The organism is Trinickia sp. Y13 (genome assembly GCF_029522115.1).
Lineage (GTDB): Bacteria > Pseudomonadota > Gammaproteobacteria > Burkholderiales > Burkholderiaceae > Trinickia.
In genome coordinates this window covers 56021-113691 of record NZ_JAKWFK010000015.1, presented here as the reverse complement: position 1 = coordinate 113691, position 57671 = coordinate 56021, and the positions used below count along the sequence as shown (strand labels likewise).

At 61.3% G+C, this 57671-nt stretch carries 47 protein-coding genes (2 of these 47 running past the window's edge); 18 read left to right on the top strand and 29 right to left on the bottom strand.

Annotated features, from left to right (window positions below):
* A protein-coding gene (locus tag MMB74_RS22575; protein ID WP_277430886.1) for an alpha/beta hydrolase crosses the window boundary here: on the top strand, window positions 1–716 show its 3' portion. It extends 13 nt beyond the left edge of the window; 716 of the gene's 729 nt are visible here — the last part of the coding sequence; its start codon lies off the left edge, out of view; the stop codon is at window positions 714–716.
* Window positions 717–1127: 411 nt separating this feature from the next.
* Here the strand turns inward: MMB74_RS22575 and MMB74_RS22570 are convergent, their stop codons facing one another.
* Entirely contained in the window at window positions 1128–2087 is a 960-nt protein-coding gene (locus MMB74_RS22570) for a LysR substrate-binding domain-containing protein (RefSeq protein ID WP_277430885.1), read from the bottom strand.
* Between the two features lie 81 nt (window positions 2088–2168).
* Here MMB74_RS22570 and MMB74_RS22565 point away from each other — a divergent pair, with 81 nt between their 5' ends.
* On the top strand, window positions 2169–2567 hold the full coding sequence (locus tag MMB74_RS22565) for a nuclear transport factor 2 family protein (protein WP_277430910.1): 399 nt from the start codon (window positions 2169–2171) through the stop codon (window positions 2565–2567).
* A 1056-nt stretch (window positions 2568–3623) separates the two neighbouring features.
* Here MMB74_RS22565 and MMB74_RS22560 read toward each other — a convergent pair.
* Window positions 3624–4676: a sensor domain-containing diguanylate cyclase gene (locus MMB74_RS22560; protein ID WP_277430884.1), complete on the bottom strand. Its 1053-nt coding sequence runs from the start codon at window positions 4674–4676 to the stop codon at window positions 3624–3626.
* Window positions 4677–5055: 379 nt separating this feature from the next.
* Here MMB74_RS22560 and MMB74_RS22555 point away from each other — a divergent pair, with 379 nt between their 5' ends.
* The 7 genes from MMB74_RS22555 to MMB74_RS22525 all read left to right on the top strand — a co-directional run bounded on the left by MMB74_RS22555 (window position 5056) and on the right by MMB74_RS22525 (window position 14370).
* A complete protein-coding gene (locus MMB74_RS22555; RefSeq protein WP_277430883.1) occupies window positions 5056–6120 on the top strand; it encodes a GSU2403 family nucleotidyltransferase fold protein in 1065 nt (354 codons plus the stop codon).
* A 634-nt stretch (window positions 6121–6754) separates the two neighbouring features.
* Entirely contained in the window at window positions 6755–7483 is a 729-nt protein-coding gene (locus MMB74_RS22550; RefSeq protein ID WP_277430882.1) for a hypothetical protein, read from the top strand.
* A 640-nt stretch (window positions 7484–8123) separates the two neighbouring features.
* A complete protein-coding gene (locus MMB74_RS22545) occupies window positions 8124–8813 on the top strand; it encodes an SIR2 family protein (protein WP_277430881.1) in 690 nt (229 codons plus the stop codon).
* 83 nt (window positions 8814–8896) lie between these two features.
* Window positions 8897–10510 carry an ATP-binding protein gene (locus tag MMB74_RS22540; protein ID WP_277430880.1) on the top strand — a complete coding sequence of 538 codons (1614 nt, stop codon included), beginning with the start codon at window positions 8897–8899 and terminating at the stop codon, window positions 10508–10510.
* A 422-nt stretch (window positions 10511–10932) separates the two neighbouring features.
* The gene (locus MMB74_RS22535; protein ID WP_277430879.1) at window positions 10933–11559 is read left to right on the top strand and encodes a tyrosine-type recombinase/integrase; all 627 of its coding nucleotides are present in this window, start codon (window positions 10933–10935) and stop codon (window positions 11557–11559) included.
* A 277-nt stretch (window positions 11560–11836) separates the two neighbouring features.
* The gene (locus tag MMB74_RS22530) at window positions 11837–13564 is read left to right on the top strand and encodes an RNA-directed DNA polymerase (RefSeq protein WP_277430878.1); all 1728 of its coding nucleotides are present in this window, start codon (window positions 11837–11839) and stop codon (window positions 13562–13564) included.
* A 38-nt stretch (window positions 13565–13602) separates the two neighbouring features.
* Window positions 13603–14370 carry an abortive infection system antitoxin AbiGi family protein gene (locus tag MMB74_RS22525; protein WP_277430877.1) on the top strand — a complete coding sequence of 256 codons (768 nt, stop codon included), beginning with the start codon at window positions 13603–13605 and terminating at the stop codon, window positions 14368–14370.
* A gap of 340 nt (window positions 14371–14710) precedes the next feature.
* On the opposite strand, the gene MMB74_RS22520 is transcribed toward MMB74_RS22525, so the two are convergent.
* The 4 genes from MMB74_RS22520 to dnaA all read right to left on the bottom strand — a co-directional run bounded on the left by MMB74_RS22520 (window position 14711) and on the right by dnaA (window position 21061).
* A complete protein-coding gene (locus MMB74_RS22520) occupies window positions 14711–15277 on the bottom strand; it encodes a hypothetical protein (RefSeq protein ID WP_277430876.1) in 567 nt (188 codons plus the stop codon).
* Window positions 15278–15398: 121 nt separating this feature from the next.
* On the bottom strand, window positions 15399–17870 hold the full coding sequence (gene gyrB / locus MMB74_RS22515; protein WP_277430875.1) for a DNA topoisomerase (ATP-hydrolyzing) subunit B: 2472 nt from the start codon (window positions 17868–17870) through the stop codon (window positions 15399–15401).
* 194 nt (window positions 17871–18064) lie between these two features.
* Window positions 18065–19168 (bottom strand): DNA polymerase III subunit beta, encoded by a 1104-nt coding sequence (dnaN, locus tag MMB74_RS22510; RefSeq protein ID WP_277430874.1) that lies wholly within the window; start codon window positions 19166–19168, stop codon window positions 18065–18067.
* Between the two features lie 261 nt (window positions 19169–19429).
* A complete protein-coding gene (gene dnaA, locus MMB74_RS22505) occupies window positions 19430–21061 on the bottom strand; it encodes a chromosomal replication initiator protein DnaA (RefSeq protein WP_277430873.1) in 1632 nt (543 codons plus the stop codon).
* A gap of 418 nt (window positions 21062–21479) precedes the next feature.
* Between dnaA and rpmH the strand changes: the two genes are divergently transcribed.
* The 4 genes from rpmH to yidC all read left to right on the top strand — a co-directional run bounded on the left by rpmH (window position 21480) and on the right by yidC (window position 24156).
* The gene (gene rpmH, locus MMB74_RS22500; protein ID WP_004198824.1) at window positions 21480–21614 is read left to right on the top strand and encodes a 50S ribosomal protein L34; all 135 of its coding nucleotides are present in this window, start codon (window positions 21480–21482) and stop codon (window positions 21612–21614) included.
* A 56-nt stretch (window positions 21615–21670) separates the two neighbouring features.
* On the top strand, window positions 21671–22141 hold the full coding sequence (gene rnpA / locus MMB74_RS22495) for a ribonuclease P protein component (RefSeq protein ID WP_277430909.1): 471 nt from the start codon (window positions 21671–21673) through the stop codon (window positions 22139–22141).
* Between the two features lie 89 nt (window positions 22142–22230).
* Entirely contained in the window at window positions 22231–22461 is a 231-nt protein-coding gene (gene yidD, locus MMB74_RS22490) for a membrane protein insertion efficiency factor YidD (protein ID WP_277430872.1), read from the top strand.
* A 30-nt stretch (window positions 22462–22491) separates the two neighbouring features.
* Window positions 22492–24156 (top strand): membrane protein insertase YidC, encoded by a 1665-nt coding sequence (yidC, locus tag MMB74_RS22485; RefSeq protein ID WP_277430871.1) that lies wholly within the window; start codon window positions 22492–22494, stop codon window positions 24154–24156.
* Between the two features lie 134 nt (window positions 24157–24290).
* On the opposite strand, the gene MMB74_RS22480 is transcribed toward yidC, so the two are convergent.
* Window positions 24291–24713, bottom strand: a complete 423-nt coding sequence (locus MMB74_RS22480) for a transcriptional regulator (RefSeq protein ID WP_277430870.1) — start codon at window positions 24711–24713, stop codon at window positions 24291–24293.
* A 365-nt stretch (window positions 24714–25078) separates the two neighbouring features.
* Here MMB74_RS22480 and mnmE point away from each other — a divergent pair, with 365 nt between their 5' ends.
* Window positions 25079–26482 carry a tRNA uridine-5-carboxymethylaminomethyl(34) synthesis GTPase MnmE gene (gene mnmE, locus MMB74_RS22475; RefSeq protein WP_277430869.1) on the top strand — a complete coding sequence of 468 codons (1404 nt, stop codon included), beginning with the start codon at window positions 25079–25081 and terminating at the stop codon, window positions 26480–26482.
* Window positions 26483–26517: 35 nt separating this feature from the next.
* A complete protein-coding gene (locus MMB74_RS22470; protein WP_277430868.1) occupies window positions 26518–26829 on the top strand; it encodes a DUF3761 domain-containing protein in 312 nt (103 codons plus the stop codon).
* A gap of 263 nt (window positions 26830–27092) precedes the next feature.
* Here the strand turns inward: MMB74_RS22470 and MMB74_RS22465 are convergent, their stop codons facing one another.
* Window positions 27093–28226: a branched-chain amino acid ABC transporter substrate-binding protein gene (locus tag MMB74_RS22465; protein ID WP_277430867.1), complete on the bottom strand. Its 1134-nt coding sequence runs from the start codon at window positions 28224–28226 to the stop codon at window positions 27093–27095.
* 85 nt (window positions 28227–28311) lie between these two features.
* On the bottom strand, window positions 28312–32274 hold the full coding sequence (gene putA, locus MMB74_RS22460) for a trifunctional transcriptional regulator/proline dehydrogenase/L-glutamate gamma-semialdehyde dehydrogenase (RefSeq protein ID WP_277430866.1): 3963 nt from the start codon (window positions 32272–32274) through the stop codon (window positions 28312–28314).
* 286 nt (window positions 32275–32560) lie between these two features.
* Between putA and MMB74_RS22455 the strand changes: the two genes are divergently transcribed.
* On the top strand, window positions 32561–32740 hold the full coding sequence (locus MMB74_RS22455; protein WP_277430865.1) for a hypothetical protein: 180 nt from the start codon (window positions 32561–32563) through the stop codon (window positions 32738–32740).
* A gap of 321 nt (window positions 32741–33061) precedes the next feature.
* Here the strand turns inward: MMB74_RS22455 and MMB74_RS22450 are convergent, their stop codons facing one another.
* Window positions 33062–35335 carry a primosomal protein N' gene (locus tag MMB74_RS22450; protein ID WP_277430864.1) on the bottom strand — a complete coding sequence of 758 codons (2274 nt, stop codon included), beginning with the start codon at window positions 35333–35335 and terminating at the stop codon, window positions 33062–33064.
* Window positions 35336–35787: 452 nt separating this feature from the next.
* Window positions 35788–36885: a uroporphyrinogen decarboxylase gene (gene hemE / locus MMB74_RS22445; protein WP_277430863.1), complete on the bottom strand. Its 1098-nt coding sequence runs from the start codon at window positions 36883–36885 to the stop codon at window positions 35788–35790.
* A gap of 179 nt (window positions 36886–37064) precedes the next feature.
* Between hemE and MMB74_RS22440 the strand changes: the two genes are divergently transcribed.
* Entirely contained in the window at window positions 37065–37886 is an 822-nt protein-coding gene (locus MMB74_RS22440) for a transporter substrate-binding domain-containing protein (protein WP_277430862.1), read from the top strand.
* Window positions 37887–37938: 52 nt separating this feature from the next.
* Here the strand turns inward: MMB74_RS22440 and MMB74_RS22435 are convergent, their stop codons facing one another.
* The 16 genes from MMB74_RS22435 to mnmG all read right to left on the bottom strand — a co-directional run bounded on the left by MMB74_RS22435 (window position 37939) and on the right by mnmG (window position 54740).
* Entirely contained in the window at window positions 37939–38418 is a 480-nt protein-coding gene (locus MMB74_RS22435) for a CoA-binding protein (RefSeq protein ID WP_277430861.1), read from the bottom strand.
* Between the two features lie 692 nt (window positions 38419–39110).
* The gene (locus tag MMB74_RS22430) at window positions 39111–40841 is read right to left on the bottom strand and encodes an AMP-binding protein (protein WP_277430860.1); all 1731 of its coding nucleotides are present in this window, start codon (window positions 40839–40841) and stop codon (window positions 39111–39113) included.
* A gap of 228 nt (window positions 40842–41069) precedes the next feature.
* Entirely contained in the window at window positions 41070–41498 is a 429-nt protein-coding gene (locus tag MMB74_RS22425; RefSeq protein WP_102611958.1) for a F0F1 ATP synthase subunit epsilon, read from the bottom strand.
* 186 nt (window positions 41499–41684) lie between these two features.
* Window positions 41685–43079, bottom strand: a complete 1395-nt coding sequence (gene atpD / locus MMB74_RS22420; RefSeq protein WP_277430859.1) for a F0F1 ATP synthase subunit beta — start codon at window positions 43077–43079, stop codon at window positions 41685–41687.
* 68 nt (window positions 43080–43147) lie between these two features.
* A complete protein-coding gene (atpG, locus tag MMB74_RS22415; RefSeq protein WP_277430858.1) occupies window positions 43148–44023 on the bottom strand; it encodes a F0F1 ATP synthase subunit gamma in 876 nt (291 codons plus the stop codon).
* 124 nt (window positions 44024–44147) lie between these two features.
* Window positions 44148–45689, bottom strand: a complete 1542-nt coding sequence (gene atpA / locus MMB74_RS22410) for a F0F1 ATP synthase subunit alpha (protein ID WP_277430857.1) — start codon at window positions 45687–45689, stop codon at window positions 44148–44150.
* Between the two features lie 52 nt (window positions 45690–45741).
* On the bottom strand, window positions 45742–46284 hold the full coding sequence (locus MMB74_RS22405) for a F0F1 ATP synthase subunit delta (protein ID WP_277430856.1): 543 nt from the start codon (window positions 46282–46284) through the stop codon (window positions 45742–45744).
* Between the two features lie 2 nt (window positions 46285–46286).
* Window positions 46287–46757: a F0F1 ATP synthase subunit B gene (locus MMB74_RS22400; RefSeq protein WP_277430855.1), complete on the bottom strand. Its 471-nt coding sequence runs from the start codon at window positions 46755–46757 to the stop codon at window positions 46287–46289.
* A 136-nt stretch (window positions 46758–46893) separates the two neighbouring features.
* Window positions 46894–47163, bottom strand: a complete 270-nt coding sequence (gene atpE / locus MMB74_RS22395) for a F0F1 ATP synthase subunit C (RefSeq protein WP_007180033.1) — start codon at window positions 47161–47163, stop codon at window positions 46894–46896.
* Between the two features lie 87 nt (window positions 47164–47250).
* Window positions 47251–48099: a F0F1 ATP synthase subunit A gene (gene atpB / locus MMB74_RS22390; protein ID WP_277430854.1), complete on the bottom strand. Its 849-nt coding sequence runs from the start codon at window positions 48097–48099 to the stop codon at window positions 47251–47253.
* Window positions 48100–48240: 141 nt separating this feature from the next.
* Window positions 48241–48774 (bottom strand): ATP synthase subunit I, encoded by a 534-nt coding sequence (locus tag MMB74_RS22385; protein ID WP_277430853.1) that lies wholly within the window; start codon window positions 48772–48774, stop codon window positions 48241–48243.
* A 271-nt stretch (window positions 48775–49045) separates the two neighbouring features.
* Window positions 49046–50194, bottom strand: a complete 1149-nt coding sequence (locus MMB74_RS22380; RefSeq protein WP_277430852.1) for an SLC13 family permease — start codon at window positions 50192–50194, stop codon at window positions 49046–49048.
* A gap of 86 nt (window positions 50195–50280) precedes the next feature.
* A complete protein-coding gene (locus MMB74_RS22375) occupies window positions 50281–51171 on the bottom strand; it encodes a ParB/RepB/Spo0J family partition protein (RefSeq protein WP_277430851.1) in 891 nt (296 codons plus the stop codon).
* Between the two features lie 41 nt (window positions 51172–51212).
* A complete protein-coding gene (locus tag MMB74_RS22370; protein ID WP_277430850.1) occupies window positions 51213–51983 on the bottom strand; it encodes a ParA family protein in 771 nt (256 codons plus the stop codon).
* A 79-nt stretch (window positions 51984–52062) separates the two neighbouring features.
* Window positions 52063–52764 (bottom strand): 16S rRNA (guanine(527)-N(7))-methyltransferase RsmG, encoded by a 702-nt coding sequence (gene rsmG / locus MMB74_RS22365; RefSeq protein ID WP_277430849.1) that lies wholly within the window; start codon window positions 52762–52764, stop codon window positions 52063–52065.
* On the bottom strand, window positions 52761–54740 hold the full coding sequence (gene mnmG / locus MMB74_RS22360; protein WP_277430848.1) for a tRNA uridine-5-carboxymethylaminomethyl(34) synthesis enzyme MnmG: 1980 nt from the start codon (window positions 54738–54740) through the stop codon (window positions 52761–52763). The genes rsmG and mnmG overlap by 4 nt, the downstream gene beginning before the upstream one ends.
* 274 nt (window positions 54741–55014) lie before the next feature.
* Here mnmG and MMB74_RS22355 point away from each other — a divergent pair, with 274 nt between their 5' ends.
* Window positions 55015–55371 (top strand): GFA family protein, encoded by a 357-nt coding sequence (locus tag MMB74_RS22355; RefSeq protein WP_277430847.1) that lies wholly within the window; start codon window positions 55015–55017, stop codon window positions 55369–55371.
* Between the two features lie 39 nt (window positions 55372–55410).
* On the opposite strand, the gene MMB74_RS22350 is transcribed toward MMB74_RS22355, so the two are convergent.
* Both MMB74_RS22350 and MMB74_RS22345 read right to left on the bottom strand, forming a co-directional pair.
* Window positions 55411–56169, bottom strand: a complete 759-nt coding sequence (locus MMB74_RS22350; RefSeq protein ID WP_277430846.1) for an ABC transporter ATP-binding protein — start codon at window positions 56167–56169, stop codon at window positions 55411–55413.
* A 1-nt stretch (window position 56170) separates the two neighbouring features.
* On the bottom strand, window positions 56171–57671 hold the 3' portion of the coding sequence (locus MMB74_RS22345; protein ID WP_277430845.1) for a branched-chain amino acid ABC transporter ATP-binding protein/permease. It continues 287 nt past the right edge of the window; only the last 1501 of its 1788 coding nucleotides appear in the window; its start codon lies off the right edge, out of view; its stop codon occupies window positions 56171–56173.

Genomic DNA, 57671 nt, shown 5'->3' with positions numbered 1-57671 from the left:
CTCCCACCGTTTTCGTTCATGGGTTCATCGGCACGCTCGACGTCGTCGGCTACGAGTTGCCACACGCCGCGCCTGATCTGTTGGGTTACGGCGAGCATCAGGGCGTTCCGTTCGATGCAATCTCCCTACCGGGCCAAGTCGAGCATCTGCGGGCGTATGTGGATACCCATTTCGGAGGCGGACCGGTCGATGTCGTGGGCCATTCCGTTGGCGGCGCAATCGCGATGCTGTTCGCACGGACTTATCCCGAATACGTTTGCAGGATCGTCAATGTCGAAGGGAATTTCACGTTGGACGATGCGTTTTGGTCCGCCTCGGTAGGACGCATGAGCCAGGCCGAGGCCGACGCGATGCTGGCGGGTTTCCGTGCCGACCCGCTAGCTTGGATCACCGGTTCGGTTACGAAACCGGCGCCGCATCTCGGCCAGATCGCCGCCCGGTGGCTTGCTCATCAGCCGGCGTCCACGCTCCGTGCGATGGGCCGGTCAGTCGTTGCGACTACGGGAAACGATGGCTATCTAAGGTTGCTCGAAGAGGTTTTCGATCGGCATCCGGTGTACCTGCTTGCCGGGGAGCATTCCCGCAAAGGGTGGTGTGTGCCGGACTGGGCTTTAAAAAAATGCGCTGGGGACCACACGATTGCGAATAGCGGGCATTTGATGATGCTCGACGACGAGGTCGAATTTTCAGCAGCAATCAAGCGATTCTTGGCTTAGCGGGGACTTTGATGGCGTCCCTACGTCGCGCGAGCCGCTTCACTGCTTGGCGAGAGCGGTCTCGATGGCGTCTTCGAATACGCCGGCTGCCTGGGCTCCGACGATCAAGCGGCCTTGCCCCCCTTGACCTACCTGCTCACGACGAACGACGGCGTTCCGGAAATGCCGAGCGACTAGGTAAGACGCTATCGGAGGGCGCACTGAGCGCGCTTGCGAAGGTGGCCGCCATACTGCCGACTGAACTGCGCCGCGAACTGGAAGAATCGTCGCGATTAGTTGGCACGCCGTTGAAACAGCTTGCCCCCAAAGGCTCGTCAGACCTTCTGCGTGCCGCGGTGCGGGCAGAGCGCAAGCTCGAGATTATCTATCTGGACGGCAAGTGCCAATGGAACCGAACGCCTTGGCAGCCGCTTATCGAGCCGGTATCGACGGATCCTCTTGCGCGAGCCGAGTCAAGACGTCAGCGAGTGTGCGAATCTTGGTTTGCGCGGCGCGCGGCGAGGGGAATACGAGGAAATAGCCCAGACCGTTTTGGGCAATCTCATTGAACGGCATGATGAGTGCCCCTGTCTCGAGGCGCTCCTTCGCCATCCGAGGGTCGCCAATCGCAACGCCATGTCCCTGCGCGGCAGCGGTGAGCGTTAATTCGAGGGTATCGAAGACGAGTCCGCCTTCGGGGTCGATCTGGGACGCACCAACATGGTCAAGCCAGCATCGCCACGCTGCACGGCTGTGTTCCGGATGGAGCAATGTGACCCGATCCAAGTCCGCTAAGGATCGCAGCGACGCGGCCAGTTCCCTCGTGCACATCGGCGTCAGTCGCTCTTGAAACAATGGGATCGCGTCCATACCCGCCCAGTGTCCGGCACCGCGGACAACGACGGCGTCCACATCGGGTGTAGTGAAATCCGGTGCATCGTCTGCCGATGTATAGATGCGCAACTCCGTCTTTGGCAACGCGAGATTGATCACTGATAGCCGCGGCAGCAACCAGCGAATCGCAAACGTGGACGGTAGTCGCAGCGTGAGAACAGAAGCAGATTGGGCGAGGACGTCCGCATGTCGAACCAGTTGTGTGAGCAACCCTACGGCCACCTTCAACAGAGCATGTCCTTCTGCTGTCAGCGTCAGCCCCGACGCATGGCGCACGAATAGGGCACATCGATAATGCGCTTCCAGTTGCTGGACCTGACGGCTCACTGCGCCTTGCGTTCGACATAGATGGTCGGCGGCCTTGCTGATGCTGCCCAGCTCGGCCGCGGCGACGAACGCCTGGTACGCGGATAGTGGCGGCAAAGCGCGCGTGAGGTCGGCCAAAGGGTATGCACGGTCTGCATACCCGGGTTGCGAATTATTGGGTTGTTTGATCATCGCTGCGTCTCTATCGTAGCTGCGTGGGATGCGCGCGCGCTCGTGCGGGCGGACCTGTCAACAAACCTTCGGAGAATGATTGTGGACTCATCAACGGAAGCGCTTTTCACGCGGCAGATTCGAACGTATCTGCACGAACTCGAGCGAGGCGATGTGGCCGCAATCTGCGCCTTGTTCGCCGCGGACGCGCAGATATTTTCGCCTTTCCTCGGCTGGATGCAACCCGAGCCCTTCTTTGCAAAGGTTAATGCGGCATCGGGAAACAGCCGGATCACGCTCATCGATGTTTGCGTCAGCGCGACGGGGGCGCGACGCGCGACCGGTTATTTCGTTTACGACTGGGGGCTGAGAGACGGGTCCGCGGTGAAATTTGAATGTGTTGATGTATTCGAGTTCGATGAAAGCGGCCGTATCGAGCGGATGGTCATCGTTTATGACACGTATCCGATTCGGAGCACGGTGGGCGATAAATATGCGTAGCAGTGCGGGCGTTGTGTGTCGGAAGACACTGCCGCCGAACCTACTCGTGGGCGCCCGCTCGCTATCGAAATCTCACGGCATCGCCTGAATGAAGGTGAGCATAGCGATGCGGCGAGCAGCTTCGCCGACCGAGCTAGCAGAGGCATCACGCTCGAGATAGCGGCCGCCCGGTTATGCTCCAACGATCAAACCTTTCTCAGCTCAGCGGGCCGCCGGCGGGAAAGCGTGTTCCACTGCGCTTAAAGCAATAGCCATCGAGTGCTACGACCACTTGCGCGTCTAATGTGTGCTCGTGAACGTGATGCGAAATCCCGAATAAGTTCGCCCAAGGGCGGAGCGCATCGCCCATACGCTTGCGGGGATACCCCAGATCACTCCGATTATTGCGCCCATCGCCGGGTGCCGCGCCCCGCCGAGCAAGCCTTCCACGAATCCAACGAGAAGGCCGACAACGAATGCGCCCAAAAATCCCGCGAGCAGCGCTCGCCAAGTAAAAGCCCACCAAACCCGGATTGCGGCAGCCCACGTCCAATTGCCTTGCATCACGGTACCCCTTGTCGTTTATACGTTGATTAACGGCCGATTCGGGTATGGCTTTAGGCGATATCGTCCAACTGCCCGTTACGCGATTGCAGACAAAACCATGCGCCCGCAGAATGACCGAGGCGTGGCATAGCGCGGCAGGTAATGTGGGCGATGTCTTTTTTGCGACGCCCTATAGGCCACGGGCCCGATGTAGTGCGGGCTGTATGGTGCGCGGGTATGTCCGCAAGCATGTGCTTTCCTCCATACTCGATTCGGGTTCTGGCGGCCATCCGACGCCGCTCGCTTCGGCAATGTGGTTTCGCTCGATGCCGGCGAACCCGGCCGCGCGAGGAACGCTTAGGCCGGCTCATCGTTCGGAATAAGGTAGAGCGTCGCGAGCGATCGCGTTTGCGCTAGCCCAATGAAAGCGTCGACAAGGGCGCGTGCCGAGGCCGGATGCGCGCCGCCGCGGGTGAATCGTCTCGGCAACCCGACCAACAATGGTGCGGTTCCTTGCACTAGACCAAGGAATCAGCGCGACTGCAGCTTGAATCCTTCGCCGCCGATACCCGCCCGGTCCACCGCCGAAATGCGGTTGCGGCCCTGGTCCTTGGACTGATAGAGCTGCGCATCCGTGAGATTGATGAACGCCATGACGTCGATGCCATCGTTCGGCACAACGGTGCCCACTCCGAAACTCGCCGTGACTCGCTGACTGTGGGGCGAACGCAGATGCGCGATGGCTTCATCCGCGATCAGCATGCGGCAACGCTCCGCTACGCGCACGGCTTCATCGGCGTCGGTATCCGCGAGCACGAGCACGAATTCCTCGCCGCCAAACCGGCCTAGGAACGCGTTCGGGCCGGCGGCCTCGCCGAGCACGCGCGCAATGCGCTTCAGACATTCATCGCCCTGCAGGTGACCGTAATAATCGTTGTATGACTTGAAGAAATCGATGTCGACCATCACAAGCGAGAGCGGCTTGCCCGATGCCGCCGCGCTCGCCCATTCACGCGCGATGACAGTGTCGAACATGCGACGGTTGCCCACGCCCGTCAAGCTGTCGGACAACGACAGGCGTTCGAGCTCGCGCTGAAGCTGTGCGAGTTGTTCCTCCGTGCGCTTGCGCTCGCTGATGTCGAACATGAAACCGATCAGCGAGTCGACATCGCCGTTCTCTTTGCGCACGACGTGCACAACGTCGCGAATCCACACGTAGCCGCCGTCGGCAGTCAATGCGCGATAGTCCGCTTCGTGATCGGTGCCCGCCTGCGACTGAGCGACGCAGAAGTTCACCACGGACTCGCGGTCGTCCGGATGCATGCGCGCCACCCAGTCGTCGACCGTTTTCCAGGTGGACGGCGCGTAGCCGAGCAGCGTTTCGATCTGCGGGCCGATATAGACGAACTGCATCGTCGCCCAGTCGATCTTCCACGGGATCGCCCGGGTGGATTCGAGCAGCGTGCGGTAGACGGTGGGATCGTCGTCACCGAGCTGGCGCCCGGGCGGGGCGAGGCTGTCCTGGTGACGCAGGAAAGCGGCCTGAAGGGCGCTGCCAGGCAGTTCTTTGTCTTCGTGGCTCATCGTGATCGTCCAATAACGGTTATGTGCGTTATCGGCAGATAGCAGTAGCGCCTTGAATGTGGAAGGTCCAAGATCAAGCCTTGTCCCGGTCCAGCGAATGATGTCTCGCGGTCAACCCACTCGACGATTCCCCCGCAAGGCAGTAGCCGATCGATTCGCACACCCGATGTGTATGACCGGCGACATAAGCGCGTTCGACATCTGTGCGTTGGCGGTATCGAAGCAAAAATGTCCACCGATGGTTCGGGTCGCATCGGGACCTGCTCCGAACCTGCGCCGGCCACGATCGGCGCGCAGTGATGCTGTTTTCAGTAGTTTGTCAAAAATTACTGAAAACAGCAAAATTTCAGTAGAATTTTGAAAACTACTGAAACGCGAGATGGCGGTGCCGACTCTATTCCATTCCCACCTCTATGAGCAGCACGACCAAGCATACTGCTCCCAGTTCGCCAACATCGAGCAGGCTGCCGCGTCGCAAGGCGAGGTGCTGATCGGCGCCCCCGGATCAATCATCGAGCACAAGCGGGCAGGGGCCATCTACTACGCACGTCAATATATGGGGCCGGATGGAACTAAATTGGAAGAGAATCTCGGCGGCCCTAGCGGAGACGAAGCGGTCGAGGCTCGGGTCGAACGGGTTCGAGAGAGGATAGAGTCGACCAAGAGCCTTATCACGCGCATCCGAGCGTTAGCGAAACTTGGTTTTCAATTAGCAGACAACAAGACTTTCGCGACGATGGGTGTCCTTTCCAACCACGGACTATTCCAGGCTGGCGCAGTGCTGATTGGGTCTCACGCCTACGCGGTGTTACTCAATAGCCTCGGCATCAAAGCCGTGTCATACGAAACAGAGGACATCGACATCGCGCGGGGCCACTTCCTGGCTCTGAGCAATGTTCCGAAAGGCGGGCTCCTTGAGATCTTGAAGGAGACGGGAATCAACTTTGTCGAAGTTCCGCCGATGGCGAGAGGTATGCCGTCGACATCGTTCAAGCGAGCGGGCGCGACTCGTTTTCACGTCTATTTGCTCGTACCGTCCAGCGACGATAGCTTCCCGGTTATCGCTGTGCCTGAATTGAACGCGCATGCTACAGGTTTGCCGTACCTGGCTTATCTGCTTGGCGAGTCGCAGATGGCTACCTTGATTTCTAGGCACGGCGCAGTGTCCGTTCGTTTGCCGACGCCGGGAAGGTTCGCCATCCATAAGCTGTTGGTCTCAAGGCTGCGAACGAACATGTTGATTAAATCGCAAAAGGACGTGCATCAAGCCTGTGTATTGCTCGCGGCGATGGGTGAGCATCGATCGGGAGATATTGAGGACGCGTGCGCCGCTTTGCCGAAATCGTCGCGTCAAGTCGTCCGCCGTGTGCTGCCGGAGGTGCGCAAGCTCATGGGACAACGACACGAAGGGGCGTTGAGCGAACTCGAAGCGAGTCTCGCATGACGGGGCTGGCGTTCGATTCGTTTCGGTTTGGCGTAGCCGGTTCCGTGTGTCATGACGGACTTTTCGGATGAGCACGCCTTGACCCGAGCGCCTTTGATTCAACGATTTACGAGCCGTCCCTTAGACGGAGGCGATTGTCGAGTTGGCATCGGCTCATCTCGGCCATGAGCTGCCGTTCAAATGCGGCGTCTTTCGGACATTCAAGCGTCACCAACAACCCGAAACCCGCCATCCGATCGCGAATGATTAACGCTCCGGAGTCGGCCATCGCGGGCGCTCCCGGTGTTGGTGCGGCTCGAAGGCACATGCGACGATCGCGCGATCACCCTAGCGGTCTTCGCAGAGACGCGCGACGTGCGCAGATCTCGAACCGCTGGAGGCGACGATGCTGCGTCAGTCTGCGCACTGAATCAAATCCGCGGAGATGGGCGATAACACAACCGAACCGGAAAAGCGCGATGATGACGCGCTCCCAGCGATCCTCGATGCCCCCTTGGGCGACGACAAGATCCGAGGTCCAGCATAAAGTCCGCTCCTTTCAGGGTGCGGGCTTTATGTCGCGACCTTAACCCGCGCGGACGGCCGTGAGAAAATCTGGCCGCATTCTTTTTTCGATTATTTCAAGCAAAAGCACATGGCTGCGAACAAGTTCAAACTGTCTCTGCTTCAAGCCGTTAGCGACTGGCAACGCAGTTCCACGGAGAAGCGGGCTGCAGTGCTCAAGGAGCAATGCGCATCGCTTCCGGCGAAATACCGGACAAGCGTGAAACGCTGCTACCGTCAGGTCGGCCTGACGAAGGGCTTCGTATGGGACCTGATCGCCGACGACTGCCTTAGAGAAAAGGTGTCATCGTGGACGCTGAGCTATCCTGTTGCCATGACCTTTAAAAATGGGGTGCCGCCTCAGGGAAGTGACTACCAAGGCGTGATTGTGGCGATCGAGCGGCCCGCATCGGCGCAGATCATCGTCAACATCAACCGTCTGTACACAGATCTTGATTTTCTGGCTGCCATGGAAGCGAACAAGGCGTCGATCACCGGCTACGCGGAAGGCGCGGGTCGCTATAAAGGCAGTCAGCAGGAAATCGTGATCGAGATGGACACGGTCAGCAAAAGTCAGATTCGCTCACTCGGCGGGCATTCAAGTGACCTCGACGAATTGACGACACTCGCCCACATGAGCATCTATTCCCAATTCGGTCGCCTCGCGACGCCGCAGGAGCTCGCGCACCTCAGGTCGCTCGTTGGTCCGAGCTGGCTTTCTCAGGCAGCCACCACTCGCGTTCTGGATCGCACGGAAGTCCACACCGAGATTCTACGGGAAGTAAAGCGGCTACAGGCAGGGGCCGGAACAGCGGTCTGAATGAAGACGTCTTCAGTGGTGGCCATGACCCGCAAACAAAAATACGGTACGTCGCGCGCGCCGGCGTAAAGAGAGAATGCGATGAAAGTCTTCAGTTCCAGGACCAACGGCCAGTGGCTAGCACTGTTGCTACCACCTGCTCCTGCCGCCGCAGGGGCTCCCGCAGCGCCCGCGCTGGAAGACCCAGCTGTCTCCGAAGCGAAGCGCGCCCTCTCGGACGTACTCCGCTGCACCAATTTTGTGGTGCTTTCCGGCCTGGGTACATCCCTGTGCGTACAACCAGCCGTCCAGGGAGGAGCCAAAGCGCCGACCATGCGAGACCTCTGGCAACAGGCGGAAGCAGCCCAGAACACTCCGGTGCCACCGGGTGCGGCACAGAAACCCACATTTCAAGGGATTTTGCAGCTAGTTGGGCACCCGCAGGACAAAACTGACATCGAAGCTCTGCTGTCAAGGTGTCGGCTGGCCGAGTCCTTCCTTGGTGGGGCACAGAAAACCGACCGTTGAGAACTTTATCGCCACAGCGGAGGGTGTCATCGTCCGGGCAACGAATTTTCTCTCGGATAACCACCCACTCCCCGTTCATACCGAGTTCCTTCGGCGCGCCGCCCGACGTTCACAGCGCAAATCCCGAACGAAGGTGTTCACCACCAACTACGACCGCTGCTACGAAGAGGCGGGGCGCCAAGGTCGCTACGTCGTGGTAGATGGTTTCTCCCATACGGTCCCACCCACGTTCGACGCCATTCATTTCACGTACGAAACCGTGCGCCGTGTGAACGACACGGAGGCGTTGGAGCCAATCCCCAACGCATTCCACTTGTACAAGCTCCATGGGTCACTCGACTGGCAACGACAGGATTCTGGCGAAATCACCAAATGGACGCAAGGCGGAAAGCCTGTACTGATTTACCCGCGCAATTCAAAATACGAGTTGGCGTTCGAACAGCCTTACCTGGAGATGATCAGTGCGTTCCAGTCCGCCATGCGCGAGCCCGACACAGGTCTCCTGGTGGTCGGTTTCGGATTCAACGATAACCACCTAGCTGAACCTATCATGTCGGCGATCCGCTCGAACCTGTCGCTGAAAGTGGTCGTTGTGAGCCCCGGACTTGCTCCGTGGGATAACGGTCAGGGACAACAAGGGCCCGGAGAATGCGTTACGAACAGATACCTCGCTAGAGTGCGAGACTTGGCCAATGCTGGCGACGCTCGCATCAGCCTGCTTAACTGCGGCTTCGAGCAGATGGTTCCGCTTGTACCCGACCTTGCCGCGGAGACGGACCTGGAGCGGCATGTGGCAAGACTGCGCAGCGTTGGTGCAGCATGAGTGGCCTTGTTGTCTCCCCCTTCGACGGTCAGCGCTACATCGGGTCCGTCTGTTCGGTTCGGCCTGCTACGGTCGAGGTAAACTTGCCCCTCGCATCTTTTCCGAACAGCACGCACGTCGCTGGATATCTGCTGCAGCGCGGTCAGGTTGGTGAATTCGTCGTAATCGAAGGTGAAGAGCATGCGGTGCTTGGACGGCTGATTGAAACTCGGCTCCCAGAGCGAGAGCGTTTGGCGATCGAACCGACACACGAAGGCGACGGCCGTCCAAATCCGGTAGGAGTTGTCCAGCTTCTAACCGCAATCGACCTAACCAATGGCCTCGCCCTTCGGGGTGTACCGCTTGCGCCGCGAATAGGTCAGCACGTATTCTCCGCTCATCCGCTTGTCATTAAACAAGTCGTCGAATCGGGCCGGACGCCGGAAGACCGAAGAATCCGGCTCGCCAGCTTTCCACACGCGCGCGATACGATGGTTTCGCTTTCACCGAGTCATCTGCTTGGAAGGCATTGTGCCATCCTTGGCGCAACGGGCGGTGGCAAGAGCTGGACGTTAGCCCTTCTTGTTGAAGAGGTTGTTCGACTGCGCGGCAAAGCGATTCTCTTTGACGCCACCGGCGAGTTCCATACTCAGGACGCACCAGGGGTGACTCACGCCTATCTTGGTGGGCGACGAACCATCGCAGCAGACCCACGACGCTTCCTGAGCTTCCCATACTGGCAGCTCACCGAGTCAGACCTCTTTGTTCTTCTTCGCCCAAGCCCTGGCGTGCAGGCTCCGAAGCTCAAGGAAGCGCTCCGCAGCCTGAAAGTCGCCCATCTGGTTCCCGTGTTAGCGCAGGACGGCCGAATTCGGAAATCCGGGCAGCCGAGGCAACCCTTCGAAGCCGCGTGCGTTCAGCATGCACCCGCATTAAATCGCCCCGGCACTTACTTCGACATTAGCCTGCTATCGGACCAGATATGGGAGGAATGCGTCTATCCCAATGGTTTTGGCAACTCTGCAGGCAACTGGGGCGCGGCTACGCCAAACGAACAGTCCGCTTGCGTAACCTTGCTCTCGCGAATCGAAAGCGAACTCGCGTCTCCCAACCTTGAGTGCCTGTTTGCCCCAGCCGGCCTCGAATCACTTCCGGACGTCGTCAATGAGTTTCTAGCTGACGTGAACCAGCGGGTTCTTCGCATCAGCCTCGAATTTCTGTCCTTCGAACACAATGCACGTGAAGTCGTCGCGAACGCAGTCGGACGCTACTTGTTAGCCCTTGCTCGCGAAGGACGCTTCCTGCAAATGCCGACAGTATTGATGCTCGACGAAGCCCATCAATTTCTCGACAAATCCGTCGGCGACGAATTTTCCCGAACCGACCTGGACGCATTCGGGTTGATTGCGAAAGAGGGACGCAAGTATTCGTTAACTTGCGTGCTCTCGACGCAACGGCCGCGAGATATTCCGGAGGACGTGCTAAGTCAGATGGGTATGTTTATCGTCCACCGACTCATCAACGAGCGGGATCGCACGGTTGTGGAAAAGGCATGCGGTGATTTGGACGCTTCCGCAGCCTCATTCCTGCCGACACTGGGTCAGGGCGAAGCGATGGTGGTCGGGGTTAGCTCACCGATGCCACTCCCCGTCTCAATTTGCAGGCCACGTCGACCGCCTTCGTCGCAATCCGCAAACTATGAAGCTCTGTGGGGCTGACGGCCCAGAATGCCAGCGGCATTTGCCGTTACGCAATGTAATGCTTGGGCCTGCCGGCGCGCAAGATGCGAACTCGGCCGGCCTCCTCACGCCGCTGACCTCTCCAGAATAACTTGGCGTTCAGCCCGCTTATCGGGAGGGCTAGCCGTACCGTTTTTCGAGTGCCGTCCACACTCCCAGCCAGCCAACTCCCCGAGTCGTCCGAGCCAATCGCCGATTGGCAATTGTGAATCTCACGGCAGATCGGCGTCTAAACGTCGGCTTTTGCGGAGAGGCCGCTGATCGCCATCGTTGCGCGGACGGCCGTTGTATCTTGAAAGCCATCGTTTCAGGTATGGGGAACCGAAGGGCAGTTATAGGTCGAACTGCGACCATCCGACGCGGCGCACACTCAATCTCCATTCGCTCGAAAGGAGATTGTCATGGAATCCGAGAATGTCGTGGTTGGCCACCGCGTGCCGTGGAACAAGGGCAAGCTCACCGGGCAGAAGCCGCCGTTAAAGCTTCGGGAAATCTGGGCGATCCGGACGAGACTTCAGATGGCGTCGAACGTTCGTGAGCTCGCGATGTTCAATCTCGCAATCGATAGCAAGCTGCGGGCGTGCGACCTCACGCGGTTACGGGTCCAGGATGTCCGTCACGGAAGCCAAGTGGCGTCGAGAGCGACAGTCATGCAGCACAAGACCCAGCGGCCAGTGCAATTTGAGATCACGGAACAGACCCGTGAGAGCCTCGAAGCGTGGATCGAAGCTCGGGGACTGAAGGCGGCGGATTTTCTGTTCCCGAGTCGGATTCATACGTCACCGCACCTGTCGACGCGGCAATATGCCCGGCTGGTACACCGCTGGGTCGCATCGATTGGCCTCGACGATACCGCATACGGTACCCACACGATGCGCCGCACGAAAGCTTCGCTGATCTACCGGCGGACGAAGAACCTTCGCGCTGTGCAGTTGCTGCTCGGACACACAAAGCTGGAAAGCACGGTTTGCGACCTGGGAATCGAGGTCGACGATGCCCTTGAGATGGCGGAGCAGACCGAGGTTTGATGGCATGGCGGCCGGCGAGCGGTCGCTTGCCGGCGGCGGATTCACTCGACGCTAGTCATGTCGTGACGATCGGACGTCATTGACGCCTCGAAAGCGGTCGTCCACTCGATCTCTCAAGTTTCGCGTTCTACTGCCGTAGATACGGCGTGATGTGTCATCGCTCAAGATTCGAATGCCGTAGACGCCACCGGTCGCGAACTTGCCGTGTCAGATCACCCTGTCACCGCTTGGTAGCTCAAGGTTCTACGCTGACGCTCAGAATGTACCAACTTTTATAATGACAATTTACAAAAACCTTCTTGCCCGTGGTTATCTCCCGAAGGAGCTTCCTCCTTCATTTTTCTCAGATCACTTCGCGGCTTATGCAACCTCCAAGGCTGGAAGGGCAGTTTTAAGTAGCTACAAACCTTCTGATAACTTTACCGAGTGTGTCTCATATCGCCTCGCGCTACCTGGCTTAAACCATCGACTGCTTCGGATCCCCCATCCTTACTCCTATTCAAAACTGGCTAGGATCACCGCGAAGAATTTCCGACGCCTTCTTCAAAAAGCTGGCAAGTCCCCTTTTTCCAAAAGTCGTCCTGTATATCAAGTTCGACAACGGCGTGCGTTACGCACACTTGTCAAACCCAGCAACCTAGCGCGCGAACGGGCTTTGAGCCGTGGAGGTTCCTCGCATCTTCTTAAGGTCGACGTTAGTCAGTTTTATCCGTCTCTTTACACTCATGCGGTCGGTTGGGCAGTTGACCCAAAGCTTCGCGAACGAGCCAACTGGTCAAAAAAAACTTTAGTTGGCAAACAACTTGATCAAGCTCTAATGGATTTACAAGGAAAGGTTAGCCAAGGAATCCCGATTGGTACTGACCTCTCATTTCTGCTCGCCGAAACGGTTCTTTCCCAAGTCGATAGGTCAATCGATATCGGTAAGAGCAAAGCTTATCGCTGGTTCGACGATTATGAGTTCGCATGTGATACGAGAGAGGAGGCTGAAAGAATTCTATCCAGCCTCCAACGCGAACTCGATAGTTACCGTCTGCGGCTCAATCCCAAAAAAACGCAGATCATCGAGCTGCCGCAACCAGCGAGTGATGGCTGGCACGACGTAATAATCGACGCGAGCAAAAGTGCATTCTCTCGCCCTCACGCGATGGTTAAGTATTTTGACAATGCATTTTCTCTAGCATCAGAACATCAAGAGCTACCAATATTGCTGTATGCAATCGGAGCACTTTTCCAGAACCATAAACCATGGGATTCTGTTCTTCGTGTAGCGGAAAGTTGTATCTCTCAAGCAATGCTACGAGAACCTGGCTGTGCCCAAAAGGGACTTTCGCTTCTTCAATTTTGGCAAATTAACGGTTGTCCGATTGACAGAAATCTTTGGGCGCATACGACCGAGCAAATTATCCAGCGCCATGAACGGAGCGGTGCCAGCAGCGATGTAGCATGGGCCCTAGCTTTTTGCATAGCTCAGACACTGCCAATATCAAAGAAGGCTGGCCGCATTCTTGCCTCTCTCAACGACGACGTAATATCAATTCAGGCATTGCACGCCGACTCATTAGGGCTAGTCCATAACTTTTCTAAATTCGGAATAGAAAAATTTCTCGCAAATAGCGAAATGGACGGCAACCATTGGCTTGCAATATATGAATCCGTTCGCCATGGTTTCCTGCCTAGCCTTACCCCGAAAGTGACAAGCAGTAAACTAATGAACGACATGCTTGGCAAAGGGGTTACCTTCTACCGCCCTAGTACGCCATCATACTCACTAGTAATCCATTCAGGAGGGGCTCCAGACTGGATTACTCAAAAATGGATCAATACCATTATCACGACAAGTCCAGAAAAATTTGAGGAGATTTTTGCTGGCAATTCTATGCTTGCGCTCTTGGGAGAAGGCTTAAGAAACATCGCGCACCAAGAGAAAAATGAAATCGAAATTTTGCTCGACTTGATGGGTATCGAGGAACCGGAAACCACTGTTTTTGAGCCCTACGCTTGACATTATAATATCCAGACATCCACGAATAGAGTTAGCACATGGCATTAAGCTCAAATACTCTCACGCATTTTACCCGGAAAAAAGAAGCACTTTTCGGCATCCTTCAAGGTCACTTTAAGATTTTTTTCTGCAAGGAAGTTGTTCGTTTGACGAAAGGAAAGCGCTGGAGCTTCTATACCCCGATGGTTAGCTTTTGCGACATTCCAATGTCGGAAATAAAGGATCACATCAAGAAGTACGGATCATATGGTATTGGACTTACAAAAGAGTGGGCGATGAGAAATGGGCTAAATCCTGTTCTTTATGTTGCGTCTAACTCTGCGCTCTCGGCGAGTTATAGAGCCGCAATGCGCTTTTATCTAGCTGGCTCGGAAGATGGATCGGAAGACGCATCAGGAGAGGCGGATGAACTTCTATCTGAAGCGGAGATGGCTTTAGCAGATGTCTTGCGATACATGAAAAACTACGAGGGTCCTCTTGAGCGAAAAAGCGAGAAGATTGAAAATTACAGATTCTCAGATGAGCGCGAATGGAGATATGTTCCACCATATTCTAGCGAAAATGAAATGTTCGTGACAAGGGTGGAATACGAGAACAATCCGGAAACCTATTCCGACATGTATGATAGTTGCCGACTCGAATTTACGCCAGATGATATAAAATATATCATTATTAATGACGATTCTGAAATACGAGAGGTAATAAATCATTTGCGCAACATAAATGGGGTAAGGCACTCGCTTGATGAAATCGAACGCCTTACAACCAGAATTTTAACAACCGAGCAGATAAAGGGGGACTTTTGATAGTAAGGTAGACCAACGCTGTACTTGAGATGGTGTGGCCTAATACTACGCGAGGCGCGGTTTCGCTTGGGACGCCGCGCCGGCAAAGCCGGCCCGTCACCCCTCACCTCCACGTTCCTAAACGTCCGCCGCTCAAAACTCGCTACTTCAGCTTTGGGTCGAACTGGGCCGCTCAAATTAGCTTTGCAGAGCCTTCACGGGCGGGCATAGTTCAGGGGGGCGGGATGACAGGCGCAAGGCCTGTCAGATGGAAGTGCCTACTGCTGCGTAGCAGATCTCTAACAAACACAATTTCCGCTCTTCGCGCGCCAGCGGAGGATTCGAATGCTGCAGTTCCGGTTCAGAATTTCCGAGCCGAAAGCTTTACCTTCTCGCACGTCCCGCTCGCGATGGTGGAAATGCCATCTTCTTTGGACCTGTAATAGTTGAAATCGCCAGTGTTCCTGTCGATCACAACCTGAGTGAACCATGCCGACTGATCTCCGGATGTCGTTCTATTCGTGATATCCCATTTTCCTTCGTCGCTGGCGTCCAGAAGGTCCACTATCGGTCCGACCTTGAGTGTCCCAACCGCGATGCTCAAGTCTGCGCCAGTCCCGCTGATCATCGTTGCCCCGTCCTTGGTGTCGACCTGTAAGACGATCCTGCCGCCATGCTTTTCCTCGTTGCCGGACTGAAAGCTGACTGTCTCGGTGTATTGGCATGCAAGCTTGATGGTTTCCGCAATGGCAGTATTGGTCAGCGTGCAAGCAGCAACGCCGATCATGACAGCTCTCAACATGGGGACCCCGGCCTTGATTTGATGGCAGAAGTATAAAGCCACCAGAACGAACGACCCTTGCGCCCCTAGGACCTGCCGTTCACGGTGCGGGGCAATGAACGTCCCCGAAGGGTCGTTCAGGGACATGTGCGGACGGCCGTATGCTCGCGAGGAGTGTCGGCCGTCCGGATTTTTTCACAAACTGCGACAGCAATTTTTCACTTACCTGGCGCAATTTTCACTTTCTGTGTCACCCGACACCCCCCCCTCAAACATCAATATTCCCCGCCCTTAGCGCATTACTTTCAATAAACGCTCTCCGAGGCTCAACATCATCCCCCATGAGCGTGGTAAAGATCCCATCCGCCGCAATCGCATCCTCAATCTGCACGCGCAGCAACCGCCGCACGTTCGGATCCATCGTCGTTTCCCACAGCTGCCCGGGGTTCATCTCCCCCAGCCCCTTATACCGCTGCTTCGAAACATTGCGCTCCGCATCCGCAATCAACCACCGCATCGCGCTCTTGAAATCCGACACCGCCATGCTGCGCTCACCGCGCTTGATCATCGCCCCTGCGCTGATCAACCCCTTGAACGTATTCGCCGTATTCAAAAGCTGCTGATAATCGGCAGTGAGCAAGAAATCGGCATCGATGATCGTCACCTTCACATTGCCGTGATGGCGACGCTCGACCCGCAGCGAATGCAACTCGCGCACCGCATCGTACGCAGCGAACACGCTAACCTCAGGCTTGAGCGGATCCGTACGCAACGCGCTCTCCAGCGCCTTCGCCGATTGCTGAGTCCCCGCCTCGCTCGCCAGATCGATGGCGACACCATCCATCACCGCTTCGAGCGCCTGCGCATCGTAAAGCCGGCTCAACCGGTCCACCACGCCCTGCGCCAGCAAATAAGACCGAGCCAATTCGCCCAGCGCTTCGCCCGCGATCGGCGCCGCGCCTTCCGAAGGCACGAGCTCCGAACCCTGCAACGCAAGCCGCAACATGTGCGCGTTCAACTCCGCGGCATCCTTCAAATACCGCTCGTCCTTGCCTGCCTTCACCTTGTACAGCGGCGGCTGCGCGATATAGATGTAGCCGCGCTCGATCATCTCCGGCATCTGCCGATAGAAGAACGTGAGCAGCAGCGTCCGAATGTGCGCGCCGTCCACGTCCGCGTCGGTCATGATGATGATCCGGTGGTAACGCAGCTTGTCGAGGTTGTAGTCCTCCTTACCAATGCCGCACCCGAGCGCCGTGATCAACGTCACGATCTGCTCCGAAGAAAGCAGCTTGTCGTAGCGCGCCTTCTCCACGTTCAGCACCTTGCCGCGCAGCGGCAAAATCGCTTGGAACTTGCGGTCGCGCCCTTGCTTGGCCGACCCGCCCGCCGAATCGCCCTCGACGATATAAATCTCGGACTTCGCCGGATCCTTCTCCTGGCAATCGGCCAGCTTGCCCGGCAAGCCCACGCCATCGAGCACGCCCTTGCGCCGCGTCATCTCGCGCGCCTTGCGCGCCGCATCGCGCGCACGCGCGGCGTCGACGATCTTGCCGCAAATGATCTTCGCGTCGTTCGGCGTCTCGAGCAAAAATTCCTCGAGCGCCTTCGCCACCACTTCTTCCACCGGCGCCCGCACTTCCGACGAGACGAGTTTGTCTTTCGTCTGCGAACTGAACTTCGGCTCCGGCACCTTCACCGACAACACGCACGACAATCCTTCACGCATGTCGTCGCCCGACGTCTCGACCTTCGCCTTCTTCGCAATCTCGTGATCGGCGATGTACTTGTTCATCACGCGCGTCATGGCCGCGCGCAAGCCGGTCAAGTGCGTGCCGCCGTCACGCTGCGGAATGTTGTTCGTGAAGCACAGCACGTTCTCGTTGTAGCTGTCGTTCCACTGCATCGCCACTTCCACGCCCACGTTGTCTTTCTCGCCGTTGACGTGAAAGATCGTGGGATGCAGCACTTGCTTTGTCTTGTTGATGAATTCGACGAAGCCCTTCACGCCGCCCGCCAGCGCGAAATCGTCTTCCTTGCCCGTGCGCTGGTCGGTCAAGCGAATGCGCACGCCGTTATTCAAGAACGAAAGCTCGCGGATCCGCTTGGCTAGGATGTCGTAGTGGTATTCCACCGAGCCGAAGATCGTTTCGTCGGCCATGAAATGCACTTCGGTGCCGCGATTCTCGGTTTCGCCCACGCACTGCATCGGCGAAAGGCGCTCGCCATCCACTTCCTCGATCACGCGGTTCTGCGGCACGCCGCGGTGAAACTCCATGAAGTACTTCTTGCCGTCGCGCCGCACCGTCAAGCGCAACCAGCGCGAGAGCGCATTCACGCACGAGACGCCCACGCCATGCAGGCCGCCCGATACCTTGTAGCTGTTCTGGTCGAACTTGCCGCCCGCGTGCAACTCCGTCATCACGATTTCCGCGGCGCTACGCTTCGGATCGTGCTTGTCGTCGAGCTTGATGCCCGTCGGAATGCCGCGGCCGTTGTCGGTCACGGAAATCGAGTTATCCGCATGGATAATCACCTGGATGTCGTCGCAGTGCCCCGCCAACGCTTCGTCGATCGAGTTGTCGAGCACTTCGAACATGAGGTGATGCAAACCGGTACCGTCCGACGTGTCGCCGATGTACATGCCCGGGCGCTTGCGCACCGCCTCCAGACCCTCGAGGATCTGAATGGAGGAAGCGCCATAGCTGGTGTCGGGTTGGGTGTTGTCCTGTGTACTCATGGATAGTTTCCGGTTCTGCATTCACTGCGGTTGTGCCGCGCGACACTTCGAACGCCCATAAAAAACCAGGCAGCGGCTCCGGTTTTCACGCCCCTGCAAGCGGGGCCGGCGGCAGGCGGCGGGTTTCGCGCGCCCTTCAAGAAAAGCCAAAGGGGCAAATGCGCCCCTTGGTTTGATCTCGATATCGGCTTGCCTTAAATGCGCATCGGCATGACGACGTACTTGAATTCGTCGTTCTCGGGAATCGTGATCAACGCGCTCGAGCTCGCGTCGCCGACGCTCACTTGCAACATGTCGACCTTCAGATTCGCCAGCACGTCGAGCAGATACGTGACGTTGAAACCCATATCGATCGAATCGCCTTGATACGCGATTTCGAGTTCTTCCTGCGCTTCTTCCTGATCGGCGTTCGTCGACATGATCTTGAGCTGGCCCGGCTCGATCACACACCGCACGCCCTTGAACTTGTCGGAAGTCAGAATCGCCGCGCGCTGCAGCGAACGCTGCAATTCGTCACGGCCGATCACGAACGTGTTCTTGTGTCCCTTCGGAATCACGCGCTGGAAGTCGGGGAACTTGCCTTCGACGAGCTTGGAGACGAGCTCCACCTGGCCGAACGTGAACTTCACCTGTGTCGAAGCGATATCGATCGTCAGCGTATCGTCGATGTCTTCGAGCAAACGCTGCAACTCGAGAATCGTCTTGCGCGGGATGATCACTTCCTGACGCGGGAAATCGCCGTCGATCTTCATCGACGAGAACGCGAGGCGGTGACCGTCCGTCGCCACCGCCATCAACTGGCCGCCATCGACCACGAGCAACATCCCGTTCAAGTAATAGCGGATGTCCTGCTGAGCCATGGCGAAATACACCATGCCCAGCAATTGGCGGAAGGTCTTTTGCGGGACCGTCAGGCTCGCGCCGTAATCCTTCGCTTGCGCAACCGTGGGGAATTCGTCGGCCGCGAGCGTCTGCAGCGCGAAGCGGCTCTTGCCCGATTGCACGGTCAAGCGCTTATCCGCCAGCGACAAGCTCACCTGGCCGTCGGGCATCGCACGCAGGATGTCGAGCAGCTTGCGCGCGGCCACGGTGGTGGCGACCGATTCGCCGCCCACCCCGAAATCGGCGCGCGTCGTGATCTGCAACTCGAGGTCGGTCGACAGAAACGACACATCGGGGCCGTTCTTGGTGATCAGCAAGTTCGCGAGGATCGGCAACGTATGGCGGCGTTCGACGATGCCGCTCACGGTTTGCAGCGGCCTTAAGAGGTTGTCTCGTTCGGTCTTGACCAGTTGCATAGGGTTCCTTCGTTGATATGACGGCAAACCGCAGCTCACCCGGCAGCTTATTCGACGAGTGCGCCGTTACCCCGCATTTGCTTGCGCGCCTTCGCCGTACCGCCTGCGCGCTTGTCCCGCGCTTTCATCCCGGGCCTCGCCCCGGCTTCGGCCGGTGCGGAGAACGGGGGGCTAAACCTATATTGTGCCTGAAAAATACCCCGCTCCCGCCAAATCGGGGATGGCGGGAAAGCGCTCGATGCCCGGCGGGCGCGTTCGGCCTCAACCCTTGAGCGTCTGTTCGAGCACGTGCAGTTCGTGGTTCAGTTGCGCGTCCTTGCCGCGCTCGTCGGCAATCTTGCGCACGGCGTGCAAGACCGTCGTGTGATCGCGTCCGCCGAACAGCTCGCCGATTTCCGGCAAGCTCTTTTGCGTCAGCTCCTTGGCGAGGTACATCGCGATCTGCCGCGGCCGCGCGATGTTCGCGGGACGCTTCTTCGAGTACATGTCGGCGACTTTGATGTTGTAAAAATCGGCGACTGTCTTCTGGATGTTCTCGACGGAAATCTGGCGGTTTTGCACCGTCAACAGATCCTTGAGCGCTTCCTTCGTCAACTCGATCGTGATCTCGCGCCCGTGAAACTTCGAGTAAGCGAGAATCTTGCGCAGCGCGCCTTCGAGTTCGCGCACGTTCGAGCGCAGATGCTTGGCCACGAAAAACGCCACGTCCTCGGACAGGCTCACGCCTTCCGATTGCGCCTTGCGCATCAAGATGGCCACGCGCATTTCGAGCTCGGGCGGCTCGATCGCCACCGTCAGCCCCGAATCGAAGCGCGAAATCAAGCGGTCGTCGATGCCCGAAATCTCCTTCGGGTACGTGTCGCTCGTGATGATGACCTGCGCCTTGTTCGCCACGAGCGCTTCGAACGCGTAGAAGAATTCTTCCTGCGTGCGCGACTTGCCCGAGAAGAACTGAATATCGTCGATCAGGAGCAGATCGAGCGAGTGGTAGTAGCGTTTGAAATCGTCGAACGCCTTGCGCTGGTAAGCCTTCACGACATCCGACACGTATTGCTCGGCGTGGATGTAGCGGATACGGGCGCCCGCCTTGTCCTGCAGCAACTGATTGCCGATCGCGTGGATCAAGTGCGTCTTGCCCAGGCCCACGCCACCGTACAGAAACAACGGGTTGTAGGAAATGCCGGGATTGTCGGCCACTTGGATCGCGGCGGCGCGCGCAAGCTGGTTCGCCTTACCGGTGACGAAATTGTCGAAGGTCAGCACCGGGTTGAGCTTCGAGCGCTCGTACATCGATTCGGACTCGGGGCTGCCGAGCGCCGGCCCGCCGGGGCGCCAGGTACGGCGCGCGGCCGCGGCCTCATGCGCATCGACGCTGGGCAAATCGAGATCGGCGGCGTCATCGAGCGCGCCATTGCCGCCCGAGAGGCTCGAGGCCGCCTTCGCTGCCTGCATGGCCGCGCCGTTCATGGCGTTCGCTGCAACGGCGCCGCTGCCATGGCTCGCGCCGCCATTGCCACCGCCGTTGCCATGGCTCCCGCCGCCTTCGGCCACGAGCGCCGCGGCGCTCATTGCGGCCGCGGCCGACGCCGGCACGCGCGGCAGCGGCACCGAGTTGGAAGCGGAAGCGGCCGGCGCGCGCATGCCCGCCTTCGGATCGAGGACGAATTGCACTTCCACGGGCGCCTGCCAAAAATCGCGGGCGAGATCGGAGATACGGCCAGAAAACTGGCTCTTGACCCAATCGAGCTTGAAGCGGTTCGGCGCGGCGATGGACAACGTGTTCGCATCGGCGTCGAAAGCGACCGGGGCCAAGGGTTTGATCCACGTCACGTACTGCTGGGGCGTCAATTCACGCTCCAACAGTGCGGAACAGTGTTGCCAGAATTCGTTCATCAAGGTGATATCTTTTTTAGCGCACCGCCCGCTGCCGCCTTCGCCGCGCCCCGCACGGCGAAAGGACCCAGTTCGACAAAGCGAGCGAGCCCCGCAGCCCGTCGCCGCAATCGCTTGCGGCTGGCCCGGCTGGTACGGAGCAGCGTGCTGGTTTCTTGAAGTAAGGCGAGATTCTACCGCCAAACACGGGCGGCCAGGAAGTTATCCACAGGGCCGGATCGAGCACGGGGTGCGCGCGAGGCCGCCGCCCCGCGCGGCCCGTGCAAGCCGCGCGCACCGCTAAAGTATTGACGGCCAAGAGAAAAGCGGTTTAAATAGCGGGTTCCCGCGAAAGCGAACACCCTTTTTTCGACCCCGGCCGTTGCCTAGTGTTGTCTAGTGCCGATGCGCGCGCGGTCCATTCTCAAGTGAGATCGACATGAAACGTACCTACCAACCGTCCGTTACTCGCCGCAAGCGCACCCATGGCTTTCGCGTTCGCATGAAGACCGCCGGCGGCCGTAAAGTGATCAACGCTCGCCGCGCCAAGGGCCGCAAGCGTCTGGCCATCTAAGTCGAAGGCGACGCGCGCCGTGACCGGCGCCCGCGTTATCGCGGGAGTTGTGAGCACTGACTTGCAGTTGCCTATCCTTATCGGGCCCGGTTCCGTTGCGAGCGCGAGCAGTCTTCCCCAAAGCCGCGAGGCTTCTCAAAACGGATGAATTCTCATCCGTTTTTCGTTTGCGCCCGTGGCGTCGTTCGGCGCATTTCGTCGTTTACGCGAAGCCAACCGGTCAAGCTGCCCGTCTAGGGCTCGTCGTCGGCAAAAAGTTCGCGCCGCGCGCAGCGACGCGCAATCTGGTGAAGCGCACCGCGCGCGAGAGTTTTCGCCTGCGGCGCACCGAGTTCGAGGGCTGGGACGTGCTGTTGCGCCTGTCCACGCGAATCGACAAGGCCGCGTTTCCGAGCGCCGCCTCGCCGCCGCTGAAGGCGTTGTTTCGAACGGAAATCGAGTACTTGCTCGGCAAGGTGGCGCGAGAAATCGCTAGGCGCGGTGCACCGCTGCCGCAGCCCGAATCGCCGCCGGGTCCGCAGGTTTGAGCCGTTTTGGGAGCATGAGGTGCACGGGCCGAGTCCAGCCACGGTTCGCGCGCTTCGCCGCTCGGTAGGAGTTGCGCATTCCGAATGCCATGCAAACGGTCCTGATCGCGTTGCTGCGTTTGTACAAGGTTGCCGTCAGCCCTCTGCTCGGCAGCCGCTGCCGTTTTTATCCCTCCTGTTCGGATTACGCGCGCGAGGCAATCCAGTATCATGGCGCCGCGCGCGGGAGTTACCTCGCGGTGAAGCGCTTATGCCGCTGCCATCCGTTTTCCGCAGGCGGGATCGATCTCGTTCCGCCCGCACCCCCGAAAAAGCGCTGAAACGCCGCTCCATCGACTCTGAGACCACGCATGGATATCAAACGCACCATCCTATGGGCGATCTTCTTCGTGTCAGCCGTCATGCTGTTCGACAACTGGCAACGCGATCACGGACGCCCGTCGATGTTCTTCCCGAACCCGACGCAAACGCACACGCAGCCGAACACGGGCGCATCGGCCACGCCTAGCTCCGAAGCGGCCACCGCCTCGAGCTCGACCGCGGGGGCGCCGGTTCCCGGCGCGGCGGCGAATCAACCGCAAGCCGCCGCCCAGCTCGTTCACTTCAGCACCGACGTCTTCGACGGCGACATCGACACGCGCGGCGGCACGCTCGACAAGCTCGTGCTGACCAAGAACGTCGATCCGAAGGGCGCGCCGCTGAACGTCACGCTGTTCGATCGCACCGCCTCGCACACGTATCTCGCCCGCACGGGCCTGACGGGCGGCGATTTCCCGAATCACAACGACGTCTTCACGCCGGTCCCCGGCGCGCGCGTGCTCGGCCCCGATCAAAAGACGTTGCAGCTTTCGTTCGAATCGCCGGCCAAGGGCGGCGTGAAGGTCGTCAAGACGTACACGTTCACGCGCGGCAGCTATGTGATCGGCGTCGACACCAAGATCGAGAACGTCGGCACCGCGCCCGTCAAGCCGAGCCTCTACATGGAGCTCGTGCGCGATAGCCAACCCGTCGAAACGCCGCGCTTCTCGCATACGTTCATCGGCCCGGCCGTCTACACGAACGAGCATCATTTCCAGAAGGTCACGTTCAGCGACATCGACAAGAACAAGCAAGACGTCGCCACGTCGGCCAACAGCGGCTGGATTGCGATGGTTCAGCATTACTTCGCCACGGCCTGGATTCCGCAGCAAGGCGCGCAACGCAACATCTACGTCGAGAAAATCGATCCGACGCTCTATCGCGTCGGCGTGCAGCAGCCGCTCGCGGCGATCGCGCCGGGACAATCGACGGACGTGTCCGCGCGCCTGTTCGCGGGTCCGGAAGAAGAGCGCGTGCTCGAAGGCGTCGCTCCGGGCCTCGAGTTGGTCAAGGATTACGGCTACGTCACGATCATTGCCAAGCCGTTGTTCTGGCTGCTTGAAAAGATCCATGGCGTGGTCGGCAATTGGGGCTGGGCGATCGTGCTGCTCACGGTGCTGATCAAGGCGGTGTTCTTCCCGCTGTCGGCCGCGAGCTACAAGTCGATGGCGCGGATGAAGGAAATCACGCCGCGCATGCAAGCGCTGCGCGAGCGGTTCAAGAGCGAACCGCAGAAGATGAACGCGGCGCTGATGGAGCTGTACAAGACCGAGAAGGTCAATCCGTTCGGCGGCTGCTTGCCGATCGTGATCCAGATCCCGGTCTTCATTTCGCTCTACTGGGTGCTGCTCTCGTCGGTCGAAATGCGCGGTGCGCCGTGGATGCTCTGGATCCACGATCTGTCGCAACAAGATCCGTTTTACATCCTGCCGGTGTTGATGGCCGTCTCGATGTTCCTGCAAACGCGCTTGAACCCGACGCCGCCCGATCCCGTGCAAGCGAAGATGATGATGTTCATGCCGATCGCCTTCTCGGTCATGTTCTTCTTCTTCCCCGCAGGCCTCGTGCTCTATTACGTCGTGAACAACGTGCTGTCGATCGCGCAGCAGTACTACATCACGCGCATGATGGGCGCCAGCAAGAAAAAGGCTGCCTGATTCGATTGTCGGCCGCGCGCGGCGCATGCCGCGCTGCCGCGACGATCGCTTCGATATGAAATCGCCCGGTTATGACCGGGCGATTTTTTTTTCGTTCGAGCGAAGTGCATCGCCCCCGCGGCCCAACGACGCACCTACCGTTCAGGGCTGTCGCCGTAGAACTGCTCGATGAGTTCCTGCACAAGATAGCGGTGATGTGGCGACAGCGATTCGATCTTCGACGCGAGTTCGATCGTCTCGGGCGTGAGCGGGTACTTATCGTCGCGCGGCAGCGGCTTGGGCGTCGCATGGGCGGTCCCGCTCGGCGGCGGGCCGTAGTGGAGCCAGTGCAAGTCCACGCGCAGCCACTGCGCCAGCGTGCGCAGCTTGTCGGCCGTCGGGATCGTGCGCCCCGTCAGCCACTTGTGGGCCGTTTGCGGAGAAATGGGCTGATCGCCGTGATGGCGCAGATTGAAATGCAGCGCGAGCTGCGTCCCGCCCGTTACTTTTTCGGGGCTGCGCTGCAAAGCGAATTTGAGGCGCTCGGAGAACGCCGCTTTTTCTTCGACGGTTGGCATCGCGAAATTGTGCAATTCCGCCCGCGTGAAGGAGACAACCGGGCGGGCCAGCTTTAGCTTGGTCGGGCGCTAATTTGGTGAACGAGCCATCGCTCGTCGTGCGGATTCGTATCGGCGCATACCGAACCACAGGCCGTCGCGACAAGGCCAGATCTAACGCTCGGTCTCGACGCGCTTCGCTTCGTCCTAATTTTAGGCTATCTCGCTTAAGATAAATCTTAACTATGGTAAGCGGCTCATCGTAACGCCGTCTTCACGCGGAAGGCGGCGTTACGGGCAAGCTACAATGCGCAGGCTTTCCAGCGCTTTCGTTTTCGTCCCGTTTTCGTTTTGGTTTTAGTTTCCGTTTGCCTTTCCACTCGAACATGCTTGCTCTCGATTCCGATCCCATCGTCGCCATCGCCACCGCTCCCGGACGTGGCGGGATTGGTGTGGTGCGCGTGTCGTGCGGTCGTGCGGGAGACGCTGCCGCGCTTGCGTTGATGAGCGCGCTTTGCGGTCAGACGCTCGCACCGCGGCATGCGAGTTACGTGCCGTTCATCGATGCGGGCGGCCAGGCGCTCGATCGCGGCATCGCGCTGTACTTCCCCGCACCGCATTCGTACACGGGCGAGCACGTGCTCGAGCTACAGGGTCACGGCGGGCCGGTGGTGCTGCAGCTCGTGCTGCAGCGGTGTCTCGAAGCGGGGCAGCAATTCGGGCTTCGGCTTGCGGAGCCCGGCGAGTTCACGCGACGCGCGTTTCTGAACGACAAGCTCGACCTCGCGCAAGCGGAAGCGGTCGCCGATCTGATCGAAGCGAGCACGGAAGCCGCCGCGCGCTCGGCGGGGCGTTCGCTCGAAGGCGCGTTCTCGCGCGATATTCATGCGCTCGTCGAGGAAGTCATCGCGCTGAGGATGCTTGTCGAAGCGACGCTCGATTTCCCCGAAGAAGAGATCGACTTCCTCGAAGCCGCGGACGCGCGCGGCAAGCTCGCGCACATTCGCGCGCGCATCGATCACGTGCTCGGCGAGGCGCGTCAGGGCGCGCTGTTGCGCGAGGGCCTCTCGGTGGTGCTCGCCGGGCAGCCCAATGTCGGCAAATCGTCGCTGCTCAATGCGCTGGCCGGCGCGGAGCTCGCGATCGTGACGCCCATCGCGGGCACGACGCGCGACAAAGTCACGCAGACGATCCAGATCGAAGGCATTCCGTTGCATGTCATCGATACAGCCGGTTTGCGCGACACGGAAGATGAAGTCGAGCGTATCGGCATCGAGCGAACGTGGAGCGAGATCGAGCGCGCCGATGTCGTCTTGCATTTGCTCGACGCGCGTTTGGGGATGACCGGCGAGGACGTCCTGATTGCGCAGCGCTTTCCTGCCGGTGTGCCAGTCGTGCGCATCTTGAACAAGACCGATCTGACGGACGTGGCCGCGTCGGTCAATCGACTGGCTGCGATCGATGATGAAGCCGAAATTTGCGAAGTGCGGCTCTCGGCGAAGAAGAACGAAGGCATCGATTTATTGCGCGCGGAGTTGCTGCGGATCGCGGGCTGGCAAGCGGGGACCGAGAGCGTCTACCTCGCACGCGAACGGCATCTGATCGCGCTGCGCTCGGCGCAGGAACATATGTCACGTGCCAGCGATCACGCACAGGAACGGGCTCAGTCGCTCGATTTATTCGCGGAAGAATTGCGGCTCGCGCAGGAAGCGCTGAATTCGATCACCGGGGAGTTCACATCGGATGATCTGTTGGGCGTGATCTTCAGTCGGTTTTGTATTGGGAAGTGAGCGGTCATCCAGCTCCCACCGAAAGAGCCCGCTCCATGAACCAAACCGCTACCCGGATAGCACACACGATCGCCTCCACGGCAATCGTATGGGTCGCGTTCGCCCTGCCGCCAGCTTACGCGCGCACATCCGTCTCCGCCACATGGTCGCAGCCCGATGAAGCCGATTTGACTTCGCACGAGCACTACCGAAACAAGTCCGGTCAGGACGTGCATTCGCCAGCGAGAACGACGAACGGCAGGGTTCCTACCGGGGCGTCTGCAAAGTGCGTCGACGGCACCTACAGCTTCAGCCGGCATCATTCCGGAACGTGCTCTCGACACGGCGGTGTGGCGCAATGGGAGTGAGGGATGAGCCGGGTAATCGATTCGGTGCAAATGGGTAAGCCGGCAAAGCACGATTCGAGTAAGTCACGCTTCAGCGCGCTTATCCGGACGGCTCGTCGGCGCGTGGCCGGGTGCGCGGCAGGCGGCGCGGAGGTAGGCCGCCACAAGCGACAAGGGCCCCGCAGGACGTTCGTCCGCGGGGCCCTTCGCTTTGCATGAAGCTCGTTTCGCTCGCTCCACTCACGCGCCAGCGCGTGCGCAAGTAAGGCGATACGGCTATGCGCTTACTTCAACGGCACCCACTTGCCGCCCTCTGCCTTGTACACGGTGATGCCGCCGTTCTTCAGGTCGCCCTTGTCGTCGTACTGCAGATGCGGGGTCGTCACAGCCGGCATATTGGTCTTGGCGAGGAACGGCAGGTACTTCGCCGGATCCGTCGAGTTGGCCTTCTTCATGGCCGTGAGCAACGCCATCGTGCCGTCGTATGCGTACGGCGAGTACGTCTCGACTTCCGTGCCGAACGCCTTCTTGTACTTTTCCACGTACTGCTTGCCGCCCGGCATCTGTTCGAGCGGAACGCCGGCCAACGTCGAGTACGAACCGTCGGCTGCGTCGCCGGCGATCTTCAGGAAGTCGGGCGTATGAACCATCTCGCCGCCCATCAGCGGAGCCTTGATCCCAAGCGTCTTCATTTGCTTGAGCATCGGCGCAGCTTGCGCGTCAGCGCCGCCGAAATAGATCAGATCCGGTTGCACGCTCTTCAGGTTCGTCAGGATCGACTTGAAGTCGGTCGCCTTGTCGTTCGTGAATTCGCGCTTGACGATCGTCGCGCCGGCCGCCTTCGCAGCCTTCTGGAACTGATCGGCCAGGCCTTGGCCGTAAGCCGTGCGGTCGTCCACGATCGCGATCTTCTTCATGCCCAGGTTCTTCACGGCGTACGCGCCCGCGACCGAACCCTGCTGCGTGTCCGAAGTCATCATGCGGAACGTCGTCTTGAAGCCTTGCTGCGTGTACTCAGGCGCCGTTGCCATCGCGACTTCGGGAATGCCCGCGTTCGCGTAGATACGCGAAGCCGGGATCGTCGTGCCCGAGTTGAAGTGGCCGATCATGCCCTTGATGCCGTCGTCGACGAGCTTTTGCGCGACCGTCGTGCCCGTGCGCGGGTCCGCTTGGTCGTCGGCCGAATCCAGCACGAATTCGACTTGCTTGCCGCCGATCACGGGCTTGGTGGCGTTCATGTCGGCGATCGCAAGCTTCACGCCGTTTTGGAAATCGGTGCCGTAGTGCGCTTGCGCGCCCGTCATCGGGCCGGCAAAACCAATCTTCACTTGCTCTGCTTGCGCTGCGTTTGCGGTCCCCACCAGCGACATTGCCGCAACGAGCGTCGCGCCTGCCAGCGTTTTCATTTTGTGCTGCATAGCTTCTCCTAGATCCAAGGTAGTTGGAAGCGCCTAACGGGGTGGCCGCACCGCTTCCGTGTTTGATTCGATAGGCAAGGGTGGCTTAGCCGATCGTCATCAAATTCGCATTGCCGCCCGCCGCCGCCGTATTCACGCTCACCGAGCGTTCCGTCAGCAACCGCTCGAGCGCGTAATCTTCATCGCCGTTTTCCAGCGCGTGGGTGGACACACCCTGCACCGAGACGATCGGGCCCGGACGCTGGGCCACTTCCTTCACGAGCGACAGCAATTCGTCGCTGTCGCCTTCGAACAGCACCGCATCGACGGGCGCATCCGCATTCTTTTGCACCTCGGCGAACGGCTTGAGCTGCGCCGGCAATGCAGCAACGAGCGCCTCGCCGGCCGCGCCCGAGAACAGCGCGCGGTTGCCCGTCGCGAGTACCGCAGCAAATTGCGCGCGCGCTCCGCTCGCCGTCGAAGGCACGCAGGATACCGTGCCGCGCGCGCCAAGCGTATAGGTGTTGCGCTCGCCCGTGGGGCCCGGCAATACGGCCGTCGCGCCCGCCGGCATATTTGCGAGATAGCCATCGCAGCGCGCGGCGAGCGCGGGCTGGCGTTCGGCAATGAGCCAGTCGCGCAACGCCGTGAGCGCGGCGCGCGGGCTCAAGCGCTCCCCATTGCGTTCCGTTTCCACGCCGCGTGCCGCGCCATCGGGCACGAGCGCGGCCGCGAGCGATTTCGGCAGGCCCGCCGGACGCTTGGCCAGCAAGCGTTGCAGATAGAGCGCGCCGCCCGCCTTCGGCCCCGTGCCCGACAACCCTTCGCCGCCGAACGGCTGCACACCGACGACCGCGCCGATCACGTTGCGGTTCACGTAAATATTGCCAACGTGAGCGCGCGAGATGACATGCGCGATGGTTTCGTCGATGCGCGTATGGATGCCCAGCGTGAGGCCATAGCCCGTCGCCTTGATCTGCTCGAGCAGCGGGTCGAGCGCGCTGCGGCGATAGCGGACCACATGCAGCACGGGCCCGAACACTTCCCGCTTGAGCTCGTCGAGGCTTTCCAGTTCGATCAACGTCGGCGGCACGAACGTGCCATGCGCGCATGCCTCGGGCAACGGCAGTTGCGTAATCGAACGCCCTTTCTCGCGTAGCCCGGCCACATGCGCGTCGATCGTGCGCTTGGCTTCGGCATCGATGACAGGGCCGACATCCGTCGAAAGCCGGTCGGGATTGCCGAGAGCCAATTCGTACATCGCGCCCTTGAGCATCGTCAGCGTGCGATCGGCGACGTCGTCTTGCAAACATAGCACGCGCAACGCCGAGCAGCGCTGGCCGGCCGAATCGAATGCCGATTGCATGACGTCGGCGACGACTTGCTCCGCGAGCGCCGACGAATCGACGATCATCGCGTTCTGGCCGCCCGTCTCCGCGATCAGCGGAATCGGTTTGCCGTCCGGATCGAGACGATCTGCGAGCGTCTTGTTGATGAGGCGCGCGACTTCGGTCGACCCCGTGAACATGACCGCGCGTGCGCGGGCATCGGCGACGAGTGCAGCGCCCACGGTTTCGCCGTCGCCTGGCAACAGCTGCACGGCGCCCGCGGGCACGCCGGCTTCGCGCAGCAAGCGAACGGCCTGCGCGGCGATCAGCGGCGTTTGCTCGGCGGGCTTGGCCAGCACCGTGTTGCCGGCTGCCAATGCGGCGGCCACCTGTCCCATGAAGATCGCGAGCGGGAAGTTCCACGGGCTGATGCAGACCACGGGACCGAGCGGCCGATGCGTATCGTTGGAAAACTCGCTGCGGATTTGCGCCGCGTAGTAGCGCAGGAAATCGACCGCCTCGCGGATCTCGGCGATCGCGTTCGGCAGCGACTTGCCCGCTTCGCGCACGATCAAGCCCATCAGCGTATGCATCTGCGCTTCGAGCAGATCGGCGGCGCGCGCCAGGCAATCGGCGCGCGCATCGACCGGCGTGGCTTGCCAGATCGGAGCCGCGGCGACGGCGGCGGCGAGCGCCGCTTGCACGTCTTCGCGCGTCGCTTCCACGACCGAGCCTACGATATCGCGGTGATCGGCCGGATTGCGCACAGCGCGCTCGACGCGGCCAGCCGCGCTCGAGGCAGGCAGCTCGCCCGACTCGAGCATCGGCGCGGCGCGCCACGGATGGTGCGCGCTCGCGAGCAGCGCCGAGGACAGCGATGCCAAGCGGTGCTCGTTCGACAGATCGAGGCCCATCGAGTTGGGGCGCTCATCGCCGTAGAGATCGCGCGGCAGAGGAATCTTCGCGTGCGGCGCGCCGAGCGGCACGATCCGCGAAGCTTCATCGACGGGATCTTCGACGAGCGCGGAAACCGGCACGGTTTCGTCGGCGATGCGGTTGACGAACGAGGTGTTGGCCCCGTTCTCGAGCAGCCGGCGCACGAGATAAGCCAGCAGCGTCTCATGGGTGCCGACCGGTGCGTAGATCCGGCACGGGCGGTTCAACTTCTCGCGGCCCGTCACTTCTTCGTACAGCGGCTCGCCCATCCCGTGCAGGCACTGGAACTCGTACTGGCCCGGGTAGTAGTTCTGTCCGGCCAGATGATAGATGGCCGACAGCGTGTAGGCGTTGTGCGTCGCGAACTGCGGGAACACGGCGTCGGGCGCGCCTAGCAGCTTCTTCGCGCAGGCGAGGTACGAGACGTCCGTGTACACCTTGCGCGTGTAAACCGGATAGCCCTCGAGGCCGTCCAGTTGCGCGCGCTTGATTTCGCTGTCCCAGTACGCGCCCTTCACGAGGCGCACCATGATGCGGTGACGGCTGCGGCGCGCGAGATCGATCACGTAGTCGATCACGAACGGGCAGCGCTTTTGATATGCCTGAATGACGAACCCGATACCGTTCCATCCCGCGAGTTCAGGATCGAAGCACAGGGCTTCGAGCAGATCGAGCGACAGCTCGAGGCGGTCGGCTTCCTCGGCGTCGATGTTCAGGCCGATGTCGTAGCGGCGCGCGAGCGCGGCGAGCGAGCGCACGCGCGGCAGCAGCTCGCTCATCGCGCGCTCTTGCTGAGCGCGCGAGTAACGCGCGTGCAACGCCGAAAGCTTGATCGAAATGCCGGGGCCTTCGTAAATGCCGCGGCCGCCGGCGGCCTTGCCGATGGCATGAATGGCTTGCTCGTACGACGCGTAGTAGCGCTGCGCGTCTTCTTCGGTCGTCGCGGCCTCGCCAAGCATGTCGTACGAATAGCGGAAGCCCCGCGCCTCGTACTTGCGGCTGTTCGCGAGCGCTTCCGAAATCGTCTCGCCCGTCACGAACTGCTCGCCCATCAGACGCATGGCGATGTCGACGCCCTTGCGGATCAACGGCTCGCCGCCCTTGCCGATCAGGCGCGTCAGCGCGGAGGACAAGCCCGCTTCGCTGTTGGTGGTCACGAGCTTGCCCGTGATCATGAGGCCCCAAGTGGCTGCATTGACGAACATCGACGGGGCATGCCCCATGTGCGACTTCCAATCGCCCTTGCTGATCTTGTCGCGAATGAGCGCATCGCGCGTGGCGCGATCGGGAATGCGCAACAGCGCTTCGGCCAGGCACATCAACGCGACGCCTTCCTGGCTCGACAGCGAGAACTCATGGATGAGACCTTCGACGCCGCCACCCGTGCGCTTGGCGCGCAACGTCTCGACGAGCTTGGTCGCCAACTTGCCGACATCGGCAGCCAGGGACGCGGGCAAGCGCGCCTCGCCGATCAAGAACGGCACGCACTCGGGCTCGGGGCGGCGGTAGGCAGCGGTGATCGCCGCGCGCAGTACCGATTGCGGCTGCACGTTCTGCGCGAAATCGAGGAATGGGTGCGGTGCGCCATCTTCCTCGTGCTCCGGCGCGGCGCCGTCGCCGAAGTCCGCGCCGATCGATGCGCCGGAAAGCTCGGGCGGCAGTTGGCCATGTTCGATCTTCTCGAGATAGGCAAAGATCGCTTGCTTGATGAGCCAATGCGGCGTGCGTTCGAGCCGGGCGGCGGCTTCTTTGAGACGGGAGCGGAGGAGGTCGTCGACTTTGACGCCTAAGGTAGTGCTGGCCATGGTTCCTTCGATCGCCGGCGGCGCCGGCCGATATGTGCAAAGTTCGCCGAATCGTACGCCTCCCAATAAAAAGGTGCAACCAAAACGCAAGGTTGGTTGCACCCCATTCAAACCCTTTACTGGCAAGGGTTGCCACGAAATCCAAGCGCGCCGGGCCTACGCGGTTGCGCTCGGTATTTTCCCTTACCTGAAATCGGTACCACCGCCCTACGGGCGAGCGCTGGAATGCCGTTAACGCAGGAAAGCGCCCCAACGCACGGTGAGCGCGGGGAAAGGAGAGGCAAAAATGGAAAAGTGGCTCGTATTCGGCGCGGTTTGGATGATGGCCGTGGTATGCCTGACGCTGTTCGTGCGCGGCGCATCGCCGGCGCGTGAACGTGCCTTGGCGCTCGCCCGCGTGCGCCAGGCTCGACAGCAGGCCGAAGCGGCGGCAAACGACGCGCGCATGTCCGAACAACGCGGCTGAGAGGCCGGACAAGAGGCCCATCATGATCTGTTCCAACGAAAGCCGGTCTTGCGCGCGCCATGCGCCGCAGACACGGCGCCAACGCTCCCCGATCGCCGCTTGCGCGCGGCCGCTCACTTCGCCGGCGCCCAGCTACACGAATCGCGTCCGCACGCGCGCCCGTGCCGCGCGCAGCCGCCTGCGACGCTACTGGGCTGAAGCCTGAAGCGCATGCCGATTGGCGTGTAGCCTACCGCGCCGCCGCGCGGGCGGCCGCTTCTGCGGCGGCTCATTGGCTTTTCGACTCCGAAGCCTGCTTCATCGCCTCCCCGACCTGGCCCCTCAAATATCGAGCGGGTCCACTTCAACGCTCCAGCGTATGACGCCCTTCAACGTGCGCAGCGGCGCTTGCCAGGCGCGCAGCGTCGCGAGCAGCGACGCGCGCGAAGCGCTCTCGAGCAACAGCTGCGCGCGATGAACGTTGGCCACTTTGACGATCGTCATCGGCACGGCATCGTAGACGGTCACCCGCTGCGCAGACGGGATCTCGGCTAGCGCCGCGCAAGCGTGGCCCAGAAACGCCAGCGCCGCCTCGAGCGTTTTGGCTTCGGCGCGCAGCAGCGCCTGATAAACGAACGGCGGCAGTTGCGCCTCGCGGCGCTCGGCGAGTGTCGCATTGGCGAAGCCGACATAATCGTGGCGCGCGAGCGCGTGATAGAGCGCGTGCCGCGGATAGCGCGTCTGCACCAACACTTCCCCAGGCAGCCCCGCCCGCCCGGCGCGCCCGCTCACCTGCATCAGTTGTGCGAAGAGCCGCTCGCCCGCGCGGAAATCGTGCGAAAACAGCGCCGCATCGGCGTTCAACACCCCCACGAGCGACACGCGCCGGAAATCATGACCCTTGGCAATCATTTGCGTGCCGACCAGGATGTCCACTTCCCCCGCGTGCACGTTGGAAAAAAGCGTCTGAGCGCTGCCCTTGCGGCGCGTGCTGTCGGCGTCGATGCGCAGCACCCGCGCGCCCGGCACGATCTGCGCCAGGGTCTCTTCCACGCGCTGCGTGCCGCGGCCGAGCGGCGCGATATCGACGTTGCCGCACTCGGGGCAAGCGCGCGGCACACGCGCCTCCCAGCCGCAGTGATGGCATCGAAGCGTGTGCTCGCTCTTGTGCAACACGACGTAGGCGCTACAGCGCGGGCACCCGGCTACCCACCCGCACGCGTCGCACGCGAGCACCGGCGCATAGCCGCGGCGGTTCAGAAAAACGAGGCTTTGTTCGCCGCGTTCGAGGCGCGCCTTCAAAGCGGCGGCCAAAGGCCCGGAGATGCCGTCGACGCTACCGCGCCCGCGCCGCCGCTCTTCCTCCAAATCGATCATTTTGACCGTCGGCAGCGCCGCGTCGGCCACGGCGCGCCGTGCAAGCGAGAGCCGGCGATAGCGGCCCTGCTCGGCCTGCCACCAGCTTTCCAGCGAGGGCGTGGCGGAGCCGAGCACGACCGCCACGCCCCGTTGCTTGGCCCGCCAAATCGCCAGATCGCGCGCCGAATAGCGCAACCCCTCTTGCTGCTTGTAGGCTGGCTCGTGTTCTTCGTCGACGACGATCAGCGCCAGCTCAGGCATCGAAGCCAGCACGGCCAGCCGCGTGCCGAGGACGACGCGTGCCCGGCCCGTGTGGGCGGCGAGCCAGCTGCGCACGCGCTCGCCGTCCGCCATTGCGCTATGCAAGGTGACGATGGCGTCGTGGCCGAGCGGCACGGCGAAGCGCGCGCGGAACGCCGCTTCGAACTGGGGCGTGAGGTTGATCTCGGGCACGAGAACGAGCGCTTGCGCATGGGGGCGCGCCGCGAACACCGCTTCGATCGCGCGCAGGTACACCTCGGTTTTGCCGCTACCGGTGACGCCATGCAGCAGAAAAGGAGAAAAACCCTGCGCCGCGGCGATCGCCTCGACCGCCTGCGTTTGCTCCTCGGTCAAAGCGGGGCGCGCGATGTCCGCATCGGCCACGTCCGCCGCATCGCCTCCCGCGCCTTCGCCGGTGCGGCTCGCCCCGGCGATGCCGGCGTCCGCTTCGACATCGACCCATCCATCGGCCTGCCATGCCTGCAAGGTTGCACCGGCCTTCGGGTGCATGGCGCGCGCCTCGGACAGATCGAGTGAGCGCGCATCGGCGAGGGCCGCGGCGAGCCGGCGCAATGCGGCCGCTCGCACCGGTAGCGCGTCCGGCAGAGCGGCCCGCCCCGCCTCGGTCAGCCGAAAGCGGGGTGCAGCGGCAAACAGCCGCGGCCACCTCTGCGCATCGCGCAACGCCTGCGGCAACGCCGGCAGCGCGACTTCGCCGAGCGAGCGCTGGTAATAGTCGGCGGCGAATGCGACCAGCGCGAGCCACTCGGCCGCGAGCGGCGCGCACCCATCGCACGCGGCCTGTACGTCCCGCACGCGCTCGGCCGGCAGTTCGGTGCGATCGCTCACCTCGACGACGAGCCCCACGACGTCGCGCTTGCCGAACGGAACGGCGACGAGCGTGCCCGGCCCGGGTGCAGGCGACTGAGCGCAGCGATAGTCGAAGAGGGTCGGCAACGGATGGTCGAGCGCGACGCGTACGAACACTTCGCTCATCCTGCACGGCTCCAGGGCGCTTCGCCGCATGAGGCGCATCGTTCCCCATACATCGAGACTCGACTGGACGGCACGAACTTAAAGTAAAACATGAGATTCGCCGCTAACCTATGGATCTCGCTGGACTTTACCGACCGCCCCGCGCCGCTTGTGGATAACTTTGTTGAAAAGTGCCCCTGCCGAGCCGAAGCAAGGCCGCCGCGCTGTCGTTCCGTGGGCAACCGCACATTGAGCCGGGCGCTCGCAAAGCCTTGTCGAACAAGGCCTGAGCCGACGCGGTACATCGTTTGTGTGCCAGCGTCAACCTCTGTTCGCTCTACCGCGGCGCAACGAGAAGAATGTGTATAAGTCAAGACTTGACAAGCGCGAGACGGCCCGGCGATGCCATTTTTCAGCGGGTCCGCGCCCTAGAGCGAGAGCCCACCTGTGTGCGGCGCACCATAACCAATCGGTCAGCCGCCGCTCGCCTGCGCGCGCATCGCCCTGCTGTATTGGTGGACTTCATCGACGAGCTCCGCAACATTTTCGGGCGGAGCGAATTGAGAGATCCCGTGCCCGAGATTGAAAACGTGCCCAGGATGATTGCCGTAACTGTCGAGCACTGCGCGCGCTTGCTCGCGAACGGCCGCCGGGGGCGCGAACAGCGCGGCAGGGTCGAGATTGCCTTGCAGGGCAACGCGCGAGCCGACTCGCTCGCGGGCCGCACCCAGATTGACCGTCCAATCGAGCCCGACCGCGTCGACGCCGCACGCGGCGATATCGTCGAGCCACAGGCCCCCGCCCTTCGTGAACGTGACGACCGGCACGCGGCTGCCTTCGTGCTCGCGCACGAGCCGCCGCACCACGGCCTCGATGTATTGAAGCGAAAAGCGCTGAAAGATGCCGTCCGCGAGTGCGCCGCCCCATGTGTCGAAGATCATCACGGCTTGCGCACCTGCGCGAATCTGCGCATTGAGGTAAGCGGCGACCGCCTCGGCGTTGATGTGCAAGATCCGGTGCATCAGATCGGGGCGCGCGTACAGCATCGACTTCACCGTGCGGAAATCGTCGGAGCCGCCGCCCTCGACCATGTAGCAGGCAAGCGTCCACGGACTGCCAGAAAAGCCGATGAGCGGCACCCGCTGGCGGCCCTGCCCGTCCGTGAGCGCGCGGCGAATCGAGCGCACGGCGTCGGTCACATAGCCGAGCGTGGCGTCGATATCGGGCACGCGCAGCCGCGCGACATCCTCTTCCGTGCGAACCGGGTGCGCGAAGCGCGGCCCCTCTCCCGCCGCGAACGACAATCCCAAGCCCATTGCATCGGGTACCGTGAGGATATCGGAGAACAGGATGGCGGCGTCGAGCGGAAAGCGCTCGAGCGGCTGCAACGTGACCTCCGTCGCGAAATCGGGGTTCTTGGCCAAGCCGAGGAAGCTGCCTGCGCGTGCACGGGTGGCGTTGTACTCGGGCAGATACCGGCCCGCCTGCCGCATGAGCCAAATCGGCGTGTAGTCGGTGGGCTGGCGCAGCAGCGCGCGAAGGAACGTATCGTTGAGCAAGGTGGAGGGCACGGGATGAAAGCGCAAGGCGAAGCGGGAAAGACGGCCATTTTACCGGAGCGGCGATCTCGTTCGGGCCGGATATCGGCTTTTGCGACGCGAAGCTCGCCTGCGGCATTTTGGTACGGCTATGATCGGACGCTGCGTCTATGCGACAGCGGTTCGCTGCCAACACCCAAGGAGACCTTCGAATGATCCGGAAAGACCTGCTTCGCCTTTCGATCGGCGCGCTCGCGCTGGCGGCATCGTGCACGGGCGCGGCGTTCGCGCAAGCAAGCGGCGCGGCGCCAAGCGCGAGTCCCGCCGCGGCCCCCTCGCGGCTGGACGCGGTGATCGCGCGCGGCACGTTGCGCGTCTGCACGACGGGCGACTACAAGCCGTACTCGTTTCTGAAGGCCGACGGCACGTTCGAAGGAATCGACATCGACATGGCGGAATCATTGGCGAAGTCGCTCGGCGTCAAGGCGGACTTCGTCAAAACGACTTGGTCGAACCTCATGAGCGACTTCCTCGCGAAGTGCGACATTGCCGTGGGGGGCGTATCGACCACGCTCGAGCGGCAAAAGCGCGTGTTCTTCACGCAGCCTTACATGGTGGATGGCAAAGCGCCGATCACCCGTTGCGCCGACGCCGCGAAATACCAAACGCTGGCACAAATCGATCAGCCTGGCACGCGCGTGATCGTCAATCCGGGCGGCACCAACGAGCGCTTCGCCAAGCAATATCTGTCACATGCCAAGCTGACGGTCTATCCCGACAACGTCTCGATCTTCAAGCAGATCCTGGAAGGCAAAGCGGATGTGATGGTGACCGACGCATCGGAAACCCTGCTCCAACAAAAGCTCAACCCCGGCCTGTGCTCAGTCCATCCCGACAAACCGTTCCAGTACGGCGAAAAGGCCTACATGGTGCCGCAGGGCGACGTGACGTATCAGCAATACGTCGATCAATGGCTGCACCTTGCGCGTGAAACGGGGCAGTTCGATTCGATTAGGGACAAGTGGCTAAAGTAAGCCGCTGGCGGTCGAGCGCCGGGGGCGCCTCCCGCCTCCCGCCGCCGGGCATCTATTGAGGCACACGCGGCGCCGGGGCGTTGGCGCGGTGCGTGGAGCCGAACAGTCGCTCGTGCTCGATCTTCGCGCATACGTTCATCGCTACGTCCAGGCCTGCCGCCTTCGCTCGCGCGGCAGCCTCGTCGTTGATCACGCCTACTTGCAGCCAGAGGGATCTGGCGCCAATGGCGATGGCTTCTTCTGCGATGGCTACCGCTTCCTCCGGCCGGCGAAAAACGTCGACCATTTCAATGGCGGCGCCTTCCTGCGCGAGCGCGTGTGCGGCCATGGCGAGCGACGCATAACAGCGCTGCCCCAGCACGCCCGCCGTGTCGTTCGCGTAGGCCGGATTGACGGGAACGATCCGATAGCCGTGCGACTGCATGTAGGCCGCCACCGAGTGGCTCGGACGGTAAGCGTGGGTCGACAGCCCGACGACGGCAATCACGCGGTCGCGTTCCAGGATGCGCTTCAGATTCTCGGGCTCGTTCATTGTGTAGACATGAATGGTAAAGGTGCCGGTACACGCAATGCTCGGTAAGTTTCGCGCGCGCCATGCGAGCATGACGGCCATGGTAAGCCGACGATTGCCCCGACGAAACTCGTTTTTGGGTATTTCTCGATAAATTGCGAGGGTGCTTTTTTGATCGTTATTTCTTTTGTTCCGATCGTCGGAAATAGTGACGCAATTCCCTTTTTCTTCGGGTAAAAAATCCCGGAGAGCCTTATCTGGCGGGCGTTACAACCTGAAACACTTTGTTACCGCGTCTGGTTCTCAATTCGCCCACAATGCCTTTCAACGGTTTCAACACAGATGTGGGCTGGCGTGCATTGATTGGACGCTTCCTGCTCGGCGGTGCCGAATCCCCCAAGGGGGGGCCTCTTTGTTGGAGTCGTTGCCGATGCCCGAGGGTGGGTGGTGTTCTTCGGCTCCTTCATTGGTCTCCTCGCGCTAACCCCGTAGCGTGTGGTTTTTAGCGGGCTATCAAGCCCGCTTTTTTTTTGTGTCGGCGGGAGTTAGCGCTTCAGCGGTTACTCCCGCCCCATGCAGAGCACGACGGGAGTTAGCGCTTTAGCGGTTACTCCCGTCCCATGCAGAGCACGGCGGGAGTTAGCGCTTTAGCGGTTACTCTGGTCCCACGCGGAAGCGCCGGGTCACCCGCGCGCCATAACGCGCCCTCTCGATCAGCCAACCCGCGGCTTGCCGTGCTCTAGTTCGTCGATCATCCTTTCGCGCATCACGAACTTTTGCACCTTGCCTGTGACCGTCATCGGCATTTCGTCGACGAAGCGAACATAGCGCGGCACCTTGTAGTGCGCGATCTGCCCCTGGCAATACGCTCTAACCTCTTCCTCCGTCAGCGTTTCGCCAGGCCGCACGACGATCCAGGCGCACACTTCCTCGCCATACTTCTCGTCAGGGACGCCGAACACTTGGACGCTCTGGATCTTCGGGTGTCTAAACAAGAACTCTTCGACCTCCCGGGGGTAGATGTTTTCGCCGCCGCGAATCAGCATGTCCTTCAAGCGGCCGACAATGTTGCAATAGCCCTGCTCATCGATCGTCGCCAAATCGCCCGTGCGCATCCATCCGTCGACAATGGCCTCTCGTGTGCGCGGCTCGTCGTCCCAGTAGCCTTTCATGACCGAGTAGCCACGCGTCCACAGCTCGCCCGTTTGGCCCACCGCTGCGGTGTTGCCCAATGCATCGACCACCTTCGCTTCGAGATGCGGCTGAATTCGGCCGACCGTCGACGTGCGCTTGTCGACGGGGTCGGTCGTCGAGCTTTGAAACGAAACGGGGCTCGTCTCCGTCATGCCGTACGCGATCGTGATCTCCGACTGATGCATGCGGGAAATGACCTGCTTCATCGTCTCGATGGGGCACGGCGAGCCGGCCATGATGCCGGTACGCAGCGTCGATAGATCAAACGATGCAAACTCGGGGTGATCCAGTTCGGCGATGAACATCGTCGGCACGCCATGCAATGCGGTGCAACGCTCTTCGGCCACTGCGGCGAGCGCCGCACCGGGTTCGAATGCTTCGCCGGGAAAGACCATCTTCGCGCCCGTCGACACGCTCGCGAGCACCGACAGCACCATGCCGAAGCAGTGATATAGCGGCACCGGGATGCACAGCGCATCGTTCTCGGAAAAGCGCATGGCCATTGCGATGAAGCGTGCGTTGTTGACCACGTTGCGATGCGTGAGCGTGGCGCCTTTCGGGTTACCAGTCGTGCCGCTCGTGAATTGGATGTTGATCGGATCATGGGCCGACAACGTCGTCTCGATCGCTGCAAAGTCGATGGAATCGAGTGCGACCCGCCCGGCTTCGATCACGTCGGAGAACGTCAACATACCCGGCGTCGCCGTGTCGCACATGCGCACCACCGTCCGCAGGTTCGGCAAGCGGGCTGAGCGCAGGTTGCCCGCCTCGCATTGCGCGAGTTCGGGCGCGAGTGTCTGCAGCATCTCCACGTATTTCGAGCTCTTGAAGCACTCGGCCGTGATGATCGTAGAGCAACCGGACTTATTGAGCGCGTACTCGAGTTCCGAGAGCCGGTAGGCAGGATTGATATTGACGAGAATGGCGCCGATGCGTGCGGTCGCGAACTGCGTCAACAACCATTCGACGCGATTCGGAGACCAAATTCCCACGCGCTCGCCCCGCACGACGCCAAGCGTTGCCAGCCCCGCCGCTAGCACATCGACTTCGGCGGCGAACTCGCGCCATGTCCACCGAATGCCCTGCTCTCGGAATACGACGGCAGGCCGCTCGGGAAAGCGCGCGGCCGTATCGAAGAGAAGCCGTCCGATGGTGGAGTCGCTCAACAGGATGTCGGTGGCCCCCCGAACGTAGGAAAGGCCGTTGATCGGCGCAATAAGGGCGCCTTCCTCGGGAAGCTGCGTCGCCATCTCGTTGTCTCCAAAGACTCGTAGGAATTTTTGGACTGATTCTGCCACCGAGCGAGGTCCGCCCGCATCAAGTCTTACCCGCAGCAAAATGTCGCGGAGGCGCGCCTTAGAAGAAAAAAACGCCGCTTGGACTCAACCAAGCGGCGTTAAATATCCTACTAATCGTCTGATTCCGCTCCCGGTTGCCCTTCGCTGTGCGACAGGCTACTGGGTGCGCGAAGCGGTTTGTTAGTGGCTCTGCGAGCGCAGCTTACGCAGGCGTGCGATGGCGGCAAGCTGAGCCGTGGCGTATGCCAGTTCAGCCTGAGCCGTCGCGTACTCGATGTTCGAGCCCGAGTTCTGCAGCGCTTCCTCGGCACGCTTGCGCGCCTGTTCAGCCTTGGCTTCGTCGAGGTCTTTGCCGCGAATCGCGGTATCGGCGAGCACGGTCACGGCGCCCGGTTGCACTTCGAGAATGCCGCCGGCAACGAACACGAACTCTTCTTCGCCGCTTTCCGCCTCGATGCGCACCGCACCGGGACGAATACGCGTAATGAGCGGCGTATGGCCCGGCAGGATGCCGAGTTCGCCGGCTTCGCCCGGCAGCGCGACGAATTTCGCCTGGCCCGAGAAGATTTGCTCTTCCGCGCTGACGACGTCTACTTTGATGGTTGCCATATCGCTTCCTATGTCGAACAGAGTTGCCGCTTTAGCTGCCGGCTGCCGTTAGCGCCTTTCGCGCGTCCCGCAGCCCATGCACAGCACGCGCTCGGATCCCATGCAGAGCACGGCGAACCCAACGCGCGCTGCGAGCCCGGCCATCCATGCGGCCGCCGGGCCTGCGTGCCAAGCGGGCACACTCGGTTACTGGATCTTCTTGGCCTTTTCGAAGGCTTCGTCGATCGTGCCGACCATGTAGAACGCCTGCTCGGGCAGATGATCGCACTCACCTTCGACGATCATCTTGAAGCCGCGGATCGTTTCCTTCAGCGGCACGTACTTGCCAGGCGAACCCGTGAACACTTCGGCAACGTGGAACGGCTGCGACAGGAAACGCTGGATCTTACGCGCACGAGCCACCGACAGCTTGTCTTCCGGCGACAGTTCGTCCATGCCCAGAATCGCGATGATGTCGCGCAATTCCTTGTAGCGCTGCAGCGTTTGCTGCACGCCGCGCGTGATCGAGTAGTGCTCCTCGCCGATGACGTTCGGGTCGATCTGACGCGAGGTCGAATCGAGCGGGTCCACCGCGGGGTAGATACCGAGCGAAGCGATGTCACGCGAGAGCACGACCGTTGCGTCCAAGTGGCCGAACGTCGTTGCAGGCGAGGGGTCGGTCAAGTCGTCCGCAGGCACGTACACGGCTTGCACCGAGGTGATCGAACCCGTCTTCGTCGACGTGATGCGCTCTTGCAGCTTGCCCATTTCTTCGGCCAGCGTCGGCTGATAGCCCACGGCCGACGGCATCCGGCCGAGCAGTGCCGACACTTCGGTACCGGCCAGCGTGAAACGGTAGATGTTGTCGACGAAGAACAGCACGTCGAGGCCTTCGTCACGGAAGTGCTCGGCCATCGTCAGGCCCGTCAGCGCCACGCGCAGACGGTTGCCCGGCGGCTCGTTCATCTGACCGTACACGAGCGCGACCTTGTCGAGCACGTTCGAGTCCTTCATTTCGTGATAGAAGTCGTTCCCTTCACGGGTACGCTCGCCCACGCCCGCGAACACGGAGTATCCGCCGTGCTCCTTCGCGATGTTGTTGATGAGCTCCATCATGTTCACGGTCTTGCCCACGCCGGCGCCACCGAACAAGCCCACCTTGCCGCCCTTCGCGAACGGGCAGATCAGGTCGATAACCTTGATGCCCGTTTCGAGAAGCTCCGTCGACGGCGACAGTTCGTCGAACGCCGGCGCCTTTTGGTGGATCGAGCGCTTGGTCTCGCTGACGATCGGACCGGCTTCGTCGATCGGACGGCCGAGCACGTCCATGATGCGGCCGAGCGTCGGCTTGCCCACCGGCACGCTGATCGGCAGGCCCGTGTTCTTCACCAGAAGACCGCGGCGCAGACCGTCGGACGCGCCCAAACAAATCGTGCGCACGACGCCGTCGCCCAGCTGCTGCTGAACTTCGAGCGTCAGTTCCGTGCCTTCGAGCACGAGGGCGTCGTAGATCTTCGGCATGTGTTCACGCGGGAATTCCACGTCGATCACCGCGCCGATGCACTGTACGATCTTGCCTTCTACCAAAGCAGTAGTACTCATCGCTTTTCCTTTAGATACTCAATTCTTCACTCGCGCAAACGGCGCAGGGACGGTCGAGCCGGCACGCGTTACACCGCGGCGGCGCCACCCACGATTTCCGACAATTCCTTCGTGATCGCGGCCTGGCGGCTCTTGTTGTACACGAGCTGCAATTCGTTGATCACCGTCTTCGCGTTGTCCGACGCCGCCTTCATCGCCACCATGCGCGCCGATTGCTCGGACGCCATGTTTTCGGCGACGGCTTGGTACACGAGCGCTTCGACGTAACGCACCAGCAGTTCATCGACGACACTCTGCGCATCGGGTTCGTAGATGTAATCCCACGAAGCGTTCGGCGTCGTCTCGTCACGCTCGAAATGCTCGGCGGACAGCGGCAGCAACTGCTCGAGCACGGGCTCTTGCTTCATCGTATTGATGAAGCGCGTGTACGCGAGGTACACGGCCGAGATCTTGCCTTCCGAGTACAGATCGAGCTGCACCTTCACGGCGCCGATCAGCTTTTCCAGATGCGGCGTATCGCCGAGTTGCGTCACATGCGAAACCACCTTCGCCCCGACGCGATTCAAAAAGCCGAACCCCTTGCCGCCGATCGCGGTAGCTTGGACGCTTTGGCCCTTGTCCTCGAGCTCCTTGAACTTGCCCACGGTCGCGCGCAGCACGTTCGTGTTCAAGCCGCCGCACAGACCCTTATCGGTCGTGACGAGGATGATGCCGGCCGCCTTCGCGCCTTCGTTCGACACCATGAACGGGTGGCGATACTCGGGGTTCGCACGGCTCATATGCGCGGCGATGTCGCGAACTTTGACGGCGTACGGGCGAGCGGCGCGCATGCGCTCCTGCGCGCGGCGCATCTTCGATGCGGCCACCATCTCCATCGCCTTGGTGATCTTGCGCGTGTTTTGCACGCTCTTGATCTTGCCGCGGATTTCCTTCATTCCCGCCATTGCTTGCTCCTTTGCCGGCCTGAGTTAGCGCTTTAGCGCTTTACTCAGGCCCCATGCATAGCTGACGAAGCGGAGCGCGCTTCGGTGCCACTCCGCGCGCCGCTTCAAGGTCGTTATGCCTCGATCAATAAGCACCCGACTTCTTGAAGTCCTTCAGAGCGGCGTGCAGCGCTGCTTCGTCGTCCTTCGACAAGTCCTTCGTGTCTTCGATGCGCTTGATGAGGTCGGCATGGCTCGTCTTCAGGAATTCGCGCACGCCCTTTTCGAACGGCAGCACGTCCTTCACGTCAAGGTCATCCAGGTAACCGTTGTTCGCCGCGAACAGCGAGACGGCCAACTCCCACACCTGCAACGGCTGATACTGCGGCTGCTTCAAGAGCTCGGTCACGCGGCGGCCGCGCTCGAGCTGCTTGCGCGTGGCTTCGTCCAAGTCCGACGCGAACTGCGCGAAGGCGGCGAGTTCGCGATACTGCGCGAGGTCGGTACGGATACCGCCCGACAGCTTCTTGATGATCTTGGTTTGAGCCGCGCCACCGACGCGCGACACCGACACGCCCGCGTTGATCGCGGGACGGATACCGGCGTTGAACAAGTCGGTTTCGAGGAAGATCTGGCCGTCCGTGATCGAAATCACGTTCGTCGGCACGAATGCCGTCACGTCGCCCGCTTGCGTTTCGATGACGGGCAGCGCCGTGAGCGAACCGCTCTTGCCCTTCACTTCGCCGTTCGTGAACTTCTCGACGTACTCTTCCGAGACGCGCGCGGCGCGCTCGAGCAAACGCGAGTGCAGATAGAACACGTCGCCCGGATAAGCTTCACGGCCCGGCGGACGGCGCAGCAGCAGCGAGATCTGGCGATAGGCCCAAGCTTGCTTGGTCAAATCGTCATAGATGATGAGGGCGTCTTGACCGCGATCGCGGAAGTATTCGCCCATCGTGCAGCCAGAGTACGGCGCGAGGTATTGCATCGCGGCCGATTCCGACGCCGACGCGGCAACGACGATCGTGTACTGCATCGCGCCCGATTCCTCGAGCTTGCGCACGACGTTCATGATCGACGAAGCCTTCTGGCCGATCGCGACATAAATACAGATGAGGTCCTTGCCTTTCTGATTGATGATCGCGTCGACTGCCACCGCCGTCTTGCCGCACTGACGGTCGCCGATGATCAGCTCGCGCTGGCCGCGGCCGATCGGCACCATCGAGTCGATGGACTTCAGACCGGTCTGCACCGGCTGCGACACCGACTTACGCCAAATCACGCCGGGGGCGATCTTCTCGACCGCGTCGGTCATCTTCGCGTTGATCGGGCCCTTGCCGTCGATCGGGTTGCCGAGCGCATCGACCACGCGGCCGATGAGTTCGGGGCCGACCGGCACTTCGAGAATGCGACCCGTCGTCTTGACGACGTCGCCTTCCGAGATGTGTTCGTATTCACCGAGAATCACGGCGCCGACCGAGTCGCGCTCGAGGTTCAGCGCGAGGCCGAACGTATTACCCGGGAATTCGAGCATTTCGCCCTGCATCACGTCCGACAAGCCGTGAATGCGCACGATGCCGTCGGTCACGGAGATCACGGTGCCCTGATTGCGAACGTCCGCGCTCGCTTCAAGGCCCTGGATCCGGCTCTTGATCAGCTCGCTGATCTCAGAGGGATTGAGTTGCATTATTCGCTCCTGATAGTCAATTCTGTTGCGTGCCGTGCATGTGCGCGCCGCATCAAGCGGTCAGCGCCGTACGCATTTCGGCGAGCCGTGCGCGAACCGAGGTGTCGAGCACTTCGTCGCCAACGGTGACGCGCACGCCCCCGATCAGCGAGGCATCGACTTGAACGGTCGGTTTGAGCTGACGCCCAAACTTGCGCGTAAGGCTCGCGACGAGATCGGCGAGCTGGGCCTCTTGCAGCGGGAACGCGCTGACGATCAGCGCATCGGCCGCGCCTTCGCGAGCGTTTTTCAGTACTTCGAACTGGGCGGCGATTTCGGGCAGCAGCGAGAGACGGTGATTGTCGACCAACATCTGCACGAAGTTCTTGGCCTGCGGCGAAGCCGTCAAAGGCGACTTGACCGCCGCTGCGAGCAGCAGGTCGACGACCTGTGCGTGGCTCACTTTCGGGCTAGAGGCGACCGACATGAGCTCGGGCAGCCGCGCAACCTGGCCCAGCTCCTGCACGAGAGCGGACCAAGCGGCGAGGTCACCGCCTTCGGCGACGCTGAACAGCGCCTCTGCATAGGGACGGGCGATGGTTGCAAGTTCGGCCATGATCAGAGCCCGGCTTTCAGTTGATTGAGCAGCTCGGCATGTGCCGCCTGATCGATTTCGCGCTTCAGGATCTGTTCGGCGCCCTTGACCGCCAGCGCGGCCACTTCGGCACGCAGCGTTTCACGGGCTTTCACGACCTGTTGCTCGGCGTCGGCCTTGGCTTGAGCGATGATGCGAGCGGCTTCGGCTTGCGCGTTGGCCTTGATTTCCTCGGCCACGGAGAGCGCACGCTTTTCGGCGTCGGCAATGCGTTGCTGGCCGTCGTTGCGCGCCTTAGCGAGCTCTTGATCGACACGCTTGTGCGCCGCTTCGAGTTCCGTCTTGCCCTTTTCGGCGGCCGCAAGGCCGTCGGCGATCTTTCTGGACCGCTCGTCGAGGGCTTTGACCATCGGCGGCCACACGAACTTCATCGTGAACCACGCGAGGATCAGGAACACGACCATTTGCGCAATCAGAGTTGCGTTGAGATTCACGGTGTTTCCTTAATCGTTGCTAATTCGGAATGTGAAACGGTAAGGCGCTCATCGACGTAAAGTTCGATCAGCGCCCGAGCCTTCCGTTTCGCCCCTGCGCCGGCTTGCATCCACGGCGCAAAACTCCGATGAACCTTTAGCCTGCCAACTTCGACAGCAGCGGGTTCGCGAACGCAAACAGCATTGCCACACCGACGCCGATCAGGAACGCCGCGTCGATCAGACCAGCCAAGAGGAACATCTTGGTTTGCAGCGGGTTCATCAGTTCCGGCTGGCGTGCGCAAGCTTCGATGTACTTGCCGCCCATCAGGCCGATACCGATACAGGCGCCGATTGCACCCAGGCCGATGATGATGCCGATACCGATGGCGGTCAGACCTTGGATGTTGGCGATGAAAGCTTGCATGATCACTCCTTTGTAAAAGACTTTTTTGGAACTGGATTTAAAGAAACGGAAAACGAATCTGCCTGTGCAGCGATGCACCCTTGCCGATTAGTGCGAGTCGTGCGCCTGGCCGATGTACACGAGCGTCAGCATCATGAAGATGAACGCTTGCAACAGCACGATCAGGATGTGGAAAATCGCCCAGACCGTACCGGCGATCACGTGGCCGACGAAACCGAGCAACGTCGTGTCCGCGCCGAAGGTCCAGAGGCTGCCGAGCAATGCGATGAGCAGGAACAGCAGCTCGCCCGCGTACATGTTGCCGAACAGCCGCAACGCGAGCGAAACCGTCTTGGCGACGAACTCGATGATGTTCAATGCAAGGTTCGGGATCCACAACAGCGGGTGCGCACCGAACGGGGCCGAGATGAGCTCGTGCACGAAGCCGCCCACGCCCTTGATCTTGAGGTTGTAATAGATCATCAGCGCGAACACGCCGAGCGCGATGCCGAACGTGCCGTTCAGATCGGCCGTGGGCACGATGCGATGATGCGAAATGACGTTCGACAAGCCCAGCCAGCCGATGACATGGCCCGGCAGATCGACGGGGATGAAATCGAGCGAGTTCATCAGCGCAACCCAGACGAACACGAACAGTGCGAGCGGGGCGATGAACGTGCGGTTGCCGTGGATGATCGCTTTCGATTGGTCTTCGACCATCTCGACGAGCATCTCGATCGCGCATTGGAACCGGCCCGGCACGCCCGACGTGGCGCTACGCGCGGCCATGCGCAGAATGAAGATGGTCACGAGACCGCACACGATCGACCAGAACAGCGTGTCGATGTTCAAGATGCGCATGTCGATGATCGACGTCTGGTGCCCAGTGGCGAAGTTTTGCAAGTGGTGCGCGATGTACTCGGACGGATCCAAGCGCGTGCTTTCTGTAGCTGCCATATCGTTTATTGCCACCTAAATTGTCGAAAATCTTTCGATGCCCGCCCGACACGGCACAGACGCCGTAGGTCGTGCGAAAGGCGGCAAGCGCGCAGCGCGTATCCTCGCGCGCGCATTGCGCCGCCCATCGTCATCCCGTTTTCAGCGCCAAGCGAGCGCCAGCCAGTACGTCTGCAGCGTAACGAGGAAGGTCACGAGTAGCGGCAACCACCGAACGTCGTGATACCAAACGGCTACCGCGACGAACATCGCGACCGTCACCCCCATCTTGAGCATTTCGCCGATCATCCACGTGAGGATCGATCCGGCGCCGCCCGCTCCCTTCAGACGTGCCGCGAACAATGCGCTCGGCACCCAGCAAATCGCTCCCCCCAACAATGCCGACAGCGCAGCACCGCCCGGCGGCTCAGAGAACAGCCACCAAACCAGCGCGACGACGAGGGACAAAACCACTTGCGCCACCACGACCTTATAAGGCGTGACGCGCGACGGGCGACTCACGTCGGGACCGAATAGCTTTTCAGCCTCTACCCGCGTGAGCGGAACGAAATTCTTGTCTTGCTGCTCGGCATCCCACGCATCGTCGAACGTTTCCGAACGACCGACGGCGCGAGCGGAAGAAGGATCGTGTTGCGCGCGTTCGTCGTGCCTTGCATTCGGCTCTCGATCCGCCATCGCCCCTACCTTCAAGACTGCTGCAAAATTCAGTTTCCCACCCGCAGCTTTCGCCATGCTTACGGGGCTGCCGAACTAATAAATCCGGGCGATTGTAAGCGATAGTTGCAGGCGATTCAAGACTTTAGCCGCGACAAAAAACTGCTCGGAAGCGACGCGCCGCGGGCTCACGCGGGGCGTGCTTGCGTCCGATCGAAAGCCGCGATACAGGTTCGCCGCGCGGCGAGCGGCCCCATCGATCGCTCCTGCGGCCGATGTGCGCAATCCGGTTTTAGAGATGTATCAGCAACCATCCGCCAAGGACCGTGGCAACGACCCAGAACGGAATCGACAACAAATGAAACGGCACCCATATGCCGCGCTGTTTCGCGAGGCGCACGGCGATCAGGTTCGCCAGCGAGCCGATGGCGATCCCGAACCCGCCGACGCTGACACCGAAGGCCAGCGCGCGCCAGTCCTTCGTGAATTCGGCCAACATGATCGCGGCGGGCACGTTGCTGATGCCTTGCGACACGATCGCGGCTGCGGCATATGCGCGCAGCGGCGTGTCGAGCCCGAGGTGAGCCACCGTCTCGCGGATCCACGGCAGCGCCGCCACGCTGCGCAGCACGATGAACATCAGCACGAAGATCAGGAGCAGCGCCCAGTCGATCTTGAGCACCGCGTCGCGCCGCCACAACGCGAATCCGCAAACGACGCCGGCGAGGCCGATGCCCGGGTGATGCGAATCGGCAAGCAACACGAACGCGACGAACAAGATGGCCGCCACCCCGGCATACGCCCGGTCCACGGGTTCCTTCGAAACATCGCGCGAGAGGTCGAGCGGCTTCGCACGAAATGCGAACAACGCGAGGACGTAAAGCATTGCCATCAGCGTCGCGCAAAGCGGCGCCAACGCCCAAACGAAACGCCCGAACGACACGGCGCCGACCTGCCATAAGAAAAGATTCTGCGGGTTGCCGAGCGGCGTCAGAACCGAGCCGGCGTTGACGGCCAAGGCCAGGAAGATCGTCAGGCGCTTGACGGGTAGCGGCGTGAGCGCGTGCAGCGACAGCACGAGCGGCACGACGACGAACAAGGCGACATCGTTCGTGACCAGCATCGACAACCCGGCGGCCAAGCCGATCAGCAAGCAGGCAAGCACCCGCTCCGAGCGCACATGATGCACGACGCGATGAGCAAGCCACATCAACAGACCCGATAGCTCGATCGCCTTGGTCAACATCAAGAGCCCCGCCAGCGTCATCACCGTCGGCCAATCGACGAGCCGCGGCAGTGCGAGCCAAGGCTGCGCACGCGTGCTTTGAAGCACAGCCAACACGAGGACGAGCAGCGAAAGCACGGGCTCGTTCAGGGCGAAGCGAACGAGCTTGCGCGGCACGCTCGCACGCGCGCTGCGAGCGTTGTCAGCAGTAGTCATAGGCGGAGAGCGAACGAGAAGGGCTGGGCGGCGGCGCGCGCCGCGCGACGGACGATGGCAGCGTTCTAGCGCAGGGCTGCGCCGGATCAGGCCGCGGCCGTGCCGCTGCGCAAGCGCGCCAGAATGCCGTCGAGGGCGTCGAGATCGCCGAATTCGATTTGCAACTGCCCTCGCCCTCGCCGGCCCAGCTTGATTTTGACGGCTGCCGCGAGCAAATCCGACAGCTCTTCTTCGAGCCGACGCGTATCGCGCCCGCCGTCCTGGCTCGACCGCGCCTTCACCGCCGGCTCGGCTTTCGTGGTCGCCGTCACGAGGCGCTCGGTCTCGCGCACCGACATGCGCTTGTTCACGACTTGATTGGCAAGCGTGATCTGCGTCGCGGAATCGACGGCCAGCAATGCGCGCGCGTGGCCCATGTCGAGATCGCCGGCAAGCAACATCGTTTGCACCGGCTGCGCGAGGTTCAGCAAGCGCAGCAGATTCGAGACGGCGCTGCGCGAACGGCCCACGGATTCGGCCGCCTGCTCGTGTGTGAAGCGAAACTCGTCGAGCAAGCGCTGGATGCCCTGCGCTTCTTCCAGCGGATTGAGATCTTCGCGTTGAATGTTCTCGATGAGGGCCATCGCGGCCGCGGCCTGGTCGGGCACATCCTTGACGAGCACCGGCACCTCTTGCAGCCCAGCGATGTGCGCAGCGCGAAAACGGCGCTCGCCCGCAATGATCTCGTACTTCTCTTCCGAAACGGCGCGCACGAGGATCGGCTGCATGACGCCTTGCGCTCGAATGCTCGCGGCAAGCTCTTGCAGGCTGCCTTCGTCCATGCGCGTGCGCGGCTGGTACTTGCCCGCCTGCAGCTTGCCGAGCGGCAACACGTGGGGTTGCCCCTCGCTACGCACGGCCGTCGTAATGTCCGGGTTGCCGCCCAGCAGCGCCTCCAACCCACGCCCCAATCCCTTCTTCTTCGCTACGGCATTCATCGCATTTCCTCGATCGGCTTTCTTCTCGCGCAGCGCCATCTTCACAGCGCCCGCACGCGTTCAATCATTTCCGCGCCGAATTGCACATACGCTTGCGCGCCGCGCGATGCGCGGTCGAAAACGACGCCCGGCAAACCGTAGCTCGGCGCCTCCGCCAAGCGCACGTTGCGTGGGATCACGGCATCGAACACCTTGTCGCCGAAGTGCTCCTTGAGCTGATCCGACACTTGCTGCTGCAACGTAATGCGCGGGTCGAACATGACGCGCAGCAGACCGATCACCTTCAAGTCTCGATTGAGGTTGGCGTGAACCTGCTTGATCGTGTTGACGAGATCGGACAGCCCTTCGAGTGCGAAATACTCGCACTGCATCGGAATCACCACCCCATGCGCCGCGCAAAGTCCGTTTAAGGTCAGCAGCGACAGCGCCGGCGGGCAATCGATCAACACGAAATCGTACTCATCGGTCACCGCCGCCAACGCAGCTTTCAATTGCCTTTCGCGATTCTCGACGCTGACGAGTTCGATTTCCGCCCCGGCAAGCTCGCGATTGGCGGGAAGCACGTCGTAGGAGACGGCTTCGGACTTCACGCGCGCATCGGCTACGGAGACGCCGTCCACCAGCACCTCATAGACCGTGTTCTCGCACTCGGCCTTGTTGATGCCGCTGCCCATCGTGGCATTTCCCTGGGGATCGAGATCGATCAGCAACACGCGCTGCCCCTGCGAAGCGAGACTCGCGGCGAGATTGACCGTCGTCGTCGTCTTGCCGACACCGCCTTTTTGATTCGCAACGCAGAAGATTTTTGCCATCGTTCGAAGGATCCTCGTTACCGCTTGAATACTGTGATTGCTGTGGTTGCTGCGATTGCCGCGTTTGCAGTCGATACGCTCATCCCTGCGTGCCGCTCTCGAATACGACCTCGACCAAGTGCCGCTCGGCTTCGAGGAAAGGCACCTGAAGCCGCGTCACCCCGGCGACACGCGCCCCCGCCGGCAATCGCTCGATTTCAGCATCGGGGCGCACGCCTTTCATCGCCCAAATCGATCCGCGCTCGCTCAGCAAATGCCGCGCAAGTGTAACGAAATCGGAGAGCTCTGCGAATGCGCGCGAAACGATCGCATCAAATTTTTCTGGAACGTCGACGCCCGGGCGCAGATTTTCGACGCGTCCCGTCACCACCGATAAGTTACCGAGCTTGAGTTCGGCCTTCGCCTGCGCCTGAAAAGCCGTCTTTTTTTGGACGATGTCGTTCAGCGTGACATTGCGCTCGGGCAGCACGATCGCCAAAACAATTCCCGGCAGCCCGCCGCCCGACCCGACGTCGAGAATCGAACGACCCTCGCGCGCCGCGAGATGCGGCACGATCGAGAGCGAATCGAGTATGTGTTGAATCACCATCTGCCGAGGATCGCGAATCGCCGTCAGGTTGTAGACGGCGTTCCACTTCGACAGCAAGGCGACGTAGTCGGCGAGGCGCTGGAACTGCTCCTCCGACAGCGCAAGGCCCAGCGCCTGCGCGCCGGTGTGCAGCAACTCGAGCCAGACAGTGCGATCGTTCGATGCCGCGCCTTTGGCGCGCGACGCCGTCATCGGCCAGTCGGAGCCGCATTGGCTCCGCTTGCGCTGACGTTGCCGGACTCGGCGGCCGCTGCCGCGGAGCGGCGCCCAAGACCCTTCTTCAGATGAACCATCAACAGCGAAATCGTCGCCGGCGTGATCCCCGAGATACGCGATGCCTGACCAATCGTTTCCGGGCGGAATTGGGCGAGTTTTTGGCGCGCTTCAAACGACAAGCCTCGCACCGACGCATAGTCGATGCCATCGGGCAACCGCGTGCTTTCATTCGCTTCGTTGCGCTCGATTTCATCGGCTTGACGCTCGATGTACCCCTGATATTTCACGCCGATCTCGATCTGCTCCTTGATCTGTGCAAGCAAAACCGGATCTTCGGCAAGCGGCGCGTCGGGCCCGCACGCGCCATCACGCAAACCGCACACGCCGTCGTAGCTCACACCCGGCCGGCGCAGCAAGTCAGCAAGGTTGTACTCGTGGTCGATCGGCTTGCCGAGCAGCGCCGTCGCTTCGTCTGCGGAAAGCGTCTTCGGGCTCACCCATGTCGCGCGCAGACGCTCTGTTTCACGTGAAACAGCGTCGCGCTTGCGCGAGAAGGCATCCCAGCGCTCATCGTCGACAACGCCTAGCTCCCGCCCGATCTCCGTCAGGCGCATATCGGCGTTATCTTCACGCAGGCTCAACCGGTATTCGGCGCGGCTGGTGAACATGCGGTACGGCTCCGAGACGCCACGCGTCACCAAGTCGTCCACGAGGACACCCAGATACGCTTGATCCCGCCGCGGACACCACGCTTCCTTTTCCTGCACGTATCGACCGGCATTGATACCGGCAAGCAGGCCTTGCGCCGCTGCTTCTTCATAACCCGTCGTACCGTTGATCTGCCCTGCGAAGAACAGCCCACGGATCACCTTCGTCTCCAGCGACGCCTTCAAACCGCGAGGATCGAAGTAGTCGTACTCGATGGCATAGCCGGGACGCAGGATGTGGGCATTCTCGAGCCCTTGCATCGAATGTACGAGATCGAGCTGAACGTCGAATGGAAGGCTCGTTGAGATCCCATTCGGGTAGAACTCATTCGTCGTCAGCCCCTCGGGTTCGAGGAAGATTTGATGCGAAGCCTTCGACGCGAAGCGATGGATCTTGTCTTCGATCGACGGACAGTACCGTGGCCCCACCCCTTCGATCACGCCCGTGTACATCGGCGAACGATCGAGCCCGCCGCGGATGATGTCGTGCGTGCGCTCATTGGTATGCGTGACCCAGCACGGCACCTGCTGCGGATGTTGTGTCGCGCGGCCAAGGAACGAGAAAACAGGGACCGGATCGAGGTCGCCCGGCTGCGCTTCCAGCTTCGAGAAATCGATCGTGCGCCCGTCGATGCGCGGCGGCGTGCCCGTCTTGAGCCGACCCTGTGGCAACTTCAACTCTTTCAGTCGCGCCGACAGCGAGACGGCTGCCGGATCACCGGCACGTCCACCCGTATAGTTGTTGAGTCCTACGTGGATTTTCCCGTCGAGGAATGTCCCCGCAGTCAGAACGACGGCGCGTGCGCGGAATCGAACACCGACCTGCGTCACGGCGCCCACCACACGGTCGCCTTCGACGATCAGGTCCTCGACCGCTTGCTGAAACAAGCTCAGATTCGGCTGATTCTCGAGCCGGTGGCGAATCGCGGCTTTGTACAAGATGCGGTCGGCCTGGGCGCGCGTCGCCCGGACCGCTGGGCCCTTCGACGAATTCAGGATCCGAAACTGGATACCGCCTTCGTCGGTGGCTGCCGCCATCGCACCGCCCAACGCATCGACTTCCTTGACCAGATGGCCTTTGCCGATACCGCCGATAGACGGATTGCAGCTCATCTGGCCCAGCGTTTCGATATTGTGGGTCAGCAACAAGGTCTTTGCGCCCATACGGGCCGAGGCCAAAGCGGCTTCGGTGCCGGCATGACCACCGCCGACGACGATAACGTCAAATTCTGTGGGATAAAGCATCGGAGATCCCGCGGGACGAGAAGTGCGCGGGCCTTTCGGGAAAGTGTATGCGCGAAATTATAGCGGGGATCGTGGCCACAGCGCTTTAGCTAAATGGCTACGTAGTGTTTCACGTGGAACATCGCCCGCCCGCCACTCGGCGAAATCTCCTGTTCCTACAGCACAAAACCCCTGATTCCCGTAGCGCCCCGGGTCACGCGGACGTGAAACAATGCCGAGGGCCGCACAGTAGCACGCGGTACGGGATCGATTTTCAACTGACAAAGAGGCGGCAATGACGATTCAGCATTACACGGGCGGGTGCCACTGTGGCGATGTGCAGTTCGACGTGGACATCGATTTGGATCAGACGATCGTCTGCAACTGCTCCATTTGCACCAAGCGCGGATTCATCTGGGCTTTCGCGTCGGCTGAGCAGTTCCACTGGCGCACCGGAGAGAACGCCACCGGCGAGTACCTGTTCAACAAGCACGCCATCAGCCACCGTTTCTGCCAGCGATGCGGGGTCGAATCTTTCGCTTTCGGCGTTGCGCCAAGCGGGGCCCGCACGGCGGCGATCAACGTCCGGTGCCTCGATGGCGTCGATCTCGCCGCACTAAAGCCCACCGCCATCGACGGTGCAAGCCGCTGAGCCGCTAGCCCGAATCGAAACCCAGCGGCCCGTTGCAAGTCAGGCCGTCTTCTTCGCCAGCCCCAAATACGTCTCGATGACGCGGGGGTTTTGCGCGAGCGACCCGGCCGGCCCTTGCAGCGCCAGTTCGCCGGTTTCGAGCACGTATCCGTAGTCCGACACCTGCAGCGCCGCGCGCGCATTTTGCTCGATCAGCAACGTGGAGACGCCCGTGCTGCGCAGCGCGCTAATGATGTGGAAGATTTCTTTCACGATCAGCGGTGCGAGCCCCAAGCTGGGTTCGTCGAGCATGAGCAAATCGGGCTTGCCCATCAGCGCGCGCCCGAGCGCGAGCATCTGCCGCTCCCCGCCCGACAGCGTGCCGGCAGCCTGCTTGCGCCGCTCCTTCAAGCGCGGAAATCGCTCGAACACCGGGTCGAGTTGGTCGAGATAGTCGCGTTCCCCGGCCTGCTTGCGCCGGTATGCGCCGAGAACGAGATTGTCTTCGACCGACATCGTCGAAAACAGCTCGCGCTTTTCCGGAACGAGACACATACCGCGCGCAACGCGCTTTTCCACAGGCAACGCGCCGACTTCCTCAGCGCAATAGCGCACCTGCCCCTTCGCATGGCCAATCGCCGGCAACGCGCCCATGATGGCGCCCAGCAGCGTCGACTTTCCGGCGCCGTTGGGACCGATCACGCTGACGATCTGGCCGGGCCGAACCTCGATCGACACGTCATGCAGCGCCTCCACCTTGCCGTATCGCACGCAGAGCCCCGACACGGACAAAATCGGCGCAGTCGTCGTTTCAGTCATTTCAATCCACTCCGCCGAGATAGGCTTCGACCACCGCAGGGTCGTTTTGCACCTCTTCGGGCAAGCCATGTGCGATGCGCGTGCCGAACTCCATGACGACGAGCCGATCCGCGAGATTCATCACGAAGTCCATGTCGTGCTCGACCAACAGTACGCTCATGCCCTCCGCCTTGAGCTTACGCAGCAACTCGGCCAGCTGCTGTTTCTCTCGATAACGCAACCCCGCCGCCGGCTCGTCGAGCAACAAGAGCGTCGGATCGCAGCACAAGGCTCGCGCGATCTCCAAAATCCGCTGCTGGCCAAGCGCGAGGCTGCCAGCTTCGTCGTACATGTGCTCTTCGAGGCCCACGCGCCGGATCTGCTCGGCCGCGTCGAACATCAACCGCGCCTCCTCGGCCGCGTTGAGCCGGGCAAGGCTGCGCAAAACGCCGCTCGACCCGCGCAGGTGCGCGCCGATTGCGACGTTCTCGAGCACCGTCATCGACGGCAACAGCTTGACGTGCTGGAACGTGCGGCCAATGCCGCGCCTGACGATTTCACGTGAATTGAGTGCATCGATGCGCTCGCCGCGGAAATGGATTTCGCCGCGCGTCGCTTGCAGCACGCCCGTTACGAGGTTGAACGTCGTCGATTTACCTGCGCCGTTGGGACCGATCAAGCCGACGATTTGGCCCGCGGTCAACTCGAAGCTGACGTCGTTGACGGCCACGAGCCCACCGAACTCCTTGCGCGCCCGGTCCACGACGAGCAACGGCTCTCCGGCCGGAACCCGCTCCCGTCTCGGCAACGGATCGGCCTGCTCGGGCGCCCGTGCATACGGGCCGCGCGGAAACCAGCGCGCCACGAACGGCCACACGCCCTGCCTTGCATACTGCAGCAGCGCGACCATCAACACACCGAAGACGATGATTTCGAAGTTGCCGCTTTGGCCGAGCAGCACGGGCAACCAAGACTGCAAGTAGTCTTGCACGACGGTGAGAATCGCCGCCCCCAGAATCGCACCCCAGACATGTGCGACGCCGCCCACGACGGCCATGAACAGATACTCGATGCCATGGTTCAAGCCGAACGGCGTCGGATTCACGGCGCGCTGCAGGTGCGCGAAGAGGAATCCGGAGATCGCCGCGAGAATGGCCGCGTACACGAAAATGACGACCCGCATCCATGCGGTGTTGACGCCCATTGCCTCAGCCATCGCGCTCGCCCCGCGCAAGGCGCGAATCGCTCGTCCCGGCCGACTATTAAGCAAATTCTGAATTGAAATCAACGCGATCAGCACTACGGCCCAAATCAGGTAATAGATGCTGCGCCCTGACTCGAACGAGAGCCCGAACGCGCTCAGCGGCGCAATGCCGTTGATGCCGTCGTACTTGCCCAATGCTTCGAGGTTGCCGAACAGGTAATACAGCGACAGTCCCCAAGCGATGGTGCCCAGCGGCAGGAAGTGCCCCGACAAGCGCATGGTGACGGCGCCGATGACGAGTGCAACAAGCGCCGTCAGC

Coding starts and splice junctions, on each gene's coding strand:
- MMB74_RS22570 (WP_277430885.1), bottom strand. CDS start 2,087: ATGATCAAACAACCCAATAATTCGCAACCCGGGTATGCAGACCGTGCA.
- MMB74_RS22560 (WP_277430884.1), bottom strand. CDS start 4,676: ATGAGCCACGAAGACAAAGAACTGCCTGGCAGCGCCCTTCAGGCCGCT.
- MMB74_RS22555 (WP_277430883.1), top strand. CDS start 5,056: ATGGCGGTGCCGACTCTATTCCATTCCCACCTCTATGAGCAGCACGAC.
- MMB74_RS22550 (WP_277430882.1), top strand. CDS start 6,755: ATGGCTGCGAACAAGTTCAAACTGTCTCTGCTTCAAGCCGTTAGCGAC.
- MMB74_RS22535 (WP_277430879.1), top strand. CDS start 10,933: ATGGAATCCGAGAATGTCGTGGTTGGCCACCGCGTGCCGTGGAACAAG.
- MMB74_RS22530 (WP_277430878.1), top strand. CDS start 11,837: ATGACAATTTACAAAAACCTTCTTGCCCGTGGTTATCTCCCGAAGGAG.
- MMB74_RS22525 (WP_277430877.1), top strand. CDS start 13,603: ATGGCATTAAGCTCAAATACTCTCACGCATTTTACCCGGAAAAAAGAA.
- MMB74_RS22520 (WP_277430876.1), bottom strand. CDS start 15,277: ATGTCCCTGAACGACCCTTCGGGGACGTTCATTGCCCCGCACCGTGAA.
- gyrB (WP_277430875.1), bottom strand. CDS start 17,870: ATGAGTACACAGGACAACACCCAACCCGACACCAGCTATGGCGCTTCC.
- dnaN (WP_277430874.1), bottom strand. CDS start 19,168: ATGCAACTGGTCAAGACCGAACGAGACAACCTCTTAAGGCCGCTGCAA.
- dnaA (WP_277430873.1), bottom strand. CDS start 21,061: ATGAACGAATTCTGGCAACACTGTTCCGCACTGTTGGAGCGTGAATTG.
- rpmH (WP_004198824.1), top strand. CDS start 21,480: ATGAAACGTACCTACCAACCGTCCGTTACTCGCCGCAAGCGCACCCAT.
- yidD (WP_277430872.1), top strand. CDS start 22,231: ATGCAAACGGTCCTGATCGCGTTGCTGCGTTTGTACAAGGTTGCCGTC.
- yidC (WP_277430871.1), top strand. CDS start 22,492: ATGGATATCAAACGCACCATCCTATGGGCGATCTTCTTCGTGTCAGCC.
- MMB74_RS22480 (WP_277430870.1), bottom strand. CDS start 24,713: ATGCCAACCGTCGAAGAAAAAGCGGCGTTCTCCGAGCGCCTCAAATTC.
- mnmE (WP_277430869.1), top strand. CDS start 25,079: ATGCTTGCTCTCGATTCCGATCCCATCGTCGCCATCGCCACCGCTCCC.
- MMB74_RS22470 (WP_277430868.1), top strand. CDS start 26,518: ATGAACCAAACCGCTACCCGGATAGCACACACGATCGCCTCCACGGCA.
- MMB74_RS22465 (WP_277430867.1), bottom strand. CDS start 28,226: ATGCAGCACAAAATGAAAACGCTGGCAGGCGCGACGCTCGTTGCGGCA.
- putA (WP_277430866.1), bottom strand. CDS start 32,274: ATGGCCAGCACTACCTTAGGCGTCAAAGTCGACGACCTCCTCCGCTCC.
- MMB74_RS22455 (WP_277430865.1), top strand. CDS start 32,561: ATGGAAAAGTGGCTCGTATTCGGCGCGGTTTGGATGATGGCCGTGGTA.
- MMB74_RS22450 (WP_277430864.1), bottom strand. CDS start 35,335: ATGAGCGAAGTGTTCGTACGCGTCGCGCTCGACCATCCGTTGCCGACC.
- MMB74_RS22440 (WP_277430862.1), top strand. CDS start 37,065: ATGATCCGGAAAGACCTGCTTCGCCTTTCGATCGGCGCGCTCGCGCTG.
- MMB74_RS22435 (WP_277430861.1), bottom strand. CDS start 38,418: ATGAACGAGCCCGAGAATCTGAAGCGCATCCTGGAACGCGACCGCGTG.
- MMB74_RS22430 (WP_277430860.1), bottom strand. CDS start 40,841: ATGGCGACGCAGCTTCCCGAGGAAGGCGCCCTTATTGCGCCGATCAAC.
- MMB74_RS22425 (WP_102611958.1), bottom strand. CDS start 41,498: ATGGCAACCATCAAAGTAGACGTCGTCAGCGCGGAAGAGCAAATCTTC.
- atpD (WP_277430859.1), bottom strand. CDS start 43,079: ATGAGTACTACTGCTTTGGTAGAAGGCAAGATCGTACAGTGCATCGGC.
- atpG (WP_277430858.1), bottom strand. CDS start 44,023: ATGGCGGGAATGAAGGAAATCCGCGGCAAGATCAAGAGCGTGCAAAAC.
- atpA (WP_277430857.1), bottom strand. CDS start 45,689: ATGCAACTCAATCCCTCTGAGATCAGCGAGCTGATCAAGAGCCGGATC.
- MMB74_RS22405 (WP_277430856.1), bottom strand. CDS start 46,284: ATGGCCGAACTTGCAACCATCGCCCGTCCCTATGCAGAGGCGCTGTTC.
- atpE (WP_007180033.1), bottom strand. CDS start 47,163: ATGCAAGCTTTCATCGCCAACATCCAAGGTCTGACCGCCATCGGTATC.
- atpB (WP_277430854.1), bottom strand. CDS start 48,099: ATGGCAGCTACAGAAAGCACGCGCTTGGATCCGTCCGAGTACATCGCG.
- MMB74_RS22385 (WP_277430853.1), bottom strand. CDS start 48,774: ATGGCGGATCGAGAGCCGAATGCAAGGCACGACGAACGCGCGCAACAC.
- MMB74_RS22380 (WP_277430852.1), bottom strand. CDS start 50,194: ATGACTACTGCTGACAACGCTCGCAGCGCGCGTGCGAGCGTGCCGCGC.
- MMB74_RS22375 (WP_277430851.1), bottom strand. CDS start 51,171: ATGAATGCCGTAGCGAAGAAGAAGGGATTGGGGCGTGGGTTGGAGGCG.
- MMB74_RS22370 (WP_277430850.1), bottom strand. CDS start 51,983: ATGGCAAAAATCTTCTGCGTTGCGAATCAAAAAGGCGGTGTCGGCAAG.
- rsmG (WP_277430849.1), bottom strand. CDS start 52,764: ATGACGGCGTCGCGCGCCAAAGGCGCGGCATCGAACGATCGCACTGTC.
- mnmG (WP_277430848.1), bottom strand. CDS start 54,740: ATGCTTTATCCCACAGAATTTGACGTTATCGTCGTCGGCGGTGGTCAT.
- MMB74_RS22355 (WP_277430847.1), top strand. CDS start 55,015: ATGACGATTCAGCATTACACGGGCGGGTGCCACTGTGGCGATGTGCAG.
- MMB74_RS22350 (WP_277430846.1), bottom strand. CDS start 56,169: ATGACTGAAACGACGACTGCGCCGATTTTGTCCGTGTCGGGGCTCTGC.